Below are 54,245 nucleotides of genomic sequence, written 5' to 3' on the forward strand. Positions count from 1 at the left end.
ATCCTTGGTGGCGGTCCCAACCGGATCGGCCAAGGAATCGAGTTCGACTATTGCTGTTGTCATGCGTGCTATGCCCTGACGGATGTGGGCTATGAGACGATCATGATCAACTGCAACCCCGAGACGGTCAGCACCGACTACGACACCTCGGACCGGCTCTATTTTGAGCCGCTGACATTCGAGCATGTGATGGAAATTCTCGACGTGGAGCGCCGTAATGGCACGCTGCACGGCGTCATCGTGCAATTTGGCGGGCAGACCCCGCTCAAGCTCGCCAATGCGCTTGAGGCCGAAGGTATCCCAATCCTTGGCACCTCGCCCGACGCGATTGATCTGGCCGAAGACCGTGAGCGCTTTCAGGCGCTGGTGACCAAACTTGGCCTCAAGCAACCCCATAATGGGATCGCGTCCACCGATGCCGAGGCGCTGGCGATTGCCGAGAGTATTGGCTTCCCCCTCGTGATCCGGCCCTCTTACGTTCTGGGCGGGCGCGCGATGGAGATCGTACGCGATATGGCGCAGCTGGAGCGCTATATCGCCGAGGCGGTCGTCGTGTCCGGCGATAGCCCCGTCCTGCTCGATGGCTACCTCTCGGGTGCGATTGAATGTGATGTGGATGCGCTTTGCGATGGTGAGAACGTCCATGTCGCAGGCATCATGCAACATATCGAGGAGGCGGGCGTCCATTCGGGCGACAGCGCCTGCTCCATCCCGCCCTACACGCTGACGGCCAGCGTGCTCCAAGAGATCGAGCGCCAGACCGTGGCGCTGGCCCGCGCGCTCAAGGTCGTGGGCCTGATGAACGTGCAATTCGCGGTCAAGGGCGATGATATATATCTCATCGAGGTAAACCCTCGCGCGTCGCGCACCGTGCCCTTCGTGGCCAAGGCCACCGACAGCGCCATCGCGTCCATCGCCGCCCGCCTGATGGCCGGAGAGCCGCTGAGCGCCTTCCCGCATCGCGGTGGCTACCCAGAGCACGCGGTTCCGGGCAGCCTGCCCATGGCGGACCAAATGACGCTGGCCGATTACCGCATGCCGTGGTTCTCGGTGAAAGAGGCCGTGCTGCCGTTTGCGCGCTTTCCGGGTGTGGACACCATCCTCGGCCCCGAGATGCGCTCCACCGGTGAAGTCATGGGCTGGGACACCAGCTTCCCGCGTGCCTTCCTCAAGGCGCAGATGGGCGCAGGCGTGGATCTTCCCGAGGGTGGCAAGGTCTTCTTCTCCATCAAAGACAGCGACAAGACCCCTCAACTGATCGAGACGGCGCAGATCCTTGTGTCCCTTGGCTTCTCCATCGTGGCCACACGCGGCACGGCCAGCTTCCTCGCGACAAGCGAGATCACCTGCGAAGTGGTCAACAAGGTTTATGAGGGACGGCCCAACGTGGTCGATATGCTCAAGGATGGCGAGATCGCTCTGGTGATGAACACAACCGAGGGGGCGCTCGCAGTTGAAGACAGCCGCGAGATCCGCTCGGTCGCGCTTTATGACAAGATCCCGTATTTCACCACTGCCGCCGCCGCATTGGCAACTGCACAAGCAATGAAAGCGCGCCGCGAGGGTGATTTGCAGGTCATGCCGCTTCAGGGCGCCGGGGCCTGATCAGACCTCTTCAGCAGGCCGGAGTGTGGCTTTTCAGCACCCAAGGCCTGCGACATCCTGTCTTCGTCACATAAGACACGCGCGCAGCACCTTCTTGAAACAATTTTCATTTAACTTTTTAATTTCAAAATCAAATACTTAAAGGTCTCCACTAAAGCCATGCCATAACCCCGGATCAGCCATGCAATAACTGCATGGATTTTTAGGTGTTTCGGTATTGCAAGATTTGGGGAAATAGCTATTTGCGGATCAAGGCAAGGTGAGCTTGCCGGATCTGAGACCGTAACACCCGCACGAAATCTAAAGGAGGCACCCATGACCAGGGACGAATTGAACCGCGAACTTCGTATGCATAGTGCCACCTTCCCGGCCGTGCTTTTTGTTTATGCGTTGCTCATCGGCACGATGGTCTTCACCGCAATGGCAATCACCGCCTAAGCGCTGAGACCGGGCCTGACCCAGACACAAAGACAGTATCGCACGACTTGAGGCTGACGCAATGCAGCCTCACAATCTGTGTGCAGCTTGTCCCGATACGCGCCTGCCCGATCCAAAGGAATTTTGTCATGACACGCGAGGAGTTGAACCGCGAGTTGCGCGCTCGCTCCGGCAGCCTGCCAGGGCTGTTGATCGTGTATGGCATCATCATCGGGGCGATGACGGTCTCGGCGCTTTCCATCATCTGATACGCGATCACACGATACGAAAAAGCGGCGAAGGGTTTCCCCTCCGCCGCTTTTTTCATGTAACTATCACAGCCCTCAGGTCACGATTTTTTTGTCACCGGGGCTGATCTTGGCCGCAGCCGCATCGCCCAGATTGTCCACGCCCCGCTCTTCGAGAAGGGTGGTGAGCCAGTTGGGGTCCATCTCTGGCACGGAACTGAGCAACAGGTCCGTATAGGGATGGTGGGGTGGCTTGAACATGTCGTCCTTCGGCCCCTGCTCGACGACCTTGCCGTGCTGCATCACGATCACCTCATCAGCGATCGACCGCACTGTGGCCAGATCGTGTGTGATGAACATGTAGGCAAGGTTCAGCTCGTTTTGCAGACGGTCCAACAGACGCAGGATGCCTTCCGCCACAAGCTGATCAAGAGCCGATGTAACCTCGTCACAGACGATGAAGCTCGGCTCCGCCGCAAGCGCGCGCGCGATCCCGATCCGTTGCTTCTGCCCCCCCGAAAGCTCGGGCGGATAGCGGTTGTAGTATTTTGACGGCTCAAGCTCGATCAGATCGAGAAGCTCGTCCACCCGCGCCTTCAGGGCAGTGCCCTTGAGGCCCGAATAGAACTGCGCCGGACGCCCGATGATCTCGGAGATTTTCACCTTCGGGTTCAGCGCGGTATCGGCCATCTGATAAATCATCTGGCATTGGCGCAACTGCTCTTTGTTGCGCTGGCGATAATCCGGCGGGAAGGATTCGCCCTTGAACAGGATCTCGCCCTTTTGCGGCGGCAATAGCCCGGTGATCACCCGCGCACAGGTGGATTTCCCCGAGCCGGATTCACCCACGACCGCGACAGTCATCCCCTCATAGATATCAAAGCTGACACCATCGAGGATCTTGGGGCCAGCGGTATAGGCCGCGTCGACATTCTTGACCGTGATAAGCGGTGTGCCATCCTTGGGACGGTATCGTTGCGGGCTCTCGAAGCTGCGGACCGCCCAGAGGGATTTGGTATATTCCTCCTTGGGGTTTTTCAGCATTTCCTCGGTCGAGGCTTGCTCGACCTCGTTGCCCTTGAGCAGCACCTTGATCGTATCGGCCATCTGCGCCACGACCGCGAGGTCATGGGTGATGTAGAGCGCCGCCGTATTGAACTGCTCCACGATGTCGCGGATTGCGGCCAGAACCTCAATCTGGGTGGTCACATCGAGCGCTGTCGTCGGCTCATCAAAGATGATGAGATCGGGACGGCACGACATGGCCATGGCCGTCATCGCGCGCTGCAACTGTCCACCCGATACCTGATGAGGATAGCGAAAGCCGATTTCGGCAGGGTTGGGCAGGCGCAGACGGTTGTAGAGATCAACCGCGTCTTCCTGCGCCTCCATCCGCTTTTTCAGGCGATACTGAAGCGGGGCCTCAGTATGCTGATCAATGATTTTGTGCGCCGGGTTGAACGAGGCCGCTGCCGATTGCGCAACATAAGCAATCCGGCTGCCGCGCAGAGCGCGCCGCTCACCTTCGGTGGCTGTGGTCAGTTCCATCCCATCAAACTCGATGGTGCTGTCCTCGGTAATGCGCGTGCCGTCACGGGCATAGCCCATGGCGGCCGCGCCGATCGTGGACTTACCTGCGCCAGACTCGCCGATGAGGCCCATGACCTCGCCGCGGTGGAGGGTCAGATCGACACCTTTGATGATGTCGACCCATGTTTCATCCGAATAGCCCTGAATCTTCAGATTGCGAATTTTCAGAAGGACGTCTTTTTTCTTAGGCATGTCTGATTACTCCTTCAAACCGGACGACCGGTGCAGCATCCAATCCACAACGAAATTGACCGCGACGGTCAAAAGCGCGATGGCGGCGGCAGGGATCAGCGGTGTTATCTCGCCGAATGAAATCAGGGTTGCGTTCTCGCGCACCATGGACCCCCAATCCGCCGTCGGTGGCTGGATCCCCAGACCAAGAAACGACAGACCCGCCACCAAAAGGAACACGAAGCAGAACTCCAGCCCGAACTCAGCCACCAGAGGGGCTGTGGAGTTCGGCAGGATCTCGCGCCGGATGAGATATCCGGTGCCTTCGCCGCGCAGTTTGGCCGCCTCAATATAGTCCATCACGACCACGTTGCCCGCGACCGCCCGTGTAAGGCGGAAGACGCGCGGAGCGTAGATGATCGACACCGCGATGATGATGACGGGCATGGACGGACCAAAGATCGAGAGCATCAGCAGAGCGAAGATCAGCGACGGGATCGACATGATCACATCGGCAAACCGGCCCATCAGCTGATCGAACCATCCCCCTTTCGTGGCCGCCAGAAGACCGGCCCCCGCCCCCATGATAAAGGCCGCACAGGTCGCGGTAAGCGCGAGGCCCACTGAGTTGCGCGTCCCGTAAACCAGACGGCTGAACATATCACGGCCCAGCTGATCCGCGCCCAGAAGCAGATTTTCGTCCGCAGGCGCAAACGCCGTGGTGATGATCTCGGCCTCGCCATAAGGTGCAATCCAGGGCGCGAAGACGCCCGCGATGGCGTAGACGAAGATGATGAACATCCCGAAAGCGGCGGTGAGCGGCGCGGTGCGCAGCTCCTTTGCCAGCTCGGTTCCTACGATGGCGATCAGAAACTCGCGAAAGGCGTAAGACACCATGGCCGCGAGGGCCAGACCGCCTGCGCAAATCGCGATGAACCGCAATGCGCCTGTCCCACCTATGATGCCGACGACAAACGACACCAGAGTGAGGGAGAAGAGCAGCATGAACGCTGATCTTTGGTTGAAATACGAAGCCGCGCAGGACCCGGCAAGAAGAAGGCCATAATAGCCAATGACGAATATGCTCATGTCTATCCCCTTACTTTGGATGCCGCAGGCGCGGGTTGGTGAGAATGGCACCGACATCTGCTGCAAGATTGAGCAAGATGAAGGTCGCCGCGAAGATCAGGCAGCATGCCTGCACCACTGGGAAGTCACGTTTGGACACCGCATCGACAAGCGCTTGGCCCACACCGGGATAAACGAACACCACCTCCACGAGCACCACACCGGTGATCAGATAGGCAAGGTTCAGCGCCACCACGTTGATGATCGGCGCCCATGCGTTTGGCAATGCGTGCTTGACGATCACCTTCCAGGGTGGCGTCCCCTTAAGGCGCGCCATCTCGATATAGGGCGAGGCCAGAAGGTTGATGATCGACGCGCGCGTCATCCGCATCATGTGTGCCACAACCACCAGAACCAGCGTCAGCGCGGGAAGGAATGTGCGCTCCAGCAGTTCCAGAAAGGTCATGCTGTCGGTAATGCTCGCGATGGCGGGGAACATGCCCCACTTGACCGAGAAGAACAGGATCAGGATGTAGCCGAGGAAAAACTCGGGACTGGAGATCGAGGTGAGCGTTGCCACGTTGGCCACCCGATCAAAGATCGTGTTGCGCAGAAGGGCGACGATCACCCCCAGAACGATGGCGAAGGGCACCGCGATGGCCGCTGCGTAGGAGGCAAGGAAAAGCGTGTTCATGAACCGCTCGCCAATCACGCTGATCACGGGCTCTTGGGTCACAATTGAGCTGCCGAAATCAAACATGATAGCGCCGCCGAGCCACTCAAAATATCGCACGAAGGCAGGTTTATTGAGGCCCATCTGCTCGCGCATGGCGGCAAGGTTTTCCTCGGTTGCACCCTGGCCAAGAACCGCCTCGGCGATATCGCCGGGCAAAAGCTCAACCATGAAAAAGATGATGACGGAGATGATGAGCAAAATCACCACTCCCAGTCCGAGCCGTTTTGCAACGAGTCCCAGAATATCTCCCATGAATCCCTCCTGCTGTTTTCGCCGTAGCGCCCGAATTATGTCTCGCGGGCTTTCACGGTAGAACAGTTTTTACCGGCTTGTCCCGATTTACGCGGCTGTCCGGTTTAAATATTGGCCCCTGGCGTCGGTAGCGGCGCGGCGGGGCAGCGAGAAACCCGGCGCAGTGATCTGCGCCGGGCTCGTTTTGTTTAGGCCTCGAACCACCAGCGCTGTGCCGCGCGGCCCCCGTCCATCGGCCAGCTGGCCGCGAGAGCGCCTGTGGTCTGCACGTTCGTGCGGCGTGCATAAACCCAGTTGGGGAAGTAGGGGATGACTGTGCCACCATCGTCCCGAGCAATTTGGCCCATTTCCGTATACATCTCGGCGCGCTTGGAATCGTCCAGCTCTGCTTTGGCCATCAGCAGCAGTTCATTGAACCGTGCGTTTTGCCATTGGCTCTCGTTCCAGGCTGCATCGTCTTTATAAGCAAGCGAATACATCACATCCGGAGTTGGGCGTGCGCCCCACTGGACCATGCACCATGGCTTTTTCAACCAAACATCGGAGTAGTAGCCATCGTTTGGCTCACGCACGACGTTGATGTTGATCCCGGCGGCCTTTGCCTGCTCTGAATACAAAACCGCCGCATCAACCGCGCCCGATGTCACCGAATCAGCGGTGCTCAGGTCAACTGTGAGGCCTTCCATGCCAGCCTTCTTCAGCAAGGCACGCGCTTGGTCAGGATCATATGTACGCTGCTCAATGCTCTCGGGGAAATAGGGCATCGCGGGCGAATGGTGGAAATCATTGCCGATCGTTGCCGCGCCAAAGGAAATCTTTTCGTTCATTTCCACACGGTCAATCGCAAGCTTGAGCGCCATACGCACATCGGGATTGTCGAACGGCGCCTGCCCAGTCAGCATGGGCATCGTGACCGCCGCCGCCGATGGCACGTTATCCACCGCAAGATTCTGGTTCCGTTGGAGCAAGGCAAGCGTCTTGTTCTCCATTTGGCTGGCCGAGTCGACATCGCCGGTCACAACGGCGGTCTGACGCGCGTTGGGATCATTCACGATGAGGATTTCCAGCTCATCGAAATACGCACCTTCGCCGTGCCAATCTTCATGCCGCGCAAGGCGTGCGCCCACGCCAAATTCGTTCTCAACGAGGCGGTAGGGGCCTGTCCCGTCGCCGGACTGCCAATCAATCGTGCCGTCTTCTTTGCCGGGGCAAATGCACAGGTGATAATCCGTCAGCAACCATGGCAGATCCGCGTTGGGCGCGCTCAGCTTGAACGTGATGGACATATCGCCATTATCCACAATGTCCTCAACATCGGCCAAAAGGGCCGTTGCAGCCGACGTGGAATTTTCGCCACGGTGATGGTTCATCGACGCGATCACATCCGCCGCCGTCATCTTCTTGCCCGAGTGGAACACGCCGGGCTTGAGTTTGAATGTCCACTCTTTCGCGTCCGGGGTCGACATCCATTCAGAGGCAAGATCGCCACCGAGGCTTTGATCGGTTTCAATCTGCGTCAGAAATGAGCGGTAGGCATGCGCCAGATTGATCATCGCGAAGGTAACATATGTGCCGGGGTCATGCGTGTCGGACGAGTTGCCGTCATGCTGCGCGAGGCGCCATGTGCCGCCACGTTGCGGCGCGGCCTTGGCTGACGTGGTCCACAGGCCGGTGGCCGTGGTCGTCGTCAGACCTGCGGCCATGGAATAATTCATAAAGGACCGGCGCGAGATGCTGCCTTCGCGGGCAGCTGCGGCCAGACGGTCCAGCATCATTTGATCTTTGACCTTTGTCATGTTCTCTCCCTGAGATTTTAGTGAGTTTAGCTTTGCTGCACGAGCTTCCCTTTTCGGGCGCTCTCATTTTTTCTTTTATATTGTCTGCATGAGCAGCTGTTTTGCGACATACGCCTAACAAAACATGAAAAACCATGCGCGACTACCCCCGTTATTGCCAATTCTTGGTAAAATTTTGGTAATTACGTTGGGAAATGGGGAGAAAATTCCGGTTTTCCGGGTCATCCGCGCCGGGTACGGAGTTTGTCAAAATACGCCATGCGCTTCTTCAATTCGCGCTCAAACCCGCGCTCCACGGGATCATACAACGTTGCGCGCTCCATCGCCTCGGGGAAATAGTTCTGCCCTGAAAACCCGTCTTCGGCATCGTGGTCATAGGCGTAGCCCGCGCCATAGCCCTGCTCTTTCATCAGCCCGGTGGGCGCGTTGAGGATGTGCTTTGGCGGAGGCTCGGATCCTGTGGCCGCCGCACTTCGTATGGCCGCCTTGAAGCCCGCGTAACCTGCGTTGGATTTGGGCGCGAGGGCGAGATAGATCACCGCTTGGCCCAAGGCAAGTTCGCCCTCGGGGCTGCCCAGCCGCTCGTAAGTCTGCCACGCGTTGAGACACACGGTATGCGCCTGGGGGTCCGCCAGGCCAATATCCTCGATCGCGATGCGGGTGATGCGGCGAGCAAGGTATCGTGGGTCCTCGCCGCCCGTCAGCATCCGGGCGAGCCAATAAAGAGCCGCGTCCGGGTCCGAGCCGCGCACGGATTTATGCAGTGCGGAGATGAGATTGTAATGCTCATCGCCGGATTTGTCGTATTTCGCGGCCCGTTTCATCAGGCGCTTGGCCAACGCGTCAGAGGTCAGTTTTGCGTCCGTCTTCCACGCCGCCACCTGCTCAACCAAGTTCAAAAGCGCGCGACCATCCCCATCGGCCATTTCCAGAAGCGCCTCGCGCGCAGGGCCATCAAGCGGTAAGCTGCGGCCCAACTCCTGCTCGGCGCGCTGCGCCAACCGCTCCAGATCCGCAAGGCTCAGCCGTTCCAGCACAAGGACCTGCGCGCGACTTAAAAGCGCCGCGTTCAGCTCAAAGCTCGGGTTTTCCGTCGTGGCACCGACCAGAAGGATGGTGCCATCTTCCATATGGGGCAGAAAGCCATCTTGCTGCGCCTTGTTGAAACGGTGGATTTCGTCGACAAAGAGGAGCGTCCCCTGCCCGTTTGAGCGACGGTGTCGTGCGGCCTCAAACACCTTTTTGAGGTCCGGCACGCCGGTGAAAATGGCGCTGATTTGCACGAAATGCAAATCCGTCTCATCCGCCAAAAGCCGCGCGATGGTGGTCTTGCCCACACCGGGCGGCCCCCAGAATACAAGGCTCGACAGACTGCCCGACCCAAGCATCACACCGAGCGGTGCCTCGGGGCCAAGCAGCTGCGCCTGACCGATTACCTCACCCAAGCTGCGCGGCCGAAGCCGGTCTGCCAGAGGGCGCGGCGCGGCTTTTGACACCTCAGGCGGCGTGCCAGAGTCGAAAAGATCGCTCATGGAGATAGCGCCGCACGGCGTGAGGGAAGGAGCGTGACCATAGGTTTTGATATGCGCCCCGGTTTGGGCAAATGCAAGCGCGCGCACCCGGAACGAAAAACCGCCGCGCGGGTCAACCCTGCGCGGCGGTTCAAATTTGGGGTCCGTGAGGGTTTACGCCTCAGAGGCTGCCATATCTTCGGCCGCGACACGGGCTTTGTCGGCCTTGCCTTTGGCGTCCACATCGCGCTCCACAAACTCGATGATCGCCATCGGAGCCATGTCACCATACCGGAAACCGGCCTTGATGATGCGGACGTAGCCGCCCTGGCGGTCCTTGTAGCGGGGGCCAAGAATGCCGAACAATTTGGTGACATACTGGTCCTGCTTGAGCTGGCTCGCGGCCTGACGGCGGGCGTGCAGATCGCCGCGTTTGCCAAGTGTGATCATCTTCTCGATGATGCGGCGCAGCTCTTTCGCTTTGGGCAGGGTGGTCTTGATTTGCTCATGTTCGATGAGCGAGCCGGCCATGTTCGCCCAAAGCGCCTTGCGGTGCTCATGGGTTCGGTTCAGGCGGCGGTAACCTCGTGCGTGACGCATGTTTCTTCTCCTAATGTGCCCTCTACGGGCGTTTTTGCTTTGTCTGGTGGCCGATGCGTGTCAGCCACTCTCCTTGGGGCGGAATGCCCGCGCGTTTTTCGCTAGGCGAAAAACACGTGTCTGGCTGGCGATTACCGAAGCAACCGCCAACCGGATAGGTTTAGAACTGGTCTTCGAACTTCTTGGCCAGATCTTCGATATTGTCGGGCGGCCAGTCTTCGACATCCATCCCGAGATGCAGACCCATGCCCGAGAGCACTTCCTTGATCTCGTTCAGAGACTTGCGGCCAAAGTTCGGCGTGCGCAGCATTTCGGCTTCGGTCTTCTGAATCAGATCGCCAATATAAACGATATTGTCGTTCTTCAGGCAGTTGGCCGAGCGCACAGACAGCTCAAGCTCGTCGACTTTCTTGAGCAACAGCGGGTTGAACTCAAGACCGTCATCATCATCCTGACGCGTGGCGCTTTCAGGCTCTTCAAAGTTCACGAAGATGCTCAACTGATCTTGCAGGATACGCGCGGCATAGGCCACGGCATCATCCGGCGTAATCGATCCGTCGGTCTCGATCTTCATGGTCAGCTTGTCATAGTCCAGCACCTGACCCTCACGGGTGGGCTGCACATCATAGCTGACCCGGCGGATCGGGCTGTAGATGGCGTCCACGGGGATCATGCCGATGGGCGCGTCCTCGGGGCGGTTCTTGTCGGCCGCGACATAGCCTTTGCCGGTGTTGACCGTCAGCTCCATGAAGAGATCCGCACCATCGTCGAGGTGGCAGATCACATGATCACGGTTGAGCACTTCGATGCCCGCGCTGTCGGAGATATCCCCGGCGGTCACGATACCCGGACCCTTGGCCGAAATCGACAGGCGCTTGGGCCCTTCAACTTCCATACGGATCGCGACACCTTTGAGGTTCAGAACCATGTCGGTCACGTCTTCGCGCACGCCAGCCACTGATGAGAACTCGTGCAGCACGTTGTCGATCTGCACCGAGGTGATCGCGGCCCCTTGCAGCGACGACAAAAGCACGCGGCGCAGCGCGTTGCCAAGTGTCAGACCAAAGCCGCGCTCAAGCGGCTCGGCCATCACAGTTGCTTGACGCAGCGGGTCATTGCCCGGCTTTACGTCCAGCTGGGTTGGCTTGATAAGTTCAGCCCAATTCTTATGGATCATGGTCCCTCCATTCCTGCTCTGCCCTCATGTCCAAAGGTCAAAGCGCCCGAGGTTTCAAAAATACGAAAATGAGGCCGTGCAAACCGCGCGGCCCCATAGGGTAGAATTCTGGGTCAGACCCGACGACGCTTTGGCGGGCGGCAACCATTATGGGCCATTGGCGTCACATCACGGATCGAGGTGATGTTGAAACCGGCAGCCGCCAGAGCGCGCAGAGCGGACTCGCGGCCAGAACCTGGGCCTTGCACTTCGACTTCCAGCGTGCGCATTCCGTGCTCCTGTGCCTTCCGGCCGACATCTTCGGCGGCCATCTGCGCGGCGTAGGGGGTGGATTTACGGCTGCCTTTGAAACCCATCGTGCCCGCCGAAGACCACGCGATCGCGTTGCCCTGGACGTCGGAGATGAGGATCTTGGTATTGTTGAACGAAGAGTTCACATGAGCAACGCCAGTGGCGATGTTCTTGGAGACCTTCTTCTTGGTGCGTTTGGTATCGCGTGCCATATCAAATGCCCTCCCTTATTTCTTCTTGCCAGCAATGGCCTTTGCGGGGCCTTTGCGGGTACGGGCATTGGTGTGGGTCCGTTGACCACGCACCGGAAGGTTCCGGCGGTGACGCAGGCCACGGTAGCAACCGAGATCCATCAGACGCTTGATGTTCATCTGGGTGTCGCGGCGCAGATCGCCTTCGACGGTCAGATTGGCATCAATGAACTCGCGGACCGAGAGGACCTCGGCATCGCTCAGCTCGTTTACGCGGCGGCTTGGGTCAATATTTACGGATTCGCAGATGGTCTTGGCGGTCGAGGGGCCAATTCCGGTGATGTAGGTCAGGGCGATCGGGACGCGTTTATGCGTCGGGATGTTAACGCCGGCGATACGTGCCAAGTGTCATCTTCCTTTTTCGTTGCGGGTCCGTAACACCAGACCCTTTTTTCACAACGTAGGCCCGAGGCTTTGCGCTTCGGGCCGCAGCTGAATTCAGGTGATCGATTCGGGGCGATCTACGAAGGCGACCGGAATCATACTCCCTCTCGGGATGGTGCTGGTTAGGAGGAATCCGCAAGGGCGTCAAGGGGGCTCTTGCCCACCTTGGCAATCAGGGCGCCCGAAGGCTAGGCCAGAGGCGCGGGCCCCCTGCCCTGCTCAAAGTTTAACCGTCCAAAGCACCCGCGATAGAGGACTTAACATCCGCAATCTCACCCAGTCCGTTCACGGATTGGAGCATCCCCTTGGCGTAGTAATACCCAATGAGCGGCGAGGTCTTCTTGTAATATTCCATCAGGCGGTTCTTGAGGCTTTCCTCATTGTCATCCGCGCGGCGCGTGAAGCCTTTCGCCTCACCGCAATTGGTGCACACACCATCCGCCGGGATCGGCTTGGTCACGTCATTATAAACCGCGCCACAGCCTGCACAGGTCGAGCGGGCGGTGATGCGGCCCACGAGAGCGTCATCGTCCACCTGCATCTCGATCACGGCATCAAGCGTCTCACCGCATTCGGCCAAAAGCTCCCCAAGCGCGTCGGCCTGCGGCAACGTCCGGGGGAAGCCGTCAAAGATGAAGCCGCCGCCCTTCTCGCCTTGCAGCTTCTCACGGATCAGCCCGATCACGATCTCATCGGTCACCAGATCGCCGCGCGCCATCACGTCGGCCACAACCTTGCCCATCTCGGTGCCACTGTCCTTGGCATCGCGCAGCATATCGCCGGTGCTCAGCTGGATCATGCCGCGCTCGTCCACGAGAATATGCGCCTGCGTGCCTTTACCGGCACCGGGCGGCCCAAGAAGAATGATGTTCATTTACGTTGAGTCCCTTTTCTGCGCGCGCGCTTCTTACCCTTGCCGCTCAGCTGCGATTTCTCGATCAGACCTTCATACTGATGAGCCAGAAGATGGCTTTGCACCTGTTGGATTGTATCCATCGTCACAGACACAACAATAAGAACGGACGTGCCGCCAAAGTAGAACGGGATCGACAGTTGGGCGCGCATCACTTCGGGCAGAAGACAGACCGCCGCGAGATAGCCGGAGCCAAGCACAAGGACGCGGCTGACCACATAATCGAGGTATTCTTCCGTCTTCTTGCCGGGCCGCACGCCGGGGATAAAGCCGTTCTGGTTTTTCAGATTGTCGGCCACATCCTCGGTCTTGAACGCAACATTGGTGGTGTAGAAATAGGTGAAGAAGACGATCATCACCGTAAAGAACAACAGATAGAGCGGCTGTCCGGGCCCAAAATAGGCCAGAAGTGTAGACATGATCGGGCTGGTATTATCGCCCTGCCCCGAAAACGTGCTGATCGTGGTGGGCAAGAGCAGCAAGGATGAGGCGAAGATCGCGGGGATAACGCCTGCCGGGTTCACCTTGACGGGCAAATGGCTGGAGCCGCCGTCATAGACCTTCATCCCAACCTGGCGGCGCGGATATTGAATATGGATCTTGCGCAGGCTGCGCTCCATGAACACTACGAACGCGATCAGCGCGACCATCAGAAGGCTGATGCCGATGATCACGGCGGGGCTGATCGCACCGCTGCGACCGCTGGCAAAGAACTGCGCCAGCGCCGCAGGAAGCTCGGCGATGATGCCGACGAAGATGATCAAAGAGATACCGTTGCCGATGCCGCGCGCGGTGATCTGCTCACCCAGCCACATCAGGAACATGGTGCCGCCCACGAGAGTGATCATGCATGAGACGATGAAAAAGAGGCCCGGATCGGTCACAAGACCGCCACCCTGAAGGCTCACAGCAAGACCATAAGATTGCAGAGTTGCGAGGAAAACCGTGCCGTAGCGCGTGTATTGGTTGATTTTCTTGCGGCCCTGCTCGCCCTCTTTCTTGAGTTGCTCAAGCGCGGGGACCATGGCCGTCATCAGCTGCACGATGATCGAGGCCGAGATATAGGGCATGATGCCGAGGGCGAAAATACCCATCCGGCCAAGCGCGCCGCCGGTGAACATGCTGAGCATCCCGCCGATGCTGGCGGCGGCCCCTTCCATGAACTGGCGAAGCTCTCCCCCGTCGATACCGGGCACCGGAATGAAGGTACCAAGGCGATAGACAATCAATAGACCCAGCGTAAAAACGATGCGTTTGCGAAGGTCCGTGGCCTTCCCGAAGGCAGCCCAGCTTGAATTGGACGCCATTTGTTCTGCTGCAGATACCATTCGGCTCTCTCTAGATATGAAAACGCCGCCGAACGCTGTTCTTCAGCGACCGGCGGCGTGTTTGAAAAACGTGGGGTATATGTAAGCGGCACATGGGCCGCTCACAACCTCTTATTCGGCCGCAGCCGCCGCCGGTGCCGCAACTGTGAGCGTCCCGCCGGCCTTCTCGACCGCCTCAACGGCTGATTTGGACGCGCCGGTCACTTCAATCGTGACCTTGGCAGAGATATCGCCTTTGGCGAGGATACGCACACCGTCAAGCTTGCGGCGCACGAGTCCTGCGGACACCAGCGCGTCCTCGGTGATCGCGGCCTTGCCGTCGAGTTTCTTCTCGTCGATGAACTTCTGGATCAGACCTAGGTTCACAACCGCGAATTGCTTGCGGTTGGGCTTGTTGAAGCCACGCTTTGGCAGGCGTTGGTAGAGGGGCATCTGGCCGCCTTCATACCCTTTGATCGCAACACCCGAACGGGATTTCTGACCTTTGATACCCCGGCCGCCGGTTTTACCCATGCCCGAGCCCGCACCACGGCCAACCCGCTTGCGTTTCTTCGTGGCGCCATCATTATCGCGCAGTTCATGCAGTTTCATGTCGCTTCTCCTTTGCCGGATGCGGCCCCCAGCGACGGGAGCGGCCGAACGCGGCTTACATTGACTTTATATGGATGACATCACTGTCACCCGTGCGGCATATATCCGATCCTCGCAGCTTTGCAACCACTCATAAGCGCAGTTCCGTGCATCCTCTCGGCTGAATGGCGCGCGGTCCGCCAATGACGGCTGCATCAAACGCGAAACGCCCCGGCCAATGTCTGACCGAGGCGCTGGACGCTGACGCAAGGCGGAGCAAACCCGCCGCGCGCTCAGCCTTTTTCTTCGATGATCTCGACCATGTGCGAGACCTTGTTCACCATGCCGCGGATGGAGGGCGTATCCTCCAACTCGCGGGTGCGGTGCATCTTGTTCAGGCCCAGACCAACCAGCGTTGCGCGCTGGCTTGCGGGGCGGCGGATGGGCGAACCCACCTGCTTGACGACAATCGTTTTAGCCATGGTTTAGGCCTCCTCAGTCGCCGCGGCTTGCTCGCCGCTGGCTTTTGGTGCGTCACCGGACGCCAGAATGTCAGCCACTTTCTTGCCGCGACGTTGCGCGACCATACGGGGGCTCGATTCCTTGCGCAGACCATCGATCGTGGCGCGGATCATGTTGTAGGGGTTCTGCGAGCCGTTCGACTTGGCAACGACGTCCTGAATGCCCAGCATCTCGAACACGGCACGCATCGGGCCACCGGCGATGATGCCAGTACCTTGGGGTGCGGAGCGCATGATGACTTTCCCGGCGCCGTGGCGGCCTTCCATGTCATGATGCAGCGTGCGGCCTTCGCGCAGCGGCACGCGGATCATCTGGCGCTTGGCTTGCTCGGTGGCCTTGCGGATGGCCTCGGGGACCTCCTTGGCCTTACCTTTGCCAAAGCCCACACGGCCCTTCTGATCGCCTACGACGACGAGGGCTGCGAAGCCAAAGCGCTTACCGCCCTTGACGGTTTTGCTGACGCGGTTGATCGCGACAAGGCGATCTGCGAATTCCGGGGTCTCGTCACGTTGGTTGCGGCGACCGCCCCCACGATTTTCATCTCTTGCCATTTGGCTTCCTTAGCTCATGCGGGCGCACACGCCCTGATATACTCGATCCCAGTGGGCAAGGATGCCCCCGGATCATCGAGGCGGCCACGGGGGGTTATCCCAAGGCCGCCTACGCTGTCTTAGATCTTCAAACCACCTTCACGCGCGGCGTCGGCAACTGCCTTGACCTTGCCGTGAAAGAGGAAACCGCCACGATCGAAATACGCCTCGCTGACGCCTGCCTTTTTGGCACGCTCTGCGATGGTCGTGCCGATCTTGGCCGCTGCCTCCACGTTGTTTTTGCCTACCAACCCGAGATCTTTTTCGAGCGTCGAGGCCGATGCGAGGGTAATTCCCTGCACATCGTCGATCAGCTGAACGCTGATATTCTTGTTGCTGCGGTGAACGCTGAGGCGCACGCGCCCTGCATTGACCTTGCGAAGTTTGTTCCGAACGCGCAGGCGGCGTTTTTGGAACAGTTGTCTTTTGCTGTTTGCCATCTTCTCGCGTCCTTACTTCTTCTTGCCTTCCTTCTGGAAGATATACTCATCTTTGTAGCGAATGCCTTTGCCCTTATAGGGCTCTGGCGGACGCCAATCGCGGATATTTGCCGCGACTTGACCGACGAGCTGCTTATCCGTGCCTTCGACGATCAGTTCCGTCGGTTTGGGCGCGGTGACCGTCACGCCATCGGGGATTTGAAAATCCACGTCATGGCTGAGGCCGAGGTTCAGTTTGATCACGTTACCCTGAAGCTGGGCACGGTAGCCCACCCCCCGGATTTCGAGCTCTTTTTTGAACATTGCGTTCGAGCCATGCACGAGGTTCGCGACAACCGTGCGGGTCATCCCCCATTGCTGGCGCGCGCGCTTGGATTTGCCGCGGGGCGTGACGGTGATCTGACCATCTTCAAGGGTCAGGGTCACATCATCGGTCGCGGTGAACGATTTGGTCGCCTTGGGGCCTTTGACCTCAAGTGTCTGGCCGCTGATTGTTGCGGTGACACCATCCGGGAGGGCGACAGGCTGTTTGCCGATACGAGACATGTGTGGCTCCTTAGAATACGGTGCAGAGCACTTCGCCGCCAACATTGTGGCTCCGAGCGCTTGCATCCGACATCACACCTTTGGAGGTGGAGACAATCGACACACCGAGGCCCTGACGGACCGAAGGAATGTCATCAACGCCCAGATAGACGCGACGACCGGGCTTGGAAACCCGCTTCATTTCACGAATGACGGGAACGCCATCGTAATATTTCAGGCTGATTTCGATGGCCGGGTGGCCGTCGACGCCTGTCGCGTTCTCAAAGCCACGGATGTAGCCTTCATCCGCCAAAACACCGAGCACACGCTCGCGCATTTTGGAGGCCGGGGTCATGACGGTGGACTTTCCACGCATCTGAGCGTTCCGGATCCGTGTGAGCATATCGCCGATAGGATCATTCATTTCAAATCTCCCTTACCAGCTGGATTTCACGAGGCCGGGGGCCTGGCCGCTTGAGCCAAGCTCACGCAGCGCAATCCGCGACACTTTGAGTTTACGGTAATATCCGTGCGGACGGCCCGTCAGCTGGCAGCGATTGTGCAGCCGGGTGGCGGAGCTGTTGCGCGGCAACTTGGCCAGCTTCAGGGTCGCGCGGAAACGCTCTTCCATCGGCTTGGCTTCGTCGTTGATGATCTCTTTGAGGGCTGCACGTTGTGCCGCATACTTCTCAACGAGCTTTTGGCGCTTCTTCTCGCGCTCGATCATTGCTTTTTTAGCCATAAGATTTTCCTCCCGCCGCTCAGCTGTTGAAGGGCATGTTGAAATGCTTCAACAGTGCCTTCGCTTCAGCGTCGGTTTTCGCCGTGGTTGCGATGATGATGTCCATACCCCAGGATTCGTCGATCTTGTCGAAGTTGATCTCGGGGAAAATGATGTGCTCCTTGATGCCCATGGCATAGTTGCCACGCCCATCGAAGCTCTTGCCCGAGACGCCGCGGAAATCGCGGATCCGGGGCATGGCCACGGTGACCAGACGGTCAAGGAATTCATACATGCGCACCGAACGGAGCGTCACTTTCGCACCCATCGGCATATCTTCGCGGACCCGGAACCCAGCGATAGAGTTCTTGGCTTTAGTAACAACCGCGTGTTGACCGGCGATGGTGCTCAGATCGTCCTGAGCCGATTTCGCCTTCTTGCTGTCACGCACGGCGGCGGCGCCGCATCCAATATTCAGCACGATTTTGTCCAGACGAGGCACCATCATCGCGTTTTTGTAACCGAACTCTTCGATCATCGCGGCTTTGATAGTCTCATCATAGAGCGCCCGGAGGCGCGGGGTGTAAGTTGCTGTATCAAGCATCGATCACGTCCCCCGTGGTCTTGGCGATCCGCACCTTCTTGCCGTCTTCAATCTTGAAGCCGACGCGTGTGGGTTTGCCGTTTTTGTCAAGCAGAGCGAGGTTACTCAGGTCGATGGGCATCGCTTTGGGGATGCGCCCGCCCTGACTGGTCTGGCTCTGGCGCGTGTGGCGGATGGCCATATTCGCGCCTTCGACGACTGCCTTGCCGGCAGACGGGTCAACAGAGGCGATCACGCCCTGCTTGCCCTTGTCCTTGCCCGCGAGCAGGACGACCTTGTCGCCCTTTTTCAGTTTAGCAGCCATATCACAGCACCTCCGGCGCGAGCGAAATGATCTTCATGAAGTTCTTGCCGCGCAGCTCGCGCACGACGGGCCCGAAGATCCGCGTGCCGACAGGCTCGCCTGCGTTGTTCAGGATCACGGCCGCGTTGCGGTCAAAACGAATGGCGGTGCCGTCTTCACGGCGCACTTCCTTGGCGGTGCGAACGACGACGGCCTTGCGCACATCGCCTTTTTTCACACGGCCACGTGGGATGGCTTCCTTCACCGAGACGACAATGATGTCACCCACGGAGGCGTATCGACGCTTGGAACCACCCAGAACCTTGATGCACTGAACACGGCGAGCGCCGCTGTTGTCAGCCACATCGAGATTGGTCTGCATCTGGATCATTTAGATGTCTCCCGACCTTTGGGGGGCCCTCTTTGGCCTTTTCCCCAGGGTTTCGATTATACTTTGAAGTTCTTGGGGCTTACGCCGTCAGAACCTCCCAGCGTTTGGTTTTCGATTTCGGCGCGCATTCAATGATGCGAACCTGATCGCCTACTTTGAAGGCGTCCTTCTCATCGTGAGCCCGGTATTTCTTGGACTTACGGATGGTCTTTTGCAAAACGGGGTGCTTGAAGCGACGCTCTACGGAGACGGTGATCGTCTGGGCGTTGGCGTCGCTTGTCACGGTGCCGGTGAGGATACGTTTGGGCATCTGTTCGGCTCCCTATTCTGCGGAAGCTGCGGCGGCAGCTTTTTCATTGAGGATGGTCAACACACGGGCAGCACTGCGGCGCGCAATGCGCATCTGAGCTGCATTCTCAAGCTGGCCAGTGGCCGCCTGAAAGCGCAGGTTGAACTGCTGTTTCTTCAGGTTGATCAGCTCTTCACGCAGCTGATCAGGCGTTTTGCTGCGAAGCTCGGTCGCGTCCATCGGTCGTTCCTTTCAACATCACCGGAGGGCCCCTTTGCGAAACTGCGCCGGGTCACCCTGATTCCAGTGGAGTGGATGATGAGCGTGCGCAATACCGCCCCTCGATGCGCAAAGCAACCCCTGTTGCCTGCTTATCTTCGCACTGCCCTCTCGCCATGCCCCTTGCGCTGCGCTAATAACACGCCCATGGCAGATATATCCTCACTTTTCGTGACGCGCCTTTATCGCGCCCCCCTGTCCGAGCATGGCCCCGTTGACGCGGCCGAGCTTGAGGCGTCCTGCTGGTCCATCGCGCAAGATGACGAGGCCGGGCAGGCTTGGTGCGAGGAAAACGGCTATCCGGGCTATACGTCCTATGCGTCTTTGACGGACCTTGGCTGGAGGTTTCCGATCTTCCAAGGGCTGGTGGAGGTTCTGGACCTGCATGTGGCGGCCTTTGCCCAGGATCTGGAGTTCGATCTGGATGGTCGCACGCTCAAGCTCGAGGATATCTGGATCAATATTCTGCCCGAGGGCGGCACACATGCCTCCCATATACACCCCCACTCGGTGATTTCCGGGACGACCTATGTGGCCATGCCCGAAGGGGCGAGTGCGCTGAAACTCGAAGACCCCCGCCTGCCCATGATGATGGCCGCGCCGGGACGGGTCAAAGACGCGCGGGCCGAGCTGCGTCAGTTCACATATGTTGCGCCCGCCGTTGGAGATGTCCTGATGTGGGAATCGTGGCTGCGCCACGAGGTGCCGCTGAACATGTCCGAGGATGACCGGATTTCGGTGAGCTTTAATTATAGCTGGGGCTGAGGCACGTCTTTCCGCGCTGTTACAGAGCGGCGCGCCCGAACCGAGGGGTGGGTGCAAGCGCCCGCCCCGTGGGGGCGGTTCGGGCGCTGCCTTTGGCAAGGCCAAAAGCATGGATGGCTATCTCTTTGAAAAATGCTCCAAAGTGAGCTGCATTTCAGCAGTCAAATACAGACCGCGATCTCCCAGAATATTATCTTTCTGAATTTCGCAGAACCGAACAATGAAGTCTTTATGCTCCGGGAATTGCCTAAGATGATAGACAGCGGCAACCTTTGCGGCAATCGTTCCTTTGTCATCCAGAAGCTTCATTAACTCGAAAAACTGCTCTCGTCGTATTGTAGCAGACTCTCTGTAAATTTTTATAACATAGGCAACTGCGGACCCGGCTATGGCAATCAAAGGCAGCGAAATCCCTATAAATGCAGTCAAACCTTTAATCTGCATTGTCATGCCTCATCGGTCGAACATTCTAGCATCTAAAAAAGCAAAACCCCCGCCTGATTATTCAAGCGGGGGTTTTTTTATTTCTGCGGGGTGCGGCCGCAATTGGCTATGCCAATCGCTTTCCCGCGCGTCGTTATCGGCTGCGCCGAAACGACGTTACCAATCCTCGCGCTGAACGACCCGTGTCTTGATCGGCAGTTTCATCGCCGCGAGGCGCAGGGCCTCCATAGCAATGTCTTCTGCGACGCCGTCGATCTCGAACATCACACGGCCAGGCTTGACCTTGCAGGCCCAGAAGTCGACCGACCCCTTACCCTTACCCATCCGAACTTCGGTGGGCTTTGATGTGACGGGCACATCGGGGAAGATACGGATCCAGACACGGCCCTGACGCTTCATGTGGCGGGTCATCGCGCGGCGAGCCGCCTCGATTTGCCGCGCTGTGACGCGCTCGGGCTCAGTGGCTTTGAGGCCAAAGGAGCCAAAGTTCAGATCAGACCCGCCTTTTGCAAGGCCCTTGATCCGGCCCTTGAACTGCTTGCGGAATTTGGTGCGTTTTGGTTGAAGCATGTCCTGTCCCCTTTACCGGCGTCCGCCGGCGCCGCGTGGCGCTGGACCATCCTGGAGTTCTTGGGCTTTGCGGTCACGGGCACTTGGATCGTGCTCCATGATCTCACCTTTGAATATCCAGGTCTTGATGCCGATGATGCCATAAGCCGTTGTGGCCTCGACATGCGCATAATCGATGTCCGCACGCAGGGTATGGAGCGGCACGCGGCCCTCACGATACCATTCGGTCCGCGCGATCTCGGCACCGCCAAGGCGGCCCGCGACGTTCACGCGGATGCCCAAGGCACCCATACGCATGGCATTCTGCACGGCACGTTTCATCGCGCGGCGGAAGCTGACCCGGCGCTCAAGCTGCTGGGCAATGCTCTCACCCACCAATGCGGCGTCCAACTCGGGCTTGCGCACTTCAACGATGTTGAGGTGCAGCTCGCTATCGGTCATGGCGGCAAGTTTCTTGCGCAGCGTCTCGATATCCGCGCCTTTCTTGCCGATGATGACACCGGGGCGGGCTGTGTGAACGGTCACGCGGCACTTTTTGTGCGGACGCTCGATGATCACACGGCTGACGCCGGCCTGTTTGCACTCTGCCTTGATGAATTCACGCATGGCGAGATCTTCGAGCAGAAGATTGCCATAGTCTTTCGTGTCGGCATACCAGCGGCTGTCCCACGTGCGGTTCACCTGAAGGCGCATGCCAATCGGATTTACTTTATTTCCCATCAGACTTGCTCCTCAACTTGGCGGACCTTGATCGTCAGCTCCGAGAACGGCTTGCGCAGCGCACCAAAACGGCCACGGGCGCGTGGACGACCACGTTTCATCACGAGGTTCTTGCCGACATAGGCTTCGGCCACGATCAGCTCGTCCACATCAAGATTGTGGTTGTTCTCGGCGTTGGCGATGGCCGATTGCAGGCATTTTTTCACATCCGCCGCGATCCGCTTTTGCGAGAACGTGAGGTCTGTGAGCGCCTTGTCCACCTTTTTGCCACGGATGAGCGCGGCGACAAGGTTCAGCTTTTGCGGGCTCGTGCGAAGCATGCGCAGTTTTGCCATTGCTTCGTTATCGGCCACGCGGCGGGGGTTCTTTTCCTTGCCCATGACTTACTTCCGCTTCGCTTTTTTGTCGGCGGCATGACCGTGATAGGTGCGTGTTGGCGAATATTCACCAAACTTTTGACCAATCATGTCTTCGCTGACGTTTACAGGGATATGCTTCCGGCCGTTATACACGCCAAACGTCAGGCCCACGAATTGGGGCAGAATCGTCGAGCGACGCGACCAGATTTTGATGACTTCATTACGGCCACCCTCACGCGATGCTTCGGCTTTTTTCAGCACATAAGCATCGACAAAGGGGCCCTTCCATACAGAACGCGACATGATTACCGGCCCTTTTTCTTGGCGTGACGCGAGCGGATGATCATCTTCTGCGACGCCTTTTTCTTGTTACGGGTGCGAGCCCCTTTGGTCGGCTTGCCCCACGGGGTGACCGGGTGACGGCCGCCCGAGGTCCGGCCTTCGCCGCCACCATGCGGGTGATCGACCGGGTTCATCACGACACCGCGCACAGATGGGCGCACGCCCTTGTGACGCATGCGGCCAGCCTTGCCGAAGTTCTGGTTCGAGTTGTCAGGGTTCGACACAGCACCGACGGTGGCCTTGCATTCCTGACGGACCAGGCGCAGTTCGCCACTGCTCAGACGGATCTGAGCATAGCCACCATCACGGCCCACGAACTGAGCATAGGTGCCAGCAGCGCGTGCGATCTGACCGCCCTTGCCGGGCTTCATTTCGATGTTGTGGATAATCGTGCCGATCGGCATGCCAGAGAAGGGCATGCAGTTGCCGGGCTTGATATCGACCTTGGCGCCTGCAACCACCGAATCGCCGATGGCGAGACGCTGAGGCGCGAGGATGTAGGCTTGCTCGCCATCCTCATATTTGATGAGCGCGATAAACGCGGTCCGGTTGGGGTCATACTCGATCCGCTCGACCGTAGCCGAGATATCGAATTTGCTCCGCTTGAAATCAACGATCCGGTAGAGGCGCTTGGCCCCACCGCCGCGACGACGCGATGTGATACGTCCGGTGTTGTTCCGGCCGCCCGATTTGGTCAGACCCTCGGTGAGGGCCTTGACGGGGCGTCCTTTATACAGCTCCGAACGGTCGATCAGCACCAGCCCGCGCTGGCCCGGCGTCGTTGGCTTGTACGACTTGAGTGCCATGCTTTCTGTCTTCCGTTTAGCAAACGCCCCGGGCAGTGATCCGAGGCTATGTGTCGGGCGGGAATGATAACCCGTCCCTTTGATATAGGGCCCCGAAGGTCCCCGGCGTGTTTCGCTCATATGAACGAAAGCGAAACCCCGGACGAATCCGGGGCTACGCAGATAGGGTCGTTTAGTAAAGACCGGCGGGAGGGTCAAGCGCTGATGGCGGCTGGACACCGTGGGCGTGCGTCATGCCTGACCCTGTGGGGCGGGATGTTGCGCAGGGGCAGACACAAGCCGGAATCACGCGCTGTGTGCTATCCGCGCCCACCGATGCCCGCAGCCGCCGGTGCAGCGCCCCGTGCACCATCTTGTGCACCACCCCACGACGGTTCGGACGCAGCCCCATCCTTGCGCAACTCGATATCATAGGAGACATGACAGGACCGACCCCGTCCTTTGGCCGCATAAAGCGCGATGTCGGCTTCTTCCATCATTCGGTCAACGTCGAGATGAGCGGAGGCGCACGACAGAGCCGACCCCGCGCTGGCCGAAATCCGGCACATATGATCCCCAAACGGGATCGGCTCACCGATCCGCGCAATCAGCCGCTGGCAGATCTGATGCACGCGGTCTGGCGCTGTCAGCCGCGACAGGATTAGCACGAACTCATCGCCACCGACACGCGCCACGATATCCTCGCCGCGTGTTTCATCCACCATGATTTGCGCCACCTCACGCAGGACATGATCCCCCGCCGCATGGCCCAACGTGTCATTCACAGCCTTGAAGAAATCGAGATCCATATGGATAAGCGCAAACTCCTGCTCGGACTCGATGGTTCGGCCCAGAAGATAATCGAGCGCCCTGCGGTTCTTGAGGCCCGTGAGAGTGTCGGTATAGGCCTTTTCCTCAGCGTCGATCATAGCCCCCTTGAGCCGGAGATTGAGCATCCGCGAGGCCTCCATCGCAGCCGTCTTGGCCTCCACCAGATAGAGCATTTCAATGGTGAGATCGGTCGCCGCGAAGTCCGAGCTGGTCAATGCATAATCGCGCACCGCATCCACCACCGAGATGCCGAAGGACAGGTTGATCATCGCACCGCCTTTTGGCCCTAAAGAGCCATCTTCGGGCAGCGGCATGAGGATGCCCTTGAGGTCCGTGCGCTTTCCGCCACGCCTTTGCAGATGCAGTTTGTTGCCCGCAGTGGCCAAAAGCGTGGCCATGGATCCATCGCCGCGGGGCCGCTTGATCTCAAATAGCTCCGTGAACCGGGTGCCGACCGCGCCTGCCCCGCAGAGTTTCCGCATTGTAGGCCCGGTATGGGTGATGCGCCCCGCCGCATCGAGAATAACGTGCATGGGGCAAAGACAATCCAGCATCGCCGCCATGTATTTTGCGCTCTCGCTCATCATCCCGCCCCCGCTCCCAGATCAAATGCGCGCCCGGTGGCATGGGCCTTGGCAAGCAGGCGGATCTCAACGCTCTCCACACCCTCGCAACCGCCCTGCTGCTCCAACATCACAAGCGCGCCGTAATCATCAGCCAATGCACGCAAGAGCCCCACGAGAACATGGCCAAACCCCGGCAGATTTCCCCGGCAGGTCAGCGTGTAAAGCTCAGGGCCGTGCTCGCGCAGCTCCATCTCGGGGAGCACCAGATCACCAACGGCCAGACGCGCGCGCGCGGGCAGGTCATCCAAAGAGTGCAGAAATTCGTGAAAGTCTTCACCGCCAAATCGCAGCAGACGCCGCAGCCCTTCGACCTTGGGGTGCGACACCAAATAGGTTCCGATATCTTCCAAAATTCCCGGCAATGGACGATCAAGCGCCGTTTCGGCGGCGGCAAGCACATCTTGGGTCAACGCCGCGTCATAGGTCAGCATGGATTCGAACTCGGTGAAATCGAGCCCGGCAAGCCGCGTCACACGCCCCCATGTGTCGCGCCCATAGGTGTCACGAATAAATCGCTCAATGGCCCGGTTAATCAACCCGTGCATATCCAACTCCGCAAAATGCAATACGGCAGGTATCGTGCAGCCCGGTTAATATTCAGCAAACAGCGTCAATTGCGCGGAAAAATCTGCATCTCTCCTAGGTCCAACACATTGCGCGGAACAGGGATGATCTGAAAGTCGCCCTCAAGAATCTGCATCATCTCGGCCCGCCCCAAGCGCGGCGAAAGCCCGTCTGCCGTTATCACGCGCCCAATGCGCATAAGTGCGCCCTCATGCAGCTCGTAGGCCGTTACCTGCACAATGTCGCCACCCTGATAGTAAAGGCCGATCACCCCCTGCACCGGGGTCAGCGGCTCAAATCCCGCGATCACCAGAACGCAGCCCGGAAAGCCCCCCAGCAGGCTTCGCTTGCAGGCCGCATCAATGCTGCGCTGCTCAAATGCGCTGAGCCTACCGAATGCCCCCTCCGGCAGGACCGCGCCCGCAGGTCGCAACGGCACGGTTCCGTCCAGCATAGGCACGTCCTCGGCCTGCACCGTTTGGCTGAATTCCCAACTGTTGGCAGCGGTTCGGGCGCTGTCGATCCGTGCCGCAAGCTCTGTGTTTCCAGACGCTTCAGCAAAGCCCGCCACCCGGTCCAGTCCCCGCCGCCCCGGTTTGCCCCAGTCATGGGCCATCTCCCACAGGGCCAGTTCCTCGGGCGGCAAACCGGCTTCGGCGCGCGCGACCTGACTGGCGGTGGACATGCGCTCGGCGTTGATCACGGGCGTCATCCACAGGGCTGCGAGGGTGACAACCGCCATCGCCTTGTAACGGTTCACCGCCCGTATCCGCCCGCGCCAATCACCGCGCATCGCAACCGACACCGCAAAGGCCAGCGCATAGCTCAGCACCACAAACGCGCCCAGCATCGCGGCCACCCGCTGTGGTGTCAGCCCATATTGGTCCACCCGCAGCCACACGGCATAAAGCGCGAGGGCAGCAGGCACCGTGATCAGAATGCTCAGCGCCTGTGTGGCAAAGAGCATGCCCGCGCCCTGCGCCGACATCTCGTCATCGCGGCCAATCGCCGTGGTGATCAGCGTGATGGACGCAATCGCGACCCCCGCCATCATCGTCGCCACTGAGAATTGCCCAAAGAGATCACCGAGCCCGCGCAGCGGAAGGGCCACAATAAAGACCACCACAACGACTAGAACCACGGGCACAAGCACCCGGAAAAGCTGGATCAACAAAAACGGCGAGATGTAATCACTGAGTTCATGAACGATGGCCAGACCAAGCCCCAGAACCAGCCCGGTAAAGATGTAGGGCACCACCTCAATCTCGATCAATGTCTCGATCACATGCACGCCAACAAGGCCTAAAAGTGCGTCAGATGCCATCGCGACACCCCATGCCACCCCGGCAAAAAGCCAAGCGGCGGCGTAGCGCACCACGATATTCCATGAGGTATCAAAGAGCCGCGCGTAATCGCGCCAGCCCCCCTGCGTGGCCATACCAGCCGCCACAAACGGCACCGCAATAAAGAGCCCAGCACCCAGCGCCAGAAGCCCCTCGGAATGGTCGAAAAACGCGTCCATATTCTCGAACCGGTAACTGGCCCAGAGGAAAAGCGCCGCCGACGGCACCGCAAGCCCCGCCGCACCCAAGCTTGCAGGCACAGGGCGCTCAGGGCCAATGAGGGCGAGAAGCACGCCAAAGAACACAAAACCAAGCGTCAGCAGAAATACCAAGGCGCGCGTATTATCTACGAGATCGGGCAGCACCTCGGCCATGCCCCAAACGGCCAGGCCCGACAGGGCGCCGATCGCCGCAAGCGACAGGCGCGTGGCCACGCTTTGCATCTCTTGGCTCATCTCCGGTGGCTCCTTTTCTGGCGTATCTGCGTGGCCACCCTAACGCACCGGGCGGCGCGCGCAACGCAGATACGCTTGCCAGAGCGCGCGCGTCTTGCTACGTCTAACGCATCCGTTGGGGTGCTGTGAGCGATCATGGCTGAGAGGCATTGGCCAACCCACCGAACCTGATCCGGTCAGTACCGGCGTAGGGAACGGAGCAAAGCCTGAGGCGCACCCGCGCGCGGCTTGCCTTGTCCTTATGCCATTGCTGATCTCCACCCAAGCCGGGGCATAGCCCCCGCATCCGGAGACATACTCATGCGCCTCGCCGCCCTCGCTGCCGCCCTTCTCATCGCCGGCCCTGCCGCCGCCCAAGACAAGATGACCGTCCTGCTGGACTGGTTCATCAACCCAAACCATGGGCCTCTGATCATCGCGCAGGAGCGTGGACTTTTTGCGGATGCGGGCCTTGAGGTCGAGATTATCGCCCCCGCCGACCCTTCCGCGCCGCCCAAGATGGTCGCGGCCGGGCAGGCCGACCTCGCCATCTCATATCAGCCGCAATTGCACCTTCAGGTGGCCGAGGGTCTGCCGCTCATTCGCGTGGGCACGCTGATCGCCAGCCCGCTCAACTGCCTTTTGGTGCTGGAGGATGGCCCGGTAAAATCCATCGCCGACCTGAAAGGCGGCAAAATCGGGTTTTCCGTGGCGGGGGTTGAGGAAGCGCTGCTTGTGTCCATCCTCGCGCAAGAGGGCATGACTTTGGATGATATCGAGTTGGTCAATGTCAACTGGTCGCTCAGCCCAGCGCTGATGTCTGGGCAGGTGGATGCGGTGCTGGGCGCCTACCGGAATTTCGAGTTGAACCAGATGGATATCGAAGGTGTCGCGGGAAAGTGCTTCTTCGTCGAGGAGCAAGGCGTGCCGCCCTATGACGAGCTGATCTATGTGGCCAATTCCGAGACGCTGAACCCCGAGATGCTCAAACGCTTTTTGCGCGCCACGGAGCTTGCCACGCAATACATCGTCAACCACCCCGAGGAAAGCTGGGACATTTTCCGCGCAACCTCGGCCGAGCTGGATGATGAGCTGAACAAGCGCGCGTGGCGCGACACCCTGCCCCGCTTCGCGCTGCGCCCTGCGGGTTTGGATGCCGCGCGCTATGCAGGCTATGAGGCGTTCTTGTCGGAGGCGGGTCTGATCGAGGGCATCCGCCCCGTGTCGTCTCTGGCGATTGATCTGGGTGCTGAGTGATGGTGGACTACGGCAAAACCTTCGCGCTTTGGCGCGCCGAGCACTCGGGCGCGTGGCGCGCCTATACCCATCACCGCTTTGTCGAAGGGCTGAAAGATGGCACCCTGCCGCGTGAGGCGTATCTGACATATCTGGTGCAGGACTATATCTTCCTCATCCACTTTTCGCGCGCATGGGCGCTGGCCGTGACCAAGGCCGAAACGCCTGAGGAAATGCGCCTCGCCGCGCGCACGGTGACCTCCCTTCTGGACGAGGAGCTTGGCCTCCATATCCAGACCTGCGCCGCCGAAGGGTTGAGCGAAGCTGATCTTTTTGCAGCCCGTGAGCATACGCACAACATCGCCTATACCCGTTATGTTCTGGATGCGGGCCATTCGGGCGATCTTCTGGACCTTTTGGCCGCCCTTGCGCCTTGCGTTCTGGGCTATGGCGAGATCGGTGCGCGGCTGGCGCGGGAGAAATCGGCCACCACGCCCTATGCAGACTGGATCGAGACCTATGCAGGTGACGACACGCAAACCCTCTGCCGTGATGTGGGCGCGTTGATTGATGGCGCAGTGGCCCGCCGCCTTGGGTCTGATCCGCAAGGTAGTCCCCGCTGGGCGGCCCTGTCGGCGCGGTTCGAGACCGCGACCCGGCTTGAGGCGGGCTTCTGGGCGATGAACCTGCCGAAATGAACGCACCGGGGCTCAATATCCGGGCCAGCGCCCGTATCGGCGAGACGCAGATCTTGCCAGCGCTTGACCTGCAAGTGGCGGGCGGCGCGTGGACCTGCCTTCTGGGCGCGTCCGGCGTGGGCAAATCCACCCTTCTGCGCCTGATTGCGGGGGTGGCGGACGGCGTGACGCTGGATGGGAGCATCACAGCCACGGATGCAACCTCGCTCAAAGGCCGCATCGCGATGATGGCCCAAAGCGATCTTTTGATGCCGTGGCTGACCATCACGCAGAACGTCACACTCGGGGCGCGGCTGCGCGGCACGGCCCCCGATGCGCCCCGCGCAGAGGCGCTGCTGGAGCAAGTGGGTCTTGCAGAGCACGCGGGCAAGCGGCCCGAGGCCCTCTCGGGCGGGCAGCGCCAGCGCGCCGCCCTCGCCCGCACATTGATGGAGGACCGGCCTCTTGTCTTGCTGGATGAGCCCTTCTCGGCGCTTGATGCGCGCACCCGCGCGCAGGTGCAGGACCTGACGGCGGATCTCCTCAAGGGGCGCACCGTGCTGATGGTCACCCATGATCCGGCCGAGGCGGCAAGGCTGGCCGATCACATCACCATCCTGACCGAAGAGTGCCATAACACCTGGCCCGCGCCATCAGGTACAGCCCCACGCCCCGTGGATGATCCCGCGATGCTAAACACCACAGGCGCGCTTCTTGCGCGGCTGCGCGCCGCATGAAGACCGCGATCACAGCACTGGCCTCAACCGCCCTCGCCCTCGCCCTCTGGCAGGTGCTGATCTGGATCACGGGTGTTCCAAATTTCATCCTGCCAAGCCCCTTGCGCGTGCTCCAAACGATGGCCGAGAGCCGCGCTCTTCTGGCCACGCATTTTGTGACCACGGCTTCCGAAATTCTCATCGGCCTCGCGCTCGGCGCGCTTCTGGGGGGTCTCACCGCCATCGGGCTAGCCGCTTCGCCCATCGCGCGGCAACTGGTGCGGCCCATGCTGGTCTTCAGCCAAGCGGTGCCGGTCTTTGCCCTCGCGCCGATCCTGACACTCTGGTTCGGCTATGGCATGGGGTCCAAGATCCTGATGGCACTTTTGATCATCTACTTCCCCATCACCTCGGCGTTTTTTGACGCGCTGATGCGCACGCCGCAGGGCTGGATCGACATGGCGCGGGTCATGGGCGCGTCAGATGCGCGGATCATGCGGATGATCCGCATTCCAGCCGCCCTGCCCGGCCTTGCCTCAGGGCTGAGGCTTGGGGCTGTTTATGCGCCGATCGGCGCCATAATCGGCGAGTGGGTGGGCGCATCAAAAGGGCTGGGCTACCTTATGCTGCTGGCGAACGGGCGGGCCAAGACGGATCTGATGTTTGCCGCGCTGATCGTGCTGGCAGTGTTTACCGTGCTCCTGCATGCTGCCGTGGATCGGGCCTGCCGCGCCAGTTTGGACCGCACGCGGGAGGGCGGAGGTGTTTGAGTATTTTTGCTAAGAAGAAGGTGGGGCAGGACTGGTTCAGAAATCCGTGGGTGCGCCGCCTTCTGATTTCCGCCGCTCGACAAAAGCGGCAAGTTCCTCGCGGATTGCCACGCCCATTGGGGGCGGCTCAAAGCTTGCGATGATATCCTGAAACGTCTGGTGCGCGCGCGCGGCGGTCCATGTGGCGCCTGCGATTTCCCACGCCTCGAAATTGCGCCAATCGCTGAGGAAGGGCTGGTAGAAGGCGGTGGTGTAGCGGTCTTGGGTGTGCTGAATACCAAAGAAATGGCCTTGGTCGCCCACTTCGCGGATCGCCTCGATGGCGATCTCATCCGGGCCGGTCTGGGTCAGCATCGGGTCCATGTAGCGCTGAATATGCTGGAGGATTTCGCAGTCCATTATGAATTTCTCAGGGCTGGCGATCAGCCCGCCTTCGAGCCACCCAGCAGCGTGATAGATCATATGCGCCCCGGCCTGCACCCCGGACCACAGGCTATTGGAGGTCTCCCACATCGCCTGCCCATCAGGCACGTTGGCCGCGCAAACGCCGCTTGCGCGCATTGGCAGTTTGTAGAACCGCGCCAGCTGCCCGGTCATTTGCGTGGCGCGCATGTATTCGGGCGTGCCAAAGGCGGGCGCGCCGGATTTCATATCCACGTTGGAGGTGAACGTGCCAATCACGCAGCAGGCACCGGGACGCACCAACTGAGCCAGCACCACGGCGATCAGACCCTCGGCCAGCGATTGCGCCACAGCCCCCGACATGGTCACGGGCGCCATGGCCCCCGCGAGGGTGAAGGGCGTGACCACAAGGCCCTGATTGCGCCGCGCCAGACGCATCCAGCCGTCCAGCATCGGATAGTCATGCTTGAGCGGGGAGGTGGAATTGATGTTGGAATACATATGCGGGCGGGCTTCAAACTCCGCATCTGTGAGGCCACCTGCGATGCGCACCATTTCCATCACATCCTCGACCCGTTCCTTGCCGAGGCAATAGGCGTGGGTCACCTTGTCGGTCAGGGTCAGCTTGTCATAGAGCACATCCAAGTGGCGCACGCTGGCGTGAATGTCCTGAGGCTCCACCGGGTAGCCGCCAACGAAGTGGATGCAATTGAAATACTGGCTGAGCTTCAGGAGGTTCGCGCACATTTCGCGCGTGCCGGTCACCTTCTTGCCGATCTTCATGTCCCAGTAACTGGGCGGAGAGGAGACGTTGCCGAAGTTGATATGCTTGCCGCCGATGGTCAGCTTGCGCGCGGGGTTGCGCGGGGTGATCGTGAATTCTTCGGGGGCCAGCGCGATCTGCTCCATCACGAAATCGCGGCCCATGCGGACATTCTCGCCATTGATCGTGCAGCCGCCGCTGGCGCGGAAAATCTCAAGCGCCTCGGGGTTCAGGATCGTGATCCCGATCTCCTCAAGGATGCGCATGGCCCCTTCGTGAATGGCGAGGACACCCTCCTCGCCCAGAGGCTCGATAGGGCGGTCGATGTTGAGTGGCGGCGAAAAGGGCATCTGCTCGATCACAGCCGAGCCGCGGCGGTCCGCAGCGCCTGCGCGGCCGCCACCACGGCGGCGTTTTTTGGTCTCGTCGGTCATGGCGCTGTCTCTCCTTTGGGTGCTTGAGGATCAAACAATCACAGAAGGCACGCCGGTAGGTGTCCACTTTGCGACAGCATGTGTCGCTTTTGCAGTGCGCCTTGTCGGTTCAGTCGGTCGGGGCCGTCCTTCGCCGCGTCCGCAGCAAGTAGATCGCAAGGCTGCCCACCACGATTGCGCCGCCCGCCAACATCGCGGCCGTAATCGGCTCCCCAAGCGCCAGCCACACCCAAAACGGCCCAAGCACCGTTTCCAGCAGCAAAAGCAGGCTCACATTGGCCGCAGGCGTGTGGCGCGCCGCCAATGACAGCGCGAAAAACGAGAGCGGCAAGACCACCGATCCGGTCAGAAGCATGGCCCAAACTTCGCCGTCCCACATAGCGGCGGGCCCCTGCACGGCCCAACCCGCAGCGCCCGCGATCCACGCGCCCACGCCGATCAGTAAAAGGATCGGCAGATGGGTTTGCGCCCGCAGCATGGTGAAGTTGAGTGCCAACGCCGCCGCCACACCGAGCCCCGCCAACGTCCCGAACACCGTGGCCGCGCTCAAGGCCCCCGTCTCATGGCCCCCCGTCACAGCCAGCACGATGCCAACTGAAACCGCCGCAATGGTGATCCATGTGGCGCGGCCCGTCCGCTCCCCCATCAGGGCAAGGCCGAAAAGCGCCGAGAAAACCGGCACCGTGGCCACGCCCAAAAGGACAATCGCCACCGGCGCGATGGCGATGCCGATGCAAAAAAGCGCGGCGTTCACAGAATGGCACAGCGTCACCACCATCCCGGTGCGCGAGCGCAACGCCGCCAGATCGGCGCCGCGGTCAGAGCTGGTCAACGCCCAGAGCGCCACCAGAACCGAGCCCATGACAAGGCCACGCCAGCCCATCATCGCCGCACCGTCCATCCCCGACAGGCGCATCAAGAGCGCGTCCGGTGTCAGAACAACCGCGCCAAAGGTGGCCAGCCCAAGGCCGAAGGCACTGCCGCGCTTCACCTCTGTAGCCATTGAGGAATATGCCCGATATCTGGCAAAACAACATCGGCGAAAGGGTCCAGAACCTCGCGCGGTGCCACCCCCGTTAGAACCCCCACCGTGCCCATCCGCGCGGCGCGGCCCGCCATCAGATCATGGGTGCTGTCGCCCACCATGACGCAGGCCTCGGGGTCAAGACCCACGCTGCGCGCAAAGGCCAACAAAGGCGCGGGTGCGGGTTTGCCGCCAAAGCCCGAATCAAAGCCCGCGACGAAATCGAACCGCTCCAGCACGCCCGCGCTGGTCAGATGCGCGCGCGCGCCGTATTCGCTGTCATTTGTCATCACGCCCAGTTTCAGACCCCTTGCCTTCAGATCATCGAGGAAGGGCGCCAAATCCACCGCAGGGGCCAGCGGGGCGTGGGCCGCAGAGAGCATCATCTCTTCTTCTATCATGTCCACCGACACACCCGGCAAGGCCGAGGCAATGGCCTCTGCCCCCTCGCGGTTGGTGGCCGCAATAATAGGGCTGTCGGGGTGAAAGGCGCGGGTCGCCAGATCAAACTGCACCGCTTCGGCAATCCGGGTGGGCGGCACATCATGCGCATCGGCCAAGGATTGGATGAGATCGCTGGTCCAGACATTCCAGGTGGTGTGAAAATCAAAGAGCGTGCCGTCCTTGTCGAACACGATCCCCTCAATGTGCCGGGTGTTTCTCATGTCCAATGCACCTGCTCCCCGCCCGGCAATGCGCCGCGCGCTTCCCCTATGGCCGTGCCCGGGATGTTCAACGCATCGGCGCACTCAATCACCCAAGCATCGTTCATTAACAAAAACTCAAGCACCGCGCCGAGAAAGGCCGGATCGCCCGCTCCGGCGCGCACATCGGCCTCAGAGACGCCGCTTGATCCCATAAACGTCTGTAAAAGATCATCATTTCCCACAAGCCATGCCAAGGCGCGCAGACCTAGCGTCTCGGCGGATTCCTGCGACTGCCCCATCACGACCTCGTTTCTGGAAAGGTTTTGTTAACTTCTTAAAGGGATAGTTAATGCAGCGGAAAGGGCAAGTCTGAAAGGCGGGGGCCATGTCAGGGAATATCTTGATCGTTGATACGGTCGCAACCAACCGGATCGTGCTGAAGGTAAAACTTTCAGCGGCGTATTTCGATGTGGCACAAGCCCGTTCCGGTGCCGAGGCGTTGGAGGCCATCCGCAGAGACCGACCTGATATGATCGTGGCCAACGCCAAGCTGTCCGACATGGGTGCAGAGGACTTTATCACCCGCGTGCGGGCTCGGCCTGATCTGGCGGTGATCCCTATCGTGCTGATCCTGCCTGAGGAGTGCCGCGCCGGACGCGTGGCCTGCCTTCTGGCGGGGGCGGATGACGTGATCGCGCAACCCATCAACGAACGGATGCTGCTTGCACGGATGCGCGGCCTGCTGCGCCAGCACCATACGCTTCAGGATATGCGGATGAGCGCGGGGCCCGATTGCGCTTCGGGCTTTTCCGAGGCGCAGGGCGGTTTCCAGACCCCCGGCGAAATTGCGCTTCTGAGCGTGGACAAAGGCGATGCTACGAGCTTGCGTGCGCGGCTTCAAGCCACCTGTCGCGACAAGATCACCGTGATGGAAACCGCCCGCGCGCTCACCAATTCCGGTGCAGTGCGCGGGCCGGATGTGGTGGTCCTCCTCAGCATGCCCGGCGCGGATGACACTGTGACAAAGCTGATGGCAGAGCTTCGTGCTGCACCTCATATGCGCCATAGCCGTATTGTGGCCGTGGTGCAGGATGATGCGGGGCCACTGGCGGCGACCCTCTTGGATATGGGTGTTGATGACGTGATGACCGGTGCACTGCACCTGCCTGAGCTCACCTTGCGGCTGCAAAACCAGATGCGGCGCAAAAAGGCGATAGAGGGTTTGCGCAACCGTCTGCATGACGGGCTCCGAGCCGCGATGATTGATCCGCTCACGGGACTTTACAATCGTCGCTTCGCCCTGCCCTTCCTCACTGAGCTTGCGCGAGGTCAGCAGGGGCAGGGCAGGGCATTTGCCGTCATGGTAGCCGACTTGGACCATTTCAAACGCGTCAATGACGATCACGGCCACGCGGCGGGCGACAAGGTTCTGGTGCATGTGGCGGATCTCTTGCGCCGGGGCCTGCGCGAGAATGACCTCATTGCGCGGATCGGCGGGGAGGAGTTTCTCATCGTGATGCCGGATACCTCTGCGCAAACCGCGCGCGATACCGCCAGCCGGCTCTGCCGTGATGTGGCCGCCGGGACGGTGCACGTTCCGGGCGGCGCGCCTGAGCTTGGCGTGACCGTCAGCATCGGCGTCGCGATGGGGTTCAGCGACAAGCACGGCCAAACAGATGCAGAGGCGCTGATCGAGCAGGCCGACCGCGCGCTTTATGGCTCCAAGGCGTGCGGCCGCAACACCGTCACCGTTTGCGCCCGCCCCGCCGCCTGAGCCCTGCGGCCTTCAAGCAGGCGATTGCGTCGAGGGGCTGCCACCTCGCCGAATGCATCACCGGCGCACCCATGCCAGACATCGCGCGACACCCTGCCCCCTTTTCATTTCCCGCACCAAAGCAGATGGTAGCCGGTATCAAGCCCGGAGCATCACATGCAAAAAACAGCCCCCCAAGCGGACAACCCTACCACCGCCGCAGAACGCGCCCTTTGGCCCGCGCTGCGCCGTGGATTTCGCAGCAAATGCCCCAATTGTGGCTCCGGCCCCCTGCTCAAAAGCTATCTCAAGATCCGCGACACCTGCACCGTCTGCCGTCAGGATTTCAGCGGACACCGCGCAGATGACGGCCCGGCCTATCTGACCATTTTGATCGTCGGGCACCTGATGGCTCCGCTGCTGCACATCGCCTTCGTACAGTTCCGGCCCGAACCTTTGGTCCTCTTTGCGGTATTTGCGCTTGGCTGTGTCACCCTCTCCCTCTACCTTCTGCCAAGATTGAAAGGCGCTATCGTGGCCTTTCAATGGGCGCGGCAGATGCACGGATTTGGGGATGGCGACTGATCCAGCACCGACAGAAGGGATGGCCATGACACTCGACAAGACGCAGATTCGCGATGCAGCCACAGTGATCGTTTTGCGCCGCGATGCGGGTGGCGCGCGCGTTTTGATGGGGCAGCGCGGTGCGCAAGCCGCTTTCATGCCAAGCAAATTTGTCTTCCCCGGAGGCACGGTGGACGCAGGCGACGCGGAGATTTCCTTGGCCAGCCCCCTGCCCGATCTATGCGCCGCGCGCCTGACCGAGGATTGCACCAGCGACCTCAGCCATGCACTGGCCGTGGCAACAATACGCGAGCTTTGGGAGGAGACCGGCCTTATCTTGGGCCGCGCGGGGACGTGGTCTGGCGATATCCCCGAAGACTGGCGCAGCTATGCCGCAACCGGCCATGTGCCCAGCGCCAAGCCGTTGCAATTCGTCTTCCGCGCGATCACCCCGCCGGGGCGCCCGCGCCGCTTTGATGCGCGGTTCTTTTTGGTCGAAGCCGAGCATCTGATGAGCGACCTCGATGATTTCAGCGCCGCGAGCGAGGAACTGTCTCATCTGCAATGGGTGCCCTTGGCCGAGATGCGCCGCGTGGACCTGCCCTTCATCACCGAGGTGGTTCTGGCCGAGATCGCGGCGCGGGTGGATGACCCAAACCCGCCTGCTTCGGTGCCGTTTTACCGCAATGACGATGAGGCAAGCCTTTTTCTACGCCTCAAGGGCCGCAGCCCATCCGCTGTGGACTGACAACTTAGTCTGGGGGACAGAGCGGATACGGCACAGGGTCTTTCGCGCGTAGGAAATACCGCCGGAAAATGTCGCCATAGGATCGGTCGTGATCGCCGTCATTGCGCGTCATGTAACGCGCGCGGTTTTGCGCAACATATCCGGCAGCGCGTACCATGCGACTTTGGGATGCATATGGTGGACCACGTGGTAATTATTGTTGAGAAACAAAAGCGCTAGCGGACCGCGACCCTCGATCACCACGGTGCGACCGCTGGATCGGTCATGCGCGCTATTCTCCAGAAAGGTGCGGATCTTCAGCACTGAAAGCCCGAGATAGGCCGCGATGACATAGGCCCAAAGCGGCATTGGCGCAGCCCAGACCAGTACCAAACCACACAGACCGCTGGAATATGCGCGAGCCGCGCCAGTCACAATATTCGAGCCCCTGCTGGCAGCTCTCTATATTGAGCGCAATTAAAGCGTGTCGCGTTCAATTGAATCCAGTTAAACGCGATACGCTCTAGACGGCATTTCGCGACACCGAGCGCGTGCAGGCCCTGACCCGGCATTTCGACCACCTTCTGCGCGAAGCCACAGTTTCGGCCTGCGAGGTGCCAGATATGCTGCGCGATTTGGAAGCGCACCTGTCGCAGGATGGGGAAAACCGCCCGTAATGACGAAAACCTCAAAAACCGCATCCATTTGCAAAAAAACTGCGTATAAGAAGACAAAATCATATGAGGCAGATCACATGGCCCGAATACGCGCCCTGACCGCTATCACCGCAGCTTCAATCGGCCTTGCAGGTGCCGGATGGGCGCAAACCTTCCCCGAGCAATCGCGCACCGACCAAGGTTGGAACGTCCGTTTGGATTTCGGGCTTCTGGCCGCGCCAAAATACTATGGCGATGACGAGTATCAGATCAGCGCCCTGCCCGGTGTGCGGATCAGCTACAGCGATATCCTCTTTGCGTCGATCAATGAGGGAATCGGTTTCAACCTGATCCGCACGGGTGCGCTGCGCGCGGGCCCGATCCTGCGCTATGATTTTGGCCGCGATCAAGATGGTGACAGCATGTTCCGCATCTCGGGCGGCGGCACGAACGATCTGTTGGGCCTTGGCGATGTGGATGGCACAGTCGAACTTGGCGGGTTCGTCGAGTATAGCGCGAACCAGTTTGAGGCCTATCTGGAGGTGCGCAATGGGCTTGGCGGTGGACATGACGGGATGATCGGCGCGGCGCGGTTTGACTACAAAACCACGCTTACCGGCTTCGGCCCACCTGCGTTTTTCGCCGTGGGGCCGACGATCAGCTTCGCAAGCTCCGACTACAACGGCGCATTTTTCGACGTGAACGCGGCGCAATCGGCGGCCTCGGGCCTTGCTGTCTACAATGCTGGCGGCGGCATCAATTCTTATGGGCTGAGTGCGTCGCTGACGATCCCGGTCAGCCAAACCGCAGCGATCACGGCCATTGCGGGCTATGACGTGCTGTCGGGCGATGTGGGAGATTCGTCGCTGGTCCAACAACGCGGATCGCGCAGCCAAGGGCGCTTCGGCCTCTTTACTGGTTTCCAGTTTTGAGTTTGAGCTTTGACCCGCTCAATAGGGCATGGGGTGGGCCTTGTGCGTGTGATCGATCGCGCGCAGAAGGTCCTCGTCCAGCGTGACGGCCACTGAGCCGAGGGCGCGGTCCAGTTGATCCATCGTCGTGGCGCCAAAAATGGCCGAGGCCATGAAGGGCCGCGTGCGGCACCATGCAAGCGCCATATGCACCGGGTCGATTCCGTACTCTGCGGCCAGATCCAGATAGGCCTGCGTGGCGGCAAAAGCGCGCTCGGATTTGCGCCCGCCAAGATCGCCGTTGATCGCCATGCGCGAACCTTCGGGCACAGCGCCGTTTTGGTATTTGCCCGTGAGCAGCCCAGCCGCGAGGGGCGAGAAGGACAAAAGCCCCACATCCTCGTTCACGCTCAGTTCCGCCAGATCGGTGTCGTAGAGACGGCACAGAAGTGAGTATTCGTTCTGTATCGACGCCACACGCGGTCCGCCTCTGATTTTTGCGATGCGCAACCACTCGGACGTGCCCCAGGCGCTCTCGTTCGAGAGGCCAAAATGCCGGATCGTGCCGCGCGTCACCTCGGCGGACAGCGCATCAAGCGTCTCTTCCATATGGGCGCGGGTCTCCTCGCGATCTTGGGCCGACGGATCAAAGCGCCAGTTCTGGCGGAACATGTAGCTGCCCCGGTTGGGCCAGTGAAATTGGTAAAGATCAATATGATCGGTTTGCAGGCGCTTCAGCGAGCCCTCAATCGCCTCGGGGATGGACTGCGCCGTGATGGGCGCGCCGCTACGCACGTGTTTGTAACCCTTGCCAGAATGCTTTGTCGCCAGGATCACATCCTCGCGCCGCCCGGTGCGCGCAAACCATGTGCCGATGATCTCTTCGGTGCGGCCTTGGGTCTCGGCGCTCAGTGGGTTCACCGGATACATTTCGGCGACGTCTATGAAATTGATACCTGCGCTCAGCGCGCGGTCGATCTGGGCGTGGCCCTCACTTTCGGTATTCTGTGTGCCCCATGTCATGGAGCCGAGGCAAAGTTCGCTCACCATCAATCCGGTGCGGCCAAGGGGGGTCATCTGCATGGGAATGCCTTTCAGTCGAGGAGTTTGTCGGGACCCTAGAACATTTGAGCAGGCTGTCCCATCCGGTTTTGGCCCATCGCGATATCGCCTGCCTTTGCTTAAACTGGCCAATATAGCGTTTGCGCTTGATCAGGTGCCGGATAGGAAAAATGGGTATTTAGGCCAAGAAAAAGCAGCACTACGCAAACGTGATGCGGCTTGGGCCGAGCATTGCGGGCAGATCACCCCATGTTAAGTCCATCGAAACATGAGAAAGCCCTCTCGCATGCGCAGACTATTGGCACTTTTGGCCCTTATCACTTGGGGCAGCGTGGTCTTGGCAGCACCTGCGGATTACCGCTTGGATGTGGCGCGCAGCGAGGTTGCGTTCGGGTTTGACCTTCAGGGGATCGCGGCACGCGGCACGATGCCGGTCAAGGCCGCAAAGATGTCGATTGATTTGCGTGATGTCGCACGCAGCGAGGTCGAGGTGACGCTGGATGCGGCTGCGGCCACGGCGGGTGTGATTTTCGTGACGCAAACCATGAAAGGCCCGCAGGTTCTGGACGTCGGGCGCTATCCTGAGATCCTCTTTCGCTCTACCCGTATCACAGGCGATCTGAGCGGGGCCGTGGTGGAGGGGGATCTGACAATTCGGGGGATCACCCGGCCTGTGCGCCTCAACGCGGGGCTTTTTCGGCAGCGCGGTACGGATGTGAATGATCTTGACCGCCTCACCGTACAACTGACTGGCGCTATCAGCCGGGCGGCCTTTGGCGCGGGCGGTTTTGCAGGCTTTGTTGGCGACCGGATCGATCTCAACATCATGGCACGCATCGAAAAATAGCGGCGCGGGGAATAAAAACGACACATATCGGTCGAATATGCTCAAGGCGCCGGGCAGCAGCCATGCAAGTTTGGCCCTATGCGCACCGCCATATCATTTGCGGCCCTCTTCTTGTCGGTCATTTTGATGCAGCTCTCGTCGGGTGGGGTGGGTCCGCTTGATGCTCTGAGCGGGCTGGCACTTGATTTTAGCACCGAGCAGATCGGCCTTTTGGGATCGGCGCATTTTCTGGGGTTCTTTATCGGGTGTTGGTGGGCACCACGCCTCATGGGCTCAGTTGGGCACAGCCGGGCCTTTGCAGCCTTTACGGCGGCCGGCACGATCGGGCTGATGTCGCATATGCTGGTGGTTGATCCCTATGCCTGGGCAATCATGCGGATTGCCTCGGGGATTTGCGTCGCGGGGTGCTATACGGTGATCGAGGCCTGGCTTCAGGCCAAGGTCACCAACGAGACGCGTGGGCGCACAATGGGGGCCTACCGCGTGGCTGATATGGGCGCATCGCTTGTGGCGCAACTCTTGATTTCGGTGTTGGAGCCCGCCTCATACGTCTCTTACAATCTGCTGGCGCTGTTTTGCTGCGCCTCCCTTTTGCCGCTGACCCTGACGAAGGTGAGCCAACCCGAGACGCCAGCCGCCCCTCGCCTCAGGCCAAGCCTTGCGATCATTTGTTCGCCCCTTGCGGCGGCAGCCGTGGTTGTGGCCGCCATATCCAGCGCGACTTTTCGGATGGTTGGTCCGCTTTATGGCCAACAGGTGGGGTTGGCTGTGGATCAAATCGCTTATTTTCTGGCGGCCTTCGTTCTGGGCGGGGCGCTAGCGCAATATCCCATGGGATGGCTCGCGGATAAGTTCGACCGCCGCCATGTGATGATCGGGCTGTCAGTCGCGGCCATCATCTGCTGCATCATAACCGCCGCGATGCCGGGGCTTGGGGTCAACGGGGTCATGTGGTCCGCGTTTTTCTTTGGCCTTACGTCCTTCCCGATCTATTCAGTTGCCGCCGCACACGCCAACGATTTCGCCGAAAACCACGAGCGGGTCGAACTGGCAGCGGCGCTCATGTTCTTTTATGCGTTGGGGGCCATTGCAGCGCCACTTCTGGCGTCCACCCTCATTGAGGCCTACGGGCCGGGCGCGATGTTTGTGATGATCGCCGTGGGACACGCCGCCCTCATTCTCTTCGGGCTTGGCCGAATGCTGGTGCGCCCCACGACGGACAAGAAAACCCGCTATATCTGGGCGCCGCGCACCTCCTTTACCATCGGGCAGTTGACCGGCAAGATCCGCGACAAGTAAGCAGCCCCTCTGGCCCCCCCATGCGCCTTGCGCTAAACTGGGCCGAGCGCAGCATGGAAGGCCCAGCACATGGCACGTCATCTCATCACGTCGGCGATCCCTTACATCAACGGGATCAAGCATTTGGGCAATCTGGTGGGCAGCCAGCTTCCGGCCGATCTTTATGCACGCTATCTGCGCCAGCGCGGCCATGAGGTGCTGTTTCTTTGCGCCACGGACGAGCATGGAACCCCTGCCGAATTGGCCGCCGCCAAGGCGGGCAAGCCGGTGACGGAGTTTTGTGCCGAAATGCACGCCGTGCAGGCGGGCATCGCAGAGGGCTTCCGGCTCAGCTTCGATCACTTTGGCCGCTCTTCCAGCCCCCAGAACCATGCGCTGACCCAGCACTTTGCGGGCCGTCTGGCCGATCAGGGCATGATCCGGGAGGTGAGCGAGAAACAGGTCTATTCAAACGCAGATGGCCGCTTCCTGCCCGACCGCTATATCGAGGGCACCTGCCCCAATTGCGGGTATGACAAGGCGCGCGGGGATCAGTGCGAGAATTGCACCAAGCAGCTTGACCCCACCGACCTGATCAATCCGCGCAGCGCCATTTCCGGCTCCACCGATCTGGAAGTGCGCGAAACAAAGCACCTCTACCTGATGCAATCGGGGATGCGGGGGCAGCTTAATGACTGGATCGACAGCAAGGCCGATTGGCCGATCCTGACTACATCCATCGCGCGCAAATGGCTCAACGATGGTGACGGGCTTCAGGATCGCGGGATCACGCGCGATCTGGATTGGGGCATTCCTGTGCGGCGCGGCTCTGAGGATTGGCCAGGAATGGAGGGCAAGGTCTTCTATGTCTGGTTCGACGCGCCGATCGAATACATCGCCTGTGCCGGTGAATGGGTGGAGGCGGGCAAAGGCACTGATTGGGAGCGCTGGTGGCGGACCGACAAAGGCGCGGACGACGTGCGATATACGCAATTCATGGGCAAGGATAATGTGCCGTTTCATACGCTTAGCTTTCCGGCCACGATCCTCGGATCGGGCGAGCCTTGGAAGCTTGTGGATTACATCAAGTCGTTCAATTACCTCAATTATGATGGTGGACAGTTCAGCACGTCCCAAGGGCGCGGCGTGTTTATGGATCAGGCATTGGAGATTTTGGGAGCCGATTACTGGCGCTGGTGGCTCTTGAGCCATGCGCCCGAGACGTCGGACGCAGAGTTTACGTGGGAGAATTTTCAGGCTGATGTGAACAAGGATCTGGCGGATATCCTGGGCAATTTCGTGAGCCGCGTGACAAAGTTTTGCCGCTCCAAATTTGGCGAGGCCGTGCCGGCGGAGGGCAGCTTTGGCCCCGAGGAAGAGGCCCTGATCGAGACCCTCACCCCCCGCATCCGCGCCTATGAGGCGCATATGGAGGCCATGGAGGTGCGCAAATCGGCCAATGAGCTGCGCGCGATCTGGACCATCGGGAACGAGTATCTGCAATCGGTCGCGCCGTGGTCGGTCTTCAAGGAGGACCCGGACCGTGCGGCGGCCCAAATCCGCCTCGCGCTGAACCTTATCCGTGTCTACGCCGTACTCTCCAAGCCCTTCATCCCGGACGCGGCGGCGTCTATGCTCGCGTCGATGAAGACGACAGATGACAGTTGGCCCGATGACGTGCCTGCCGCGCTCACCGCCCTGCCTGCGGGGCATGTGTTCGAGGTGCCTGAGGTACTCTTTGCCAAGATCACCGATGATGAGCGCGAAGACTGGCAGGCGCGGTTTTCTGGCGTGCGCGATTGAGCGAGACGCGGAAAAGCGCGCAAAGTCACCTGCACCCCTTGTCCGGCCACGCAATCGGGGGCTTTGTGCGGGCAGATCAACCGACCAAAGGCCCGCATCATGCGCCGGATTATCCTGCCCGCTCTCTTCCTAGCCCTTGCCGCCTGCGGTGGTTCTACCCCGCCACCTAACGCCCCATCCGGTCCGGCGCTTTACCCTAACGAGACGCCCGAATTGCGGCTCTTGATCAATGAGGCGGCAGACCGGCATGACGTACCCCGGCCCCTTGTCCACAAGGTTATCCAGCGCGAAAGCGATTATCGCCCCGCCGCGCGCAATGGGCCTTACTTCGGCATGATGCAGATTCTGCCCGCCACCGCCCGTGGCATGGGGTTTCAGGGCCGCAACCACGACCTTTTGGATGCGGAGACGAACCTGAACTACGCGGTGAAATATCTGCGCGGGGCGTGGATGGTGTCGGATGGCGATATAGACGAAGCCGTGATGTGGTATGCGCGCGGCTATTACTACGAGGCGCACGATCGGTGTCTGTTGGTCGCAACCGGCCTCAGAACGCGTGAAGTGGCGCGGCATTGCCGCTGATCGAAGGGTCTTTCAACACAAAAACGGGGGCGCAGCGGCCCCCGTTCTCAAGTCATCTGATCGGTCGATATCAGCTCTCGTCTTCGAGCGCCTCAATGGCCTTTTGCAGATCGTCCTTTGAGACCTCTTTTTCGGTCACAGTGGCAAGCTCAACCACGTAGTCGATCACTTTTTCTTCAAAGATAGGCGCGCGCATCTGTTGTTGCATACGCTGATCTTTCTGAACAAATTCAAAGAACTGGCGCTCCTGACCCGGATACTGGCGGGCTTGTTCCATGATGGCTTGCGTCATCTCGGCATCCGTCACCTGCACTTCGGCGCGCTGACCAAGCTCTGCCAGAAGAAGCCCCAGGCGCACGCGGCGCGTGGCCAGCTTGATGTGCTCATCCGTCGGCTCGATCTCGGGATGATCATGGCCTTGGACCTCGGGGTTTTCATCATGCCAAAGCTGATGAGCAATCTGCCCCGCTTCAGCGTCCAACATGGAGGGTGGCAGATCGAAATCGACCATCTTGTCCAGCTGATCCAGAAGCCCACGCTTCATCACGGCGCGCGCAGCACCGGAATATTCATGCACCAGACGCTCGCGGATGTTGCCTTTGAGCGCGTTGAGATCTTCGGCACCGAATTTCGTCGCCAGCTCATCGTTGATCTCGGCGGCTTTTGGAGCCTTCACAGCTTTGATCGTGCAGGAAAAAACCGCTTCCTTGCCCGCCAGATGCTCGGCCTGATACTCATCGGGGAAATTGACGGTCACGTCCTTTTCCTCACCGGCTTTCACGCCAACAAGCTGCTCTTCAAATCCGGGGATGAAGCTGTTCGAGCCCAGCACCAGCGGATAATCTTCCGCCGCACCGCCGTCAAATGCTTCGCCATCGACCTTGCCGAGGAAATCCATCGTGATTTGATCGCCATCCTTGGCTTTGGAACCCTTCTTGCGGTCCTCAAAGTCCTGCGCGGTCTCGGCCAAATTGCCAAGCGCCTCGTCAACGGAGGCATCGTCGGGGACAACCTTCAGGCGCTCCACTTTAACCTTCTTGAGGTCCAGATCGGGGATCGTGGGCAGCGCCTCATAGGACATTTCAACTGTGACGTCGTCGCCCTCTTTCCAATCTTCATTGGTCATCTTGATCGCAGGCTCGCCCGCAGGGCGCTCGCCAGAGGCTTCAAAATGCGCGCTCATCGCGCCATCAACAGCCTCTTGCATGGCCTCGCCCATAACGCGTTGGCCAAAGTTTTTCTTCATCAGCGCCAGAGGGACTTTGCCCTTGCGAAAGCCCTTCAGTTCGACCTCGGGTTGCGCTTCTTTAAGCTTTTCCATGACCTTCGCGTCCAACTCTTGGGCGGTGAGGATCATCGTGTAGGCGCGCTTAAGGCCTTCGTTCAGCGTTTCGGTGACCTGCATTGTTCGTCCTTATCCAGTGCATTCGGGCCACGGAGGCGTCCGCGGCGGTCAAAATCAAAGATCTTCTATGGGGGCGTTGATGCGGGCGCAAGCAGAGTCTTGGGGAAAGATCATCATCCAGCAAAGCACTTGCCACGGTTGACGTGATCCGGGTTGACCTCGGCATTTGCGGTGCAAGCGCCTGCCGCTGCTTCGGTCCGCTTCGATTGGGCCGGGCGTTTTGCTTTGCAAAACGTCTCACCCGCTCTCGGCATTTGCGGTGCAAACGCCTGCCGCTGGTTGGGTGTGCTTTGCTTGGGCCGGGCGTTTTGCTTTGCAAAACGCCGTTGGTGCGGGCGGTGGGACTCGAACCCACACGGGCACAAGGCCCAACAGATTTTAAGTCTGGTATGTCTACCATTCCATCACGCCCGCAGCGGCGCGACCATAGACCGGGCGGGCGGCGTGCGAAAGAGGGTTAGAGCGCGTCTTCCTCCGCCTCAAGCACCGGCAAAAGCCGTCGCTCGGAGAGCCACGGATTCATCTCCAGCGCTGCGCGCAGGGCCAAAGCCGCTTCTGCCTTGCGGTCCAGCGCCATGAGCGTCATCGCTTGCCCCGTAAGCGCCGCGACATGCTGCGGCGTGATCTCCAGCGTGCGCACCAGATCAGGCAGCGCCGCCTCGTAATCTTGCCTCAGAAAGTTTACGAAAGCGCGCTGGTTATATCCCTCAGCGTAATCCGGGCAATAGGCCAAAAGCCCCTCGATCGCCAACATCGCCCCATCATAATCATAGGATTCGCGCCGCGACATCGCCTCATCCAAAAGCTCCTGCGCACGCAAATCAGGCGCCTTGGCCCAATAATGCCACATCTGATCCGAGATCATGCGCCCCGCGCTGAAATCCGGCGCTGCATTGGCCGCATCAATCAGGCTGTTAAGCTCGACCGTGTAATCCTGAACAGGTGCACAGGTCTCAGCAAGGGCGGGGCTGGCGACCAGCAGGGCGATGAGAGCATATTTCATACCCTGATAATGAGCCATCACGCGCGTAGGTCAAATAACATCTGCCGCCACGTTCTCTTTCACCGCCTGCATCGCCACATAGGTCGATGTGCTGGAAACATGCGGCAGGGTCGATATCTGCTCAGCCAAAACGCGACGGTAATCAGCCATATTCTGTGTGCGGACTTTCATCAGATAATCGAAATTCCCCGCGATCAGGTGCGCCTGCTCGATCTCGGGCACCCGGGCGACGGCGACGTTAAACTCCGACAGGGCCGCCTCGCGGGTGTCATGCAGGCGCACCTCGACAAAGCTCACATGATCAAGCCCCATGCGGATGGGATCAACCAGCGCGCGGTAGCCCGTGATCACCCCCGATGTCTCCAGCCGCCTGAGCCGTGCCTGCGTGGGTGATTTCGACAGGCCGATCTGGCGGGCAAGCTCCGTCACGCTGACCCGACCGTCCACAGCCAAGGCCCGCAGAATCGCTTTATCGTATCGGTCAAAGTCTGTTTGCATCTCATAGACCCTTTTATTCAGACTTTTCGCCTGCAATTTCCTGAATATCAGGAATATTGGCTTAGTAAACCGTGATAATTGAGGATCATTGCACCCCCCTTTCGCTCCAGAGGATTCCGCCCATGCCCTTCGATAGTGATCTGCGCCGCGCCATTGATCAGGCCACTTATGCCGACGAGGCCACGACCCTGCGCCGCTTGGTTGATGAGGCTGCCCTCAGCCCTGAGGATCGCGCCCGTATCACCGCGCGCGGTGCCGCTTTGGTGCGCGATATCCGCGGGCAAACCAATCCGGGGATGATGGAAGTGTTCCTCGCGGAATATGGCCTCTCGACCGATGAGGGGATTGCGCTGATGTGTCTGGCCGAGGCGCTTTTGCGCGTGCCCGATGCCGAGACGATTGACGCGCTCATTGAGGACAAGATCGCGCCGTCGGAATGGGGCAAGCACATGGGCCATTCCACCTCGCCGCTGGTCAATGCCTCTACTTGGGCGCTGATGTTGACCGGCAAGGTGCTGCAAAAAGACCGAGGCGGTCCCGTCGGCCATTTGCGCAGCGCGGTAAAGCGTCTGGGCGAGCCTGTGATCCGCACCGCCGTGGCGCGCGCCATGAAGGAAATGGGCCGTCAGTTTGTCTTGGGCGAGGACATCAATGGCGCGATGAAACGTGCCGCCGGGATGGAGGCCAAGGGCTTCACCTATTCCTATGACATGCTGGGCGAAGCCGCGCGCACCGACAAGGATGCGACCCGCTATCACCTAAGCTATTCCCGCGCGATCTCGGCCATCGCACAGGCCTGCATCCATGACGACACGCGCCAAAACCCCGGCATTTCGGTCAAGCTGTCGGCACTTCATGCGCGTTATGAGGTCGCCCAGCGCGCGCAGGTGATGGAGGTGCTCGTCCCGCGCCTGCGTTCGCTTGCGCTCTTGGCAAAATCCGCTGGAATGGGTCTCAACATCGACGCGGAGGAGGCGGACCGTCTGTCCCTATCGCTTGATGTGATCGAGGCGGTTCTGTCAGAGCCTGCACTGGCCGGGTGGAACGGCTTTGGCGTGGTTGTGCAAGCCTATGGGCAGCGCGCGGGTCATGTGATTGATTTCCTGAATGATCTGGCCACACGGCTGGACCGGCGCATCATGGTGCGGCTGGTCAAGGGCGCCTATTGGGACACCGAGATCAAGCAGGCACAGGTCGAAGGGATCGACGGCTTTCCGGTCTTCACCCATAAATCCGCCACCGATGTCAGCTATATCGCCAACGCAAAAAAGCTCTTGGGGATGACCGATCATATCTACCCGCAGTTCGCCACGCATAACGCCCATACCGTCGCCGCGATCCTCGATATGGGCGCGGATAAAGATAGCTATGAGTTCCAGCGCCTGCATGGCATGGGCGAGGCACTGCATAATATCGTGCTGAAGGCCGAAGGCACGCGCTGCCGGATCTATGCCCCCGTGGGCGCGCACCGCGACCTGCTGGCCTATCTCGTGCGGCGTTTGTTGGAAAACGGCGCGAACTCCAGCTTTGTAAATCAGATCGTGGACGCGCAGGTCGCCCCCGAGGAGGTCGCGCGCGATCCCTTTGACGTGATCGAGACAGCGCATAACGACCTGACCAAAGGCCCCGATCTTTTCCGGCCTGAGCGGGTGAACTCCAAAGGGTTTGACCTCAAGCATCAGCCCACGCTCGACGCTATTGAGGACGCGCGCGGCCCCTTCGCACTGCATCACTGGACGGCGGGGCCGATCCTCGCCGGTAAGGCCAAACCGGAAAGTGCGCACGACGTGTCCAACCCGGCAGACCCCGCAGATGTGGTCGGGCGCGCCACCCCCGCCAGCACGGCAGATATCGAGACAGCGTTTACCAAGACCGCGCCGTGGGACGCCAGCGTGGCAGAACGGGGCCGCGTGCTGACCCGTGCCGCCGATCTTTTTGAGGAAAACTACGGCGAGATTTTCGCCATTCTGGCGCGCGAGGCGGGCAAGACTCTACCCGACGCGGTGGGCGAATTGCGCGAGGCGGTGGATTTCCTGCGGTACTACGGCGCCAATGTGCCAGACGCAGGCCCGGTTGGGGTGTTCACCTGCATCAGCCCGTGGAACTTCCCCTTGGCGATCTTCTCAGGCCAGATTGCAGCGGCACTTGCCGCAGGCAACGCGGTCCTGTCGAAACCCGCCGAGCAGACCCCGCTTATCGCCCAACTGGCTGTGACGCTTTTGCATGAAGCGGGCGTGCCCAAAGCAGCACTTCAGCTTTTGCCCGGTGGCGGCGAAGTGGGCGCGGCGCTCACCTCGGACGCGCGCGTGGGTGGCGTGGCCTTCACAGGCTCCACCGCGACGGCGATGAAAATCCGCAGCGCGATGGCCACACATCTGGCCCCCGGCGCGCCCCTGATTGCCGAGACGGGCGGGCTGAACGCAATGATCGTGGACAGCACCGCCCTGCCCGAACAGGCGGTGCAGGCCATCGTGGAATCCGCGTTTCAATCGGCGGGGCAGCGCTGCTCCGCCCTGCGCTGTCTTTATGTGCAAGACGACATCGCCGAGGATTTCACCCGCATGCTCAAAGGGGCGATGGACGTGCTCGAAGTGGGTCCCTCCTGGCCCATCAGCACCGATTGCGGGCCGGTGATCGACGCTCAGGCCCGCGACGGGATCGCGGCCCATATTCAGGACGCGCGCGCCGAGGGGCGCTTGATGCACGAGTTGCTCACCCCGAACGCGGGCACGTTCATCGCGCCCACATTGATCCGCGTGAACGGCATCGAAGATTTGCAGCGCGAAATCTTCGGCCCGGTGCTCCATATGGCCACATTCGGCTCGGGTGATCTGGACCGGGTGATTGATGCGATCAACGCCACGGGATACGGGCTGACCTTCGGGTTGATGACGCGGATTGATGACCGGGTGCAACACGTGACCGAGCGTGTGGAGGCGGGCAACATCTACGTCAACCGCAACCAGATCGGTGCCATTGTAGGCAGCCAGCCCTTTGGCGGTGAAGGCCTTTCCGGCACGGGCCCCAAAGCGGGCGGGCCACATTACCTCACACGCTTCACTGCGCGCCCGGCAGACAGTGAAGGCAGCGCATGGGGCGCAGATATGAGCGCTGGTGACGCGCAAAAGGCGCTGGACCGCGTGGCCGCCGAGCCGCGGCTGCCACGGCAGGACCGTCTGATGCCCGGCCCCACGGGCGAATCGAACCGCCTGACGACGCATATGCGCGCGCCGCTTTTGTGCATGGGTCCCGGGGCCGACGCCGCAAGTGCCCAAGCCCAAGCCGTGCGCCTTCTGGGTGGGCGCGCCGTGGAAGCCGTAGGCCAGATCGACCCCGAGGCGCTGGAAACGCTCACCAATCTCTCGGGCGCGCTCTGGTGGGGGGACGCAGAGACCGCCCGCGCCTCTGCCCAAGCGCTGAGCCGCCGCACCGGCCCAATCCTGCCGCTTATCACCGGCATGCCGGACACAGGTCACGCCCTGCACGAGCGGCACGTATGCGTGGACACCACAGCGGCGGGCGGAAACGCAGCCCTTCTGGGGGGTGCTGCTTGACAAGTGCGGATATGGGGCCACCCTTGGCCCTATGTTGCCCATCCGCGATCATAATCCTTCGGGGCGTGTCCCTTATGTGACTTACGCGCTCATGGCGTTGAATATCGGTATATTCATCAGCTACTGGCCGCTTTTCTCGAATGAACGCGCGCTTTTTGAATTCTACCGAAGCTGGGCGCTCTTTCCGGTTCTGGTGACGCAGGAGGGCGCGTATGACACGCTTTTGTATTCGATGTTCCTGCATGGGGGCTGGATGCACCTTGCGGGTAACATGCTATTTTTATGGATATTCGGCGATAATATGGAGGATGAGATGGGATCTGTGCCCTATCTCGGCTTCTACCTCGCTTCAGGGATCGGTGCAGGGCTTGTCCATGTGATGGCAGGGCCAATGTCGGTGGTGCCCACCGTGGGCGCATCGGGGGCCATCGCAGGCGTGATGGGCGGCTATCTTCTGCTGTTCCCCAAGGCACGGGTCGATATCTTGATCATCTTCGTGGTGTTTTTCAAAATCCTGCCGGTGCCTGCCTGGATCATGCTGGCGCTTTGGTTCGGCTTTCAGCTTATCGGCGGCTTTGGATCAAGCGCAGACGAGGGTGGTGTAGCTTACTGGGCGCATGCGGGCGGGTTCATCGCAGGCGTTTTGCTGACGATCCCGGTGTTTTTGCGCAAAGGCGGGCGGCGGTTCTGGGCGCAGACGGATGGCCATCCTCCGCACCCGGAGGCCACCTATGAATACATGCGCTCGCGTATACCGAAAGTGAGGCGGCGATGAAGGGAACCTGTCATTGCGGCGCAGTGGAGCTTGAGGTTGAATTGCCCGGCGGATTGGCCACGGCGCGCCGTTGCGATTGCAGCTTTTGCGCCCGGCGGGGCGCGGCGGCTGTGACGGCTCCATTGGACGGGCTGCGCATTGTACGCGGCGCGGACAAACTCACGCTCTACACATGGGGGACCGGGACAGCGCAGCATTACTTCTGCTCAATCTGCGGGATTTACACCCATCATCAACGCCGCTCCAACCCCAATGAATACGGGGTGAACCTTGGGATTTTGGAAGGGATAAGCCCCCGCGATCTGGGCGAGATCGGCTGGGTCGATGGCGTGAACCACCCGTCCGACAGCTAAGCACGGCACCTAAAACCCGGTGTCAGCCCCCGCCATGTGTTCGCAACGTCTCAGGTATTGCGGATTATCTTGGAAAACTTATCAAAAATAGGCTCGTTGGCGCAAACGACCTCACCATCGGTGAGGATATGCCCGGCAGGGTTCAGCGGCTGCACGATCGCACCGGCCTCGCGCGCAATCAACAGCCCTGCGGCCATGTCCCACGCATTGAGACGCCGCTCCCAAAACCCGTCATACCGCCCCGCCGCCACATAGGCCAGATCAAGCGCTGCCGAGCCAAAACGGCGCACGCCAGCACAGGCGGGCAAAAGCCGAGCCAGATCCTGAAGCGTGTGGGGCAGATCGGTGCGCCCGCCAAAGGGCAGACCGGTCGCAAAGATACATTCGATCAGATGCCCACGCGACGACACCCGAAGGCGGCTCTCGTTCATCCAAGCACCTGAGCCTTTTTCGGCAAAGAAAAGCTCGTCCCGCGAGGCGTCATAGACCACGCCCGCCACGATCTCGCCCTTATGCTCAAGCGCTATGGAGACCGACCAATGGGCAAGCCCGTGCAGATAATTCGTCGTGCCATCCAGCGGGTCCACGATCCAGCGGCGCGTCGGGTCCTTGCCCGGCTCCTCGCCCCCCTCCTCGGCCAGCCAGCCATAGGTGGGGCGTGCATTCATCAGCTCTGATTTAATGATCTGCTCGGCGTTCACATCGGCGCGGCTCACGAAATCGCCCGCACCTTTCATCGACACCTGAAGGTTCTCCACCTCGCGGAAATCCTTGGCCAGAGCGCGCCCTGCCTTGCGGGCGGCTTTCATCATCACGTTCATATTTGCGCTGACGGCCATTGAGGGCACTCCTTTTGGTGGGCGCTCAGAGCCCTGCGAGACAGGGGGCGCGTATACGCCGGGGCCGCGCCGCGCACAAGGGGGACGGGCGACGGTCAGATGGGGCGTTCAAAGCGGCGGCAGCCCCCGTTGGAGGCGCATAGGGATCTCCCGCGCCAGCTTCAAAAGATGCGCCATATAAGGCTTGGCCGCGTCATCTTCGCGGATCGCCGCATAGAGCCGCTTTGTCAGGCCCGTTTCCGTCACTTTCAGCACCACGTAATCGTCGCTGCGCCGCAACGCCCGCACGACCCAATCGGGCAGCACGGCAATCCCCCGCCCGGCCCCCACCAGCATCAAGATCACCGCCGTCAGCTCCACTTTGCGAATGCTCCGTGGCTCTACCTTGGCGGGGGTCAAAAGCTCAGTGAACACATCAAGGCGGGAGCGGTCCACCGGATAGGTAATGAGCGTCTCACCGCGAAAATCCTCGGCCACCACATGGGTTTTGGAGGCAAGCGGATGGCTGCGCGCAACAAGGCACACCGGCTCATAATCAAAAAGCGGCTTGAAGCTGATCCCCGGCAGGTCCTCAGGATCAGAGGACACAACAAGATCCACCTCTTCCTTTTGCAGCGCAGGCAGCGCATCGAAGGCCAGACCGGGGCGGATATCCACATCCACCTCGGCCCAGGGCTTGCGAAACTCCTCCAGCACCGGAAAAAGCCACTCAAAGCAGGCATGACACTCAATCGCGATATGCATCCGCCCGCTGCTACCTTCGCGTACGCCCTCGAACTCCGCCTCCAGCGCCTCGATCTCCGGCAAAACCCGCTCGGCCACACGCAAAAGCCGGTGTCCCGCCGCCGAGAGCGTCATCGGCTTCGAGCGGCGCACAAAAAGCTCGACCCCCGCCTGATCCTCCAACCCCTTGATCTGATGACTCAGCGCAGATTGCGTGATGTGCAGCAGGTCCGCGGCCTTGGCCAGCCCGCCTGCATAATGAATGGCCCGGATCGTGCGCAGATGGCGAAACTCGATATGCATATATGAGGTGGCCTCATGTTGATCGTGAATATTATGAATTTGCTTAATCTAAGCGCAGGGTGGACAAAGGCTCAAGCCCCCTTTCAAGGATCATAGCAATGACCACCCCCGCCGTCTCCTTTGAGTTCTTTCCGCCCAAGACCCTTGAGGCGTCGTTCCGCCTCTGGGACACGGTGCAAACGCTGGCCCCCCTCGCGCCACGCTTCGTCTCCGTCACATATGGCGCGGGCGGCACCACGCGCGAACTGACCCGCGACGCGGTCGGCACGCTGAACAAGCATCTGGGCCTTCCCGTGGCCGCGCACCTCACCTGCGTCGATGCCAGCCGCGAAGAGACCCTCGCCATCGCCGCCGATTTCGCCAAACAAGGCGTGCGCGAGATTGTCGCCCTGCGCGGCGACCCGCCCAAAGGCTCAACCGGGTTCGCCCCGCATCCCGAAGGCTTCGCCAATAGCTGCGAGCTGATCTCAGCCCTTGCAGAAACCGGCAATTTCACGATCCGCGTCGGTGCCTACCCCGAGACCCACCCCGAAGCAGCCAGCAACATGGCCGATATTGACTGGCTCAAGCGCAAGATCGACGCAGGAGCTTCTGAGGCGATCACG

At 60.3% G+C, this 54,245-nt stretch carries 63 protein-coding genes, 1 tRNA gene and 1 riboswitch (2 of these 65 cut by a window edge); of the genes, 20 read left to right on the top strand and 44 right to left on the bottom strand.

Features of this window, described 5'->3' with window-relative positions:
- Both carB and KUD11_RS15135 read left to right on the top strand, forming a co-directional pair.
- Positions 1-1,605 carry the end of a carbamoyl-phosphate synthase large subunit gene (carB, locus tag KUD11_RS00590; protein ID WP_109387525.1) on the top strand. It extends 1,779 nt beyond the left edge of the window, so only the last 1,605 of its 3,384 coding nucleotides appear in the window; its start codon lies beyond the left edge, outside the window; its stop codon occupies positions 1,603-1,605.
- Between the two features lie 315 nt (positions 1,606-1,920).
- Complete coding sequence (locus tag KUD11_RS15135; protein WP_258305397.1) at positions 1,921-2,043, top strand: hypothetical protein; 123 nt, start codon at positions 1,921-1,923, stop codon at positions 2,041-2,043.
- A gap of 323 nt (positions 2,044-2,366) precedes the next feature.
- Here the strand turns inward: KUD11_RS15135 and KUD11_RS00595 are convergent, their stop codons facing one another.
- From KUD11_RS00595 to rpmC, 23 genes are all read right to left on the bottom strand, one after another.
- Positions 2,367-4,052 carry an ABC transporter ATP-binding protein gene (locus KUD11_RS00595; protein WP_109387523.1) on the bottom strand — a complete coding sequence of 562 codons (1,686 nt, stop codon included), beginning with the start codon at positions 4,050-4,052 and terminating at the stop codon, positions 2,367-2,369.
- A 6-nt stretch (positions 4,053-4,058) separates the two neighbouring features.
- A complete protein-coding gene (locus KUD11_RS00600) occupies positions 4,059-5,120 on the bottom strand; it encodes an ABC transporter permease (protein WP_109387521.1) in 1,062 nt (353 codons plus the stop codon).
- A 10-nt stretch (positions 5,121-5,130) separates the two neighbouring features.
- Complete coding sequence (locus KUD11_RS00605) at positions 5,131-6,087, bottom strand: ABC transporter permease (RefSeq protein WP_109387519.1); 957 nt, start codon at positions 6,085-6,087, stop codon at positions 5,131-5,133.
- Positions 6,088-6,275: 188 nt separating this feature from the next.
- Positions 6,276-7,883 carry an ABC transporter substrate-binding protein gene (locus KUD11_RS00610; protein ID WP_109387517.1) on the bottom strand — a complete coding sequence of 536 codons (1,608 nt, stop codon included), beginning with the start codon at positions 7,881-7,883 and terminating at the stop codon, positions 6,276-6,278.
- Positions 7,884-8,104: 221 nt separating this feature from the next.
- A complete protein-coding gene (locus KUD11_RS00615; protein ID WP_109388424.1) occupies positions 8,105-9,415 on the bottom strand; it encodes a replication-associated recombination protein A in 1,311 nt (436 codons plus the stop codon).
- A gap of 153 nt (positions 9,416-9,568) precedes the next feature.
- The gene (gene rplQ / locus KUD11_RS00620) at positions 9,569-9,994 is read right to left on the bottom strand and encodes a 50S ribosomal protein L17 (protein WP_109387515.1); all 426 of its coding nucleotides are present in this window, start codon (positions 9,992-9,994) and stop codon (positions 9,569-9,571) included.
- Positions 9,995-10,154: 160 nt separating this feature from the next.
- Complete coding sequence (locus tag KUD11_RS00625) at positions 10,155-11,171, bottom strand: DNA-directed RNA polymerase subunit alpha (protein WP_109387513.1); 1,017 nt, start codon at positions 11,169-11,171, stop codon at positions 10,155-10,157.
- A gap of 113 nt (positions 11,172-11,284) precedes the next feature.
- A complete protein-coding gene (gene rpsK, locus KUD11_RS00630; RefSeq protein ID WP_109387511.1) occupies positions 11,285-11,674 on the bottom strand; it encodes a 30S ribosomal protein S11 in 390 nt (129 codons plus the stop codon).
- Positions 11,675-11,689: 15 nt separating this feature from the next.
- Positions 11,690-12,058, bottom strand: a complete 369-nt coding sequence (rpsM, locus tag KUD11_RS00635; RefSeq protein ID WP_109387509.1) for a 30S ribosomal protein S13 — start codon at positions 12,056-12,058, stop codon at positions 11,690-11,692.
- A gap of 265 nt (positions 12,059-12,323) precedes the next feature.
- On the bottom strand, positions 12,324-12,971 hold the full coding sequence (locus KUD11_RS00640) for an adenylate kinase (protein WP_109387508.1): 648 nt from the start codon (positions 12,969-12,971) through the stop codon (positions 12,324-12,326).
- Complete coding sequence (gene secY / locus KUD11_RS00645) at positions 12,968-14,338, bottom strand: preprotein translocase subunit SecY (RefSeq protein ID WP_109387507.1); 1,371 nt, start codon at positions 14,336-14,338, stop codon at positions 12,968-12,970. Before secY ends, KUD11_RS00640 begins: the two co-directional genes overlap by 4 nt.
- A 111-nt stretch (positions 14,339-14,449) precedes the next feature.
- Entirely contained in the window at positions 14,450-14,929 is a 480-nt protein-coding gene (gene rplO / locus KUD11_RS00650) for a 50S ribosomal protein L15 (protein WP_109387506.1), read from the bottom strand.
- Positions 14,930-15,201: 272 nt separating this feature from the next.
- Positions 15,202-15,390, bottom strand: coding sequence for a 50S ribosomal protein L30 (gene rpmD, locus KUD11_RS00655; RefSeq protein WP_109387505.1), 189 nt, complete (start codon positions 15,388-15,390; stop codon positions 15,202-15,204).
- Positions 15,391-15,393: 3 nt separating this feature from the next.
- A complete protein-coding gene (gene rpsE / locus KUD11_RS00660; protein WP_109387504.1) occupies positions 15,394-15,981 on the bottom strand; it encodes a 30S ribosomal protein S5 in 588 nt (195 codons plus the stop codon).
- Positions 15,982-16,100: 119 nt separating this feature from the next.
- Positions 16,101-16,460: a 50S ribosomal protein L18 gene (rplR, locus tag KUD11_RS00665; RefSeq protein ID WP_109387502.1), complete on the bottom strand. Its 360-nt coding sequence runs from the start codon at positions 16,458-16,460 to the stop codon at positions 16,101-16,103.
- Between the two features lie 12 nt (positions 16,461-16,472).
- Complete coding sequence (gene rplF / locus KUD11_RS00670) at positions 16,473-17,006, bottom strand: 50S ribosomal protein L6 (protein ID WP_109387499.1); 534 nt, start codon at positions 17,004-17,006, stop codon at positions 16,473-16,475.
- A 10-nt stretch (positions 17,007-17,016) separates the two neighbouring features.
- A complete protein-coding gene (gene rpsH, locus KUD11_RS00675; RefSeq protein ID WP_109387497.1) occupies positions 17,017-17,409 on the bottom strand; it encodes a 30S ribosomal protein S8 in 393 nt (130 codons plus the stop codon).
- Positions 17,410-17,421: 12 nt separating this feature from the next.
- Positions 17,422-17,727, bottom strand: coding sequence for a 30S ribosomal protein S14 (rpsN, locus tag KUD11_RS00680; RefSeq protein ID WP_109387495.1), 306 nt, complete (start codon positions 17,725-17,727; stop codon positions 17,422-17,424).
- A gap of 19 nt (positions 17,728-17,746) precedes the next feature.
- A complete protein-coding gene (rplE, locus tag KUD11_RS00685; RefSeq protein WP_109387493.1) occupies positions 17,747-18,310 on the bottom strand; it encodes a 50S ribosomal protein L5 in 564 nt (187 codons plus the stop codon).
- The gene (gene rplX / locus KUD11_RS00690) at positions 18,303-18,614 is read right to left on the bottom strand and encodes a 50S ribosomal protein L24 (RefSeq protein ID WP_109387491.1); all 312 of its coding nucleotides are present in this window, start codon (positions 18,612-18,614) and stop codon (positions 18,303-18,305) included. Before rplX ends, rplE begins: the two co-directional genes overlap by 8 nt.
- Position 18,615: 1 nt before the next feature.
- Positions 18,616-18,984 carry a 50S ribosomal protein L14 gene (gene rplN / locus KUD11_RS00695; protein ID WP_109387489.1) on the bottom strand — a complete coding sequence of 123 codons (369 nt, stop codon included), beginning with the start codon at positions 18,982-18,984 and terminating at the stop codon, positions 18,616-18,618.
- Between the two features lie 79 nt (positions 18,985-19,063).
- Positions 19,064-19,294, bottom strand: coding sequence for a 30S ribosomal protein S17 (gene rpsQ / locus KUD11_RS00700; protein ID WP_109387487.1), 231 nt, complete (start codon positions 19,292-19,294; stop codon positions 19,064-19,066).
- Between the two features lie 12 nt (positions 19,295-19,306).
- Positions 19,307-19,513 (bottom strand): 50S ribosomal protein L29, encoded by a 207-nt coding sequence (rpmC, locus tag KUD11_RS00705; RefSeq protein ID WP_109387484.1) that lies wholly within the window; start codon positions 19,511-19,513, stop codon positions 19,307-19,309.
- 186 nt (positions 19,514-19,699) lie between these two features.
- Between rpmC and KUD11_RS00710 the strand changes: the two genes are divergently transcribed.
- Entirely contained in the window at positions 19,700-20,317 is a 618-nt protein-coding gene (locus tag KUD11_RS00710; protein ID WP_109387482.1) for a 2OG-Fe(II) oxygenase family protein, read from the top strand.
- A gap of 117 nt (positions 20,318-20,434) precedes the next feature.
- Here the strand turns inward: KUD11_RS00710 and KUD11_RS00715 are convergent, their stop codons facing one another.
- The 9 genes from KUD11_RS00715 to KUD11_RS00755 form a co-directional block, all read right to left on the bottom strand.
- Positions 20,435-20,767: a hypothetical protein gene (locus KUD11_RS00715; RefSeq protein ID WP_109387480.1), complete on the bottom strand. Its 333-nt coding sequence runs from the start codon at positions 20,765-20,767 to the stop codon at positions 20,435-20,437.
- Positions 20,768-20,917: 150 nt separating this feature from the next.
- A complete protein-coding gene (gene rplP / locus KUD11_RS00720) occupies positions 20,918-21,331 on the bottom strand; it encodes a 50S ribosomal protein L16 (RefSeq protein ID WP_109387478.1) in 414 nt (137 codons plus the stop codon).
- Positions 21,332-21,343: 12 nt separating this feature from the next.
- The gene (rpsC, locus tag KUD11_RS00725; RefSeq protein ID WP_109387476.1) at positions 21,344-22,051 is read right to left on the bottom strand and encodes a 30S ribosomal protein S3; all 708 of its coding nucleotides are present in this window, start codon (positions 22,049-22,051) and stop codon (positions 21,344-21,346) included.
- Entirely contained in the window at positions 22,051-22,431 is a 381-nt protein-coding gene (rplV, locus tag KUD11_RS00730; protein WP_109387474.1) for a 50S ribosomal protein L22, read from the bottom strand. Before rplV ends, rpsC begins: the two co-directional genes overlap by 1 nt.
- Positions 22,432-22,434: 3 nt before the next feature.
- Complete coding sequence (gene rpsS, locus KUD11_RS00735; protein ID WP_109387472.1) at positions 22,435-22,713, bottom strand: 30S ribosomal protein S19; 279 nt, start codon at positions 22,711-22,713, stop codon at positions 22,435-22,437.
- A gap of 2 nt (positions 22,714-22,715) precedes the next feature.
- Entirely contained in the window at positions 22,716-23,558 is an 843-nt protein-coding gene (gene rplB, locus KUD11_RS00740) for a 50S ribosomal protein L2 (RefSeq protein ID WP_109387470.1), read from the bottom strand.
- A gap of 299 nt (positions 23,559-23,857) precedes the next feature.
- Positions 23,858-24,952 (bottom strand): GGDEF domain-containing protein, encoded by a 1,095-nt coding sequence (locus KUD11_RS00745; RefSeq protein ID WP_109388422.1) that lies wholly within the window; start codon positions 24,950-24,952, stop codon positions 23,858-23,860.
- Positions 24,952-25,539 (bottom strand): heme NO-binding domain-containing protein, encoded by a 588-nt coding sequence (locus tag KUD11_RS00750; RefSeq protein ID WP_109387468.1) that lies wholly within the window; start codon positions 25,537-25,539, stop codon positions 24,952-24,954. Before KUD11_RS00750 ends, KUD11_RS00745 begins: the two co-directional genes overlap by 1 nt.
- 65 nt (positions 25,540-25,604) lie before the next feature.
- On the bottom strand, positions 25,605-27,356 hold the full coding sequence (locus KUD11_RS00755) for a DUF4153 domain-containing protein (RefSeq protein WP_109387466.1): 1,752 nt from the start codon (positions 27,354-27,356) through the stop codon (positions 25,605-25,607).
- A gap of 106 nt (positions 27,357-27,462) precedes the next feature.
- Positions 27,463-27,567: riboswitch (TPP riboswitch) on the top strand.
- An 89-nt stretch (positions 27,568-27,656) separates the two neighbouring features.
- Between KUD11_RS00755 and KUD11_RS00760 the strand changes: the two genes are divergently transcribed.
- From KUD11_RS00760 to KUD11_RS00775, 4 genes are read left to right on the top strand one after another with little or no spacing between them, the layout of a single operon-like run.
- On the top strand, positions 27,657-28,592 hold the full coding sequence (locus KUD11_RS00760; RefSeq protein WP_109387464.1) for an ABC transporter substrate-binding protein: 936 nt from the start codon (positions 27,657-27,659) through the stop codon (positions 28,590-28,592).
- Positions 28,592-29,269, top strand: a complete 678-nt coding sequence (locus tag KUD11_RS00765; RefSeq protein WP_181375332.1) for a TenA family protein — start codon at positions 28,592-28,594, stop codon at positions 29,267-29,269. Before KUD11_RS00760 ends, KUD11_RS00765 begins: the two co-directional genes overlap by 1 nt.
- Positions 29,266-29,985 (top strand): ABC transporter ATP-binding protein, encoded by a 720-nt coding sequence (locus KUD11_RS00770; protein ID WP_109387462.1) that lies wholly within the window; start codon positions 29,266-29,268, stop codon positions 29,983-29,985. The genes KUD11_RS00765 and KUD11_RS00770 overlap by 4 nt, the downstream gene beginning before the upstream one ends.
- Positions 29,982-30,734, top strand: a complete 753-nt coding sequence (locus tag KUD11_RS00775) for an ABC transporter permease (RefSeq protein ID WP_109387460.1) — start codon at positions 29,982-29,984, stop codon at positions 30,732-30,734. The genes KUD11_RS00770 and KUD11_RS00775 overlap by 4 nt, the downstream gene beginning before the upstream one ends.
- Positions 30,735-30,770: 36 nt before the next feature.
- On the opposite strand, the gene KUD11_RS00780 is transcribed toward KUD11_RS00775, so the two are convergent.
- The 4 genes from KUD11_RS00780 to KUD11_RS00795 all read right to left on the bottom strand — a co-directional run bounded on the left by KUD11_RS00780 (position 30,771) and on the right by KUD11_RS00795 (position 34,303).
- Complete coding sequence (locus KUD11_RS00780; RefSeq protein ID WP_109387458.1) at positions 30,771-32,333, bottom strand: trimethylamine methyltransferase family protein; 1,563 nt, start codon at positions 32,331-32,333, stop codon at positions 30,771-30,773.
- 109 nt (positions 32,334-32,442) lie between these two features.
- Positions 32,443-33,336 (bottom strand): DMT family transporter, encoded by an 894-nt coding sequence (locus tag KUD11_RS00785; protein WP_224380121.1) that lies wholly within the window; start codon positions 33,334-33,336, stop codon positions 32,443-32,445.
- Positions 33,321-34,022 carry an HAD family hydrolase gene (locus KUD11_RS00790; protein WP_109387456.1) on the bottom strand — a complete coding sequence of 234 codons (702 nt, stop codon included), beginning with the start codon at positions 34,020-34,022 and terminating at the stop codon, positions 33,321-33,323. Before KUD11_RS00790 ends, KUD11_RS00785 begins: the two co-directional genes overlap by 16 nt.
- Positions 34,019-34,303, bottom strand: a complete 285-nt coding sequence (locus KUD11_RS00795) for a DUF3572 domain-containing protein (RefSeq protein WP_109387454.1) — start codon at positions 34,301-34,303, stop codon at positions 34,019-34,021. Before KUD11_RS00795 ends, KUD11_RS00790 begins: the two co-directional genes overlap by 4 nt.
- Before the next feature lie 86 nt (positions 34,304-34,389).
- Here KUD11_RS00795 and KUD11_RS00800 point away from each other — a divergent pair, with 86 nt between their 5' ends.
- The 3 genes from KUD11_RS00800 to KUD11_RS00810 all read left to right on the top strand — a co-directional run bounded on the left by KUD11_RS00800 (position 34,390) and on the right by KUD11_RS00810 (position 37,069).
- Positions 34,390-35,778, top strand: coding sequence for a diguanylate cyclase (locus KUD11_RS00800; RefSeq protein WP_109387452.1), 1,389 nt, complete (start codon positions 34,390-34,392; stop codon positions 35,776-35,778).
- 156 nt (positions 35,779-35,934) lie between these two features.
- Positions 35,935-36,342: a DUF983 domain-containing protein gene (locus KUD11_RS00805; protein WP_109387450.1), complete on the top strand. Its 408-nt coding sequence runs from the start codon at positions 35,935-35,937 to the stop codon at positions 36,340-36,342.
- Complete coding sequence (locus KUD11_RS00810; RefSeq protein WP_397545197.1) at positions 36,332-37,069, top strand: NUDIX hydrolase; 738 nt, start codon at positions 36,332-36,334, stop codon at positions 37,067-37,069. The genes KUD11_RS00805 and KUD11_RS00810 overlap by 11 nt, the downstream gene beginning before the upstream one ends.
- 108 nt (positions 37,070-37,177) lie before the next feature.
- On the opposite strand, the gene KUD11_RS00815 is transcribed toward KUD11_RS00810, so the two are convergent.
- Entirely contained in the window at positions 37,178-37,483 is a 306-nt protein-coding gene (locus KUD11_RS00815) for a fatty acid desaturase (RefSeq protein WP_318010132.1), read from the bottom strand.
- Positions 37,484-37,599: 116 nt separating this feature from the next.
- Here KUD11_RS00815 and KUD11_RS15140 point away from each other — a divergent pair, with 116 nt between their 5' ends.
- Both KUD11_RS15140 and KUD11_RS00820 read left to right on the top strand, forming a co-directional pair.
- Entirely contained in the window at positions 37,600-37,725 is a 126-nt protein-coding gene (locus KUD11_RS15140; RefSeq protein WP_258305396.1) for a hypothetical protein, read from the top strand.
- 77 nt (positions 37,726-37,802) lie between these two features.
- Positions 37,803-38,636, top strand: coding sequence for a MipA/OmpV family protein (locus KUD11_RS00820; RefSeq protein ID WP_181375331.1), 834 nt, complete (start codon positions 37,803-37,805; stop codon positions 38,634-38,636).
- Positions 38,637-38,654: 18 nt separating this feature from the next.
- Here KUD11_RS00820 and KUD11_RS00825 read toward each other — a convergent pair whose 3' ends face one another.
- Positions 38,655-39,698, bottom strand: a complete 1,044-nt coding sequence (locus tag KUD11_RS00825) for an aldo/keto reductase (RefSeq protein ID WP_109387446.1) — start codon at positions 39,696-39,698, stop codon at positions 38,655-38,657.
- Positions 39,699-39,963: 265 nt separating this feature from the next.
- On the opposite strand from KUD11_RS00825, the gene KUD11_RS00830 reads away from it, so the two are divergent.
- The 4 genes from KUD11_RS00830 (at position 39,964) to KUD11_RS00845 (ending at position 44,187) form a co-directional block, all read left to right on the top strand.
- Positions 39,964-40,524, top strand: coding sequence for a YceI family protein (locus KUD11_RS00830; RefSeq protein WP_224380122.1), 561 nt, complete (start codon positions 39,964-39,966; stop codon positions 40,522-40,524).
- A 78-nt stretch (positions 40,525-40,602) separates the two neighbouring features.
- Complete coding sequence (locus tag KUD11_RS00835) at positions 40,603-41,823, top strand: MFS transporter (protein ID WP_109387442.1); 1,221 nt, start codon at positions 40,603-40,605, stop codon at positions 41,821-41,823.
- 69 nt (positions 41,824-41,892) lie between these two features.
- Positions 41,893-43,605, top strand: coding sequence for a methionine--tRNA ligase (gene metG / locus KUD11_RS00840; protein WP_109387440.1), 1,713 nt, complete (start codon positions 41,893-41,895; stop codon positions 43,603-43,605).
- A gap of 99 nt (positions 43,606-43,704) precedes the next feature.
- The gene (locus tag KUD11_RS00845) at positions 43,705-44,187 is read left to right on the top strand and encodes a lytic transglycosylase domain-containing protein (protein ID WP_109387438.1); all 483 of its coding nucleotides are present in this window, start codon (positions 43,705-43,707) and stop codon (positions 44,185-44,187) included.
- A gap of 70 nt (positions 44,188-44,257) precedes the next feature.
- Here the strand turns inward: KUD11_RS00845 and tig are convergent, their stop codons facing one another.
- The 4 genes from tig to KUD11_RS00865 all read right to left on the bottom strand — a co-directional run bounded on the left by tig (position 44,258) and on the right by KUD11_RS00865 (position 47,093).
- Positions 44,258-45,592, bottom strand: a complete 1,335-nt coding sequence (gene tig, locus KUD11_RS00850) for a trigger factor (protein ID WP_109387436.1) — start codon at positions 45,590-45,592, stop codon at positions 44,258-44,260.
- 327 nt (positions 45,593-45,919) lie between these two features.
- Positions 45,920-46,006, bottom strand: a tRNA-Leu gene (locus tag KUD11_RS00855).
- 43 nt (positions 46,007-46,049) lie between these two features.
- Positions 46,050-46,595, bottom strand: coding sequence for a tetratricopeptide repeat protein (locus KUD11_RS00860; protein WP_109388414.1), 546 nt, complete (start codon positions 46,593-46,595; stop codon positions 46,050-46,052).
- Positions 46,596-46,625: 30 nt separating this feature from the next.
- Positions 46,626-47,093 (bottom strand): Lrp/AsnC family transcriptional regulator, encoded by a 468-nt coding sequence (locus tag KUD11_RS00865; protein WP_109387434.1) that lies wholly within the window; start codon positions 47,091-47,093, stop codon positions 46,626-46,628.
- Positions 47,094-47,215: 122 nt separating this feature from the next.
- Between KUD11_RS00865 and putA the strand changes: the two genes are divergently transcribed.
- From putA to KUD11_RS00880, 3 genes are read left to right on the top strand one after another with little or no spacing between them, the layout of a single operon-like run.
- Positions 47,216-50,647, top strand: a complete 3,432-nt coding sequence (putA, locus tag KUD11_RS00870; RefSeq protein ID WP_109387432.1) for a bifunctional proline dehydrogenase/L-glutamate gamma-semialdehyde dehydrogenase PutA — start codon at positions 47,216-47,218, stop codon at positions 50,645-50,647.
- A gap of 31 nt (positions 50,648-50,678) precedes the next feature.
- Positions 50,679-51,422, top strand: a complete 744-nt coding sequence (locus KUD11_RS00875) for a rhomboid family intramembrane serine protease (protein WP_109387430.1) — start codon at positions 50,679-50,681, stop codon at positions 51,420-51,422.
- Positions 51,419-51,775 carry a GFA family protein gene (locus KUD11_RS00880; RefSeq protein ID WP_109387428.1) on the top strand — a complete coding sequence of 119 codons (357 nt, stop codon included), beginning with the start codon at positions 51,419-51,421 and terminating at the stop codon, positions 51,773-51,775. Before KUD11_RS00875 ends, KUD11_RS00880 begins: the two co-directional genes overlap by 4 nt.
- 50 nt (positions 51,776-51,825) lie before the next feature.
- Here the strand turns inward: KUD11_RS00880 and KUD11_RS00885 are convergent, their stop codons facing one another.
- Positions 51,826-52,614 (bottom strand): inositol monophosphatase family protein, encoded by a 789-nt coding sequence (locus KUD11_RS00885; protein WP_109387426.1) that lies wholly within the window; start codon positions 52,612-52,614, stop codon positions 51,826-51,828.
- Positions 52,615-52,722: 108 nt separating this feature from the next.
- Positions 52,723-53,640 carry a LysR family transcriptional regulator gene (locus KUD11_RS00890; protein ID WP_109387424.1) on the bottom strand — a complete coding sequence of 306 codons (918 nt, stop codon included), beginning with the start codon at positions 53,638-53,640 and terminating at the stop codon, positions 52,723-52,725.
- 98 nt (positions 53,641-53,738) lie between these two features.
- On the opposite strand from KUD11_RS00890, the gene metF reads away from it, so the two are divergent.
- Positions 53,739-54,245, top strand: the 5' portion of a protein-coding gene (gene metF / locus KUD11_RS00895) for a methylenetetrahydrofolate reductase [NAD(P)H] (protein ID WP_109387422.1). The gene runs 360 nt beyond the window's last position; the window shows 507 of its 867 coding nt (coding positions 1-507); it begins with the start codon at positions 53,739-53,741; its stop codon lies beyond the right edge, outside the window.

The organism is Roseovarius carneus (assembly GCF_020141465.1).
Lineage (GTDB): Bacteria > Pseudomonadota > Alphaproteobacteria > Rhodobacterales > Rhodobacteraceae > Roseovarius > Roseovarius carneus.

What these genes read in the sequence shown, in the direction of transcription:
- KUD11_RS15135 (WP_258305397.1), top strand. Translation starts at nt 1,921, where the DNA reads ATGACCAGGGACGAATTGAACCGCGAACTTCGTATGCATAGTGCCACC.
- KUD11_RS00595 (WP_109387523.1), bottom strand. Translation starts at nt 4,052, where the DNA reads ATGCCTAAGAAAAAAGACGTCCTTCTGAAAATTCGCAATCTGAAGATT.
- KUD11_RS00600 (WP_109387521.1), bottom strand. Translation starts at nt 5,120, where the DNA reads ATGAGCATATTCGTCATTGGCTATTATGGCCTTCTTCTTGCCGGGTCC.
- KUD11_RS00605 (WP_109387519.1), bottom strand. Translation starts at nt 6,087, where the DNA reads ATGGGAGATATTCTGGGACTCGTTGCAAAACGGCTCGGACTGGGAGTG.
- KUD11_RS00610 (WP_109387517.1), bottom strand. Translation starts at nt 7,883, where the DNA reads ATGACAAAGGTCAAAGATCAAATGATGCTGGACCGTCTGGCCGCAGCT.
- KUD11_RS00615 (WP_109388424.1), bottom strand. Translation starts at nt 9,415, where the DNA reads ATGAGCGATCTTTTCGACTCTGGCACGCCGCCTGAGGTGTCAAAAGCC.
- rplQ (WP_109387515.1), bottom strand. Translation starts at nt 9,994, where the DNA reads ATGCGTCACGCACGAGGTTACCGCCGCCTGAACCGAACCCATGAGCAC.
- KUD11_RS00625 (WP_109387513.1), bottom strand. Translation starts at nt 11,171, where the DNA reads ATGATCCATAAGAATTGGGCTGAACTTATCAAGCCAACCCAGCTGGAC.
- rpsK (WP_109387511.1), bottom strand. Translation starts at nt 11,674, where the DNA reads ATGGCACGCGATACCAAACGCACCAAGAAGAAGGTCTCCAAGAACATC.
- KUD11_RS00640 (WP_109387508.1), bottom strand. Translation starts at nt 12,971, where the DNA reads ATGAACATCATTCTTCTTGGGCCGCCCGGTGCCGGTAAAGGCACGCAG.
- secY (WP_109387507.1), bottom strand. Translation starts at nt 14,338, where the DNA reads ATGGTATCTGCAGCAGAACAAATGGCGTCCAATTCAAGCTGGGCTGCC.
- rplO (WP_109387506.1), bottom strand. Translation starts at nt 14,929, where the DNA reads ATGAAACTGCATGAACTGCGCGATAATGATGGCGCCACGAAGAAACGC.
- rpmD (WP_109387505.1), bottom strand. Translation starts at nt 15,390, where the DNA reads ATGGCTAAAACGATTGTCGTCAAGCAGGTGGGTTCGCCCATCCGCCGC.
- rpsE (WP_109387504.1), bottom strand. Translation starts at nt 15,981, where the DNA reads ATGGCAAGAGATGAAAATCGTGGGGGCGGTCGCCGCAACCAACGTGAC.
- rplR (WP_109387502.1), bottom strand. Translation starts at nt 16,460, where the DNA reads ATGGCAAACAGCAAAAGACAACTGTTCCAAAAACGCCGCCTGCGCGTT.
- rplF (WP_109387499.1), bottom strand. Translation starts at nt 17,006, where the DNA reads ATGTCTCGTATCGGCAAACAGCCTGTCGCCCTCCCGGATGGTGTCACC.
- rpsH (WP_109387497.1), bottom strand. Translation starts at nt 17,409, where the DNA reads ATGAATGATCCTATCGGCGATATGCTCACACGGATCCGGAACGCTCAG.
- rpsN (WP_109387495.1), bottom strand. Translation starts at nt 17,727, where the DNA reads ATGGCTAAAAAAGCAATGATCGAGCGCGAGAAGAAGCGCCAAAAGCTC.
- rplE (WP_109387493.1), bottom strand. Translation starts at nt 18,310, where the DNA reads ATGCTTGATACAGCAACTTACACCCCGCGCCTCCGGGCGCTCTATGAT.
- rplX (WP_109387491.1), bottom strand. Translation starts at nt 18,614, where the DNA reads ATGGCTGCTAAACTGAAAAAGGGCGACAAGGTCGTCCTGCTCGCGGGC.
- rplN (WP_109387489.1), bottom strand. Translation starts at nt 18,984, where the DNA reads ATGATCCAGATGCAGACCAATCTCGATGTGGCTGACAACAGCGGCGCT.
- rpsQ (WP_109387487.1), bottom strand. Translation starts at nt 19,294, where the DNA reads ATGCCCAAACGTATCCTCACCGGCACCGTGACAAGCGACGCCAACGCC.
- rpmC (WP_109387484.1), bottom strand. Translation starts at nt 19,513, where the DNA reads ATGGACGCGACCGAGCTTCGCAGCAAAACGCCTGATCAGCTGCGTGAA.
- KUD11_RS00710 (WP_109387482.1), top strand. Translation starts at nt 19,700, where the DNA reads ATGGCAGATATATCCTCACTTTTCGTGACGCGCCTTTATCGCGCCCCC.
- KUD11_RS00715 (WP_109387480.1), bottom strand. Translation starts at nt 20,767, where the DNA reads ATGACAATGCAGATTAAAGGTTTGACTGCATTTATAGGGATTTCGCTG.
- rplP (WP_109387478.1), bottom strand. Translation starts at nt 21,331, where the DNA reads ATGCTTCAACCAAAACGCACCAAATTCCGCAAGCAGTTCAAGGGCCGG.
- rpsC (WP_109387476.1), bottom strand. Translation starts at nt 22,051, where the DNA reads ATGGGAAATAAAGTAAATCCGATTGGCATGCGCCTTCAGGTGAACCGC.
- rplV (WP_109387474.1), bottom strand. Translation starts at nt 22,431, where the DNA reads ATGGGCAAGGAAAAGAACCCCCGCCGCGTGGCCGATAACGAAGCAATG.
- rpsS (WP_109387472.1), bottom strand. Translation starts at nt 22,713, where the DNA reads ATGTCGCGTTCTGTATGGAAGGGCCCCTTTGTCGATGCTTATGTGCTG.
- rplB (WP_109387470.1), bottom strand. Translation starts at nt 23,558, where the DNA reads ATGGCACTCAAGTCGTACAAGCCAACGACGCCGGGCCAGCGCGGGCTG.
- KUD11_RS00745 (WP_109388422.1), bottom strand. Translation starts at nt 24,952, where the DNA reads ATGAGCGAGAGCGCAAAATACATGGCGGCGATGCTGGATTGTCTTTGC.
- KUD11_RS00750 (WP_109387468.1), bottom strand. Translation starts at nt 25,539, where the DNA reads ATGCACGGGTTGATTAACCGGGCCATTGAGCGATTTATTCGTGACACC.
- KUD11_RS00755 (WP_109387466.1), bottom strand. Translation starts at nt 27,356, where the DNA reads ATGAGCCAAGAGATGCAAAGCGTGGCCACGCGCCTGTCGCTTGCGGCG.
- KUD11_RS00760 (WP_109387464.1), top strand. Translation starts at nt 27,657, where the DNA reads ATGCGCCTCGCCGCCCTCGCTGCCGCCCTTCTCATCGCCGGCCCTGCC.
- KUD11_RS00765 (WP_181375332.1), top strand. Translation starts at nt 28,592, where the DNA reads ATGGTGGACTACGGCAAAACCTTCGCGCTTTGGCGCGCCGAGCACTCG.
- KUD11_RS00770 (WP_109387462.1), top strand. Translation starts at nt 29,266, where the DNA reads ATGAACGCACCGGGGCTCAATATCCGGGCCAGCGCCCGTATCGGCGAG.
- KUD11_RS00775 (WP_109387460.1), top strand. Translation starts at nt 29,982, where the DNA reads ATGAAGACCGCGATCACAGCACTGGCCTCAACCGCCCTCGCCCTCGCC.
- KUD11_RS00780 (WP_109387458.1), bottom strand. Translation starts at nt 32,333, where the DNA reads ATGACCGACGAGACCAAAAAACGCCGCCGTGGTGGCGGCCGCGCAGGC.
- KUD11_RS00785 (WP_224380121.1), bottom strand. Translation starts at nt 33,336, where the DNA reads ATGGCTACAGAGGTGAAGCGCGGCAGTGCCTTCGGCCTTGGGCTGGCC.
- KUD11_RS00790 (WP_109387456.1), bottom strand. Translation starts at nt 34,022, where the DNA reads ATGAGAAACACCCGGCACATTGAGGGGATCGTGTTCGACAAGGACGGC.
- KUD11_RS00795 (WP_109387454.1), bottom strand. Translation starts at nt 34,303, where the DNA reads ATGGGGCAGTCGCAGGAATCCGCCGAGACGCTAGGTCTGCGCGCCTTG.
- KUD11_RS00800 (WP_109387452.1), top strand. Translation starts at nt 34,390, where the DNA reads ATGTCAGGGAATATCTTGATCGTTGATACGGTCGCAACCAACCGGATC.
- KUD11_RS00805 (WP_109387450.1), top strand. Translation starts at nt 35,935, where the DNA reads ATGCAAAAAACAGCCCCCCAAGCGGACAACCCTACCACCGCCGCAGAA.
- KUD11_RS00810 (WP_397545197.1), top strand. Translation starts at nt 36,332, where the DNA reads ATGGCGACTGATCCAGCACCGACAGAAGGGATGGCCATGACACTCGAC.
- KUD11_RS00820 (WP_181375331.1), top strand. Translation starts at nt 37,803, where the DNA reads ATGGCCCGAATACGCGCCCTGACCGCTATCACCGCAGCTTCAATCGGC.
- KUD11_RS00825 (WP_109387446.1), bottom strand. Translation starts at nt 39,698, where the DNA reads ATGCAGATGACCCCCCTTGGCCGCACCGGATTGATGGTGAGCGAACTT.
- KUD11_RS00830 (WP_224380122.1), top strand. Translation starts at nt 39,964, where the DNA reads ATGCGCAGACTATTGGCACTTTTGGCCCTTATCACTTGGGGCAGCGTG.
- KUD11_RS00835 (WP_109387442.1), top strand. Translation starts at nt 40,603, where the DNA reads ATGCGCACCGCCATATCATTTGCGGCCCTCTTCTTGTCGGTCATTTTG.
- metG (WP_109387440.1), top strand. Translation starts at nt 41,893, where the DNA reads ATGGCACGTCATCTCATCACGTCGGCGATCCCTTACATCAACGGGATC.
- KUD11_RS00845 (WP_109387438.1), top strand. Translation starts at nt 43,705, where the DNA reads ATGCGCCGGATTATCCTGCCCGCTCTCTTCCTAGCCCTTGCCGCCTGC.
- tig (WP_109387436.1), bottom strand. Translation starts at nt 45,592, where the DNA reads ATGCAGGTCACCGAAACGCTGAACGAAGGCCTTAAGCGCGCCTACACG.
- KUD11_RS00860 (WP_109388414.1), bottom strand. Translation starts at nt 46,595, where the DNA reads ATGAAATATGCTCTCATCGCCCTGCTGGTCGCCAGCCCCGCCCTTGCT.
- KUD11_RS00865 (WP_109387434.1), bottom strand. Translation starts at nt 47,093, where the DNA reads ATGCAAACAGACTTTGACCGATACGATAAAGCGATTCTGCGGGCCTTG.
- putA (WP_109387432.1), top strand. Translation starts at nt 47,216, where the DNA reads ATGCCCTTCGATAGTGATCTGCGCCGCGCCATTGATCAGGCCACTTAT.
- KUD11_RS00875 (WP_109387430.1), top strand. Translation starts at nt 50,679, where the DNA reads ATGTTGCCCATCCGCGATCATAATCCTTCGGGGCGTGTCCCTTATGTG.
- KUD11_RS00880 (WP_109387428.1), top strand. Translation starts at nt 51,419, where the DNA reads ATGAAGGGAACCTGTCATTGCGGCGCAGTGGAGCTTGAGGTTGAATTG.
- KUD11_RS00885 (WP_109387426.1), bottom strand. Translation starts at nt 52,614, where the DNA reads ATGGCCGTCAGCGCAAATATGAACGTGATGATGAAAGCCGCCCGCAAG.
- KUD11_RS00890 (WP_109387424.1), bottom strand. Translation starts at nt 53,640, where the DNA reads ATGCATATCGAGTTTCGCCATCTGCGCACGATCCGGGCCATTCATTAT.